Below are 57,671 nucleotides of genomic sequence, written 5' to 3' on the forward strand. Positions count from 1 at the left end.
CTGCCAATTGACATTCCGGCATAATGGCTCTTTGCAACACCTCATGGCATTCTGGTTTTGGCTCATACTTTATCGCAAGATCAATAGGCGTCTCACCCAATCCATCTACCATTGTCATGTCTACCCCTGCCTTCTGAAGTAATGCTAGCATCTCAGGATCACCCTGAATAACAGCTGCATGAGCGATTGTGCTTGCAGGGTGCTCCCAGTAATCATTACGGATACCCGCATTGATGAGCATTTGCATAAATGTTCGTGCATGAACAGTCTGAGGCCATGACTCATCATATACCATCGCTAAAACGGATGTTTCACCTCCATACAAAAGATCCAGACAAGCGCCTTGCTGAAGACAGTGTTTAAATACATCGAGCATCTCTTTCTCTTGACTCTGAGCAACTATCGCATGACAGACCTGATCAAATAATACTTGGAATATCCGAGGATCCTTTGCCAACTCAGGATTGACCAATTCATGCTGCCATTCATCAACAGCGCGGCCTTTAATCATTGCTATCAAAGATACTGGATCTATCATTATTATTTCTCATGCTTTTATCTATAAAGCATTATAACATGTTGAATTGACTTCTCTACAATTTATGCTGTTTTCTTAATATCCTTAGAATCAAATAGCACCGTCTTTAATCTTAAAACCACAAATAAAACAGCAATAGATTCACAAACCTCAAACATATGATCTGTTAACAGTGCAAGCGTCATGTAAGTCACACGATAGACTTCAGGGAAGTTAAAGGTTTTCATCAAGGCAGGTACCGATACATAAGGATCTGTAAACATAAAAAATGGTCCAACAGATAAGATAGAAAGGATGCTCGACAAGCCAAAGCTTTCTAAAGTTGCACTGTATACTGGGAAGATAAGATTACCAAGCTCCCCTACCCAAGGAAAGCAAATCACAACCATGGTAATAATTCTTGAAACCTGAACTTGCTCTTCTTGACCATGGTGACGTGATGCTCGAGCAATCAGCGGAATGGCAGCAATACTATCCCCTGCCAGAAAAGTCATTAAGGCCACCGGCATAATCAAATCTAAATACTCTTTCAATGTGACTGATAAGAAGTGGCGATACAAAAATGGAAAAATCACGGCATTGACCACCGCTACAAACAGCAGTGCCAACATAAAGTAGCCAATCGCCATCGATGAATGATCAAACCCTGCAAAACCTAAAAATTTGATAATAACAAAGAAGACCAATACTGGAATCAACAGAAAAATATATTCAAACACGATCGAGACTTGTTTTTGAATGTTTTGAATACATGGCACAAACCTTTTTAGCCTCTCATTTTTTGCGATGATCACACCTAAAATGACTGCGGATAACATCACAAATGGCACTGCCAATGCAACACTCGCTCCTTCAACCGAAAATGTTGGCAACATAAAAGGCTTACCCACACCACTTGAAATAGCAAACCATAGGGCTAGTAATGTGATAACAGCAATCCCCCAAAGCAATAGCACAGACCTGACAAAGCAACCCGCCATTAACTTTAACTGCTCGGCTCTTAGTAATATTACGGCCGTTAATAAACTCAAAAAAGCATTGGGGATAATGGCAAGCTGTAGCACCATCAACATATACCCTACCACATCATCAGCATAGAGCATGTTATCAGGAAACATATACCACCAGACTACTGCAGAAAATACACTGATAAATGATAATATTTGTGTTACATGATACCGATTCACTGTCACCACCAAAAAATAAAAGGATCTTACCAACTAATTCAATAAAAGTATAGTATGATTATATATAAAATTAAACCACTAAAGCCACATCCCATGCAGTGGCTGGAACAACGAACCAACACCTTAGCTCATTCACCAACCCTTACCAATCATGACAATATGGACTCTAAGCCAATGACCAATAGATATTGGAAACCTACATCAATCCATACCACATACACAAACTTAGAAGACACCCTATTCTATACATAAACCAAATATTATTCATATGAAACATATGATCCGCACAAGCCTCAGCACTACATATTTTTTTTAATTTAGATCTTTTTCTAGGTGCTACATACCCCTGGCTAGACTCTGCTTGGAGCATTGAGGCATGAGCCAAGGACCAATAACAGCGGCATGTAGCGGGCTCCAGCCATCATTCCTAATATTAACGAAATAGAGCAAAAAGTTTGAGAAAATTAACTTTAGCACTAAGATAATATGAACACACATTTAGGAATAAGAAAACATGAACATTAGACAGTACTTCATAAACAAACTACGACAAAAGCAAAGCCCGCTGAGCATCACTGCCTCTGCTGAAGATATCGGTTATATTCACGAATACCTTGCGCCGATGAAAGACTCTTTAGGAGAAGACTTCGATACGCTTTGTCATGCTGTATTTACCCTATTCAAAAACCAGATAAGTGTTTTTACCAATGACCAAACAGCTTGCCAAAACTCATTTACAGAGGCTCTTGCAGCTTTGCAAAAAAAGCATCCAGTACTTATGAACATGGAAGAACTGAGCGCGGGAACGAGTCCTGAAGCAATAGCTGCAGCGCAAGAAATGCAGGAAACGCCTGCTATCACCAATTATTTAAAAGTCATGATGCTACAACAGATACTTGTTCGCTACCCAGAACGTGCACAAGCTATCACACAGGATAAAAAAACACCTTTAGAACTCAGTAAGTGGTTAACAAACATTGTTGCGATAAAAGCAACACAAGGGCATGAAGCGCTTGCTGAAACTTGCTCAACGCTCTCTTTTAAGACTTTTCGTTCTTCTTTCCAAATACATAGTGAACTACCAGCATTAGATGAGTTATTATCAATGGACCTGCAAAAAGACTTTGATGAGATAAGTGCAACACTTCCAATGACTCCTAAAACAACACTAGAAGAATTTAAATCTGACATAGTCAGAGTATATAGGGAGTTTGAACAACAGCACGCCGTATTTTCTACTCCACTTATCCAAGAAGCATATGAGGCTTATCAAGAAGTCGTTGCAACGCTTACCAAACACCTGAGCAAGGGGCCAAGGCCACAAAGTCTTTTATCATCAGAGCACGCTTTCGCTCATCTTCCACAAGATAAAGAAGATGTGACAAGTTTGGCTGATTTCCAAAAGTCAGTTATTGAAGCGTCTATGGAAAAACCTGTATTGGTTGATTTCTGGGCTGCTTGGTGTGGCCCATGTAACACACTAAGCCCTATTATTGATGATATCGCTAAGACACATCAATCATTTCTGTCTGTGGTAAAAATTGATGTAGATAAAGCAGGAGATATTGTATCTAGTCAACGTGTACGAAGCATGCCTACATTGACACTGTTCTTCAAGGAAAAAGAAATAGGGCGCATGTCAGGCTTAAAACCTAAAGATGAAATCTTATCTTTTGTTCAAGAGCATCTTTCTAAGGAAGCTGCTCCTAAATAAAACATTACCTGTATTTCGAGAGTGTCTTTGCCCTCGATATACTTATCGTATTTGTGACTGGCAGTTATTCATAGTAATGCCTACGGCACCCAGTTGGTGCGACACAAATATGATAATAAGCTTTTTTGGCTGATTTGATCATACTTCATAACACGCAATCTCTGACTGTAACAATAAATGGTTACATGCTTCATCAAGGATATAGAGATCAGCACTTTATGACAATGCATCTAGTGGGGTTATGACAGTAACATTAGCCTGATCAACAGAGGTACTTTTAACAAGAAGTGCATTAGCAACCTCTAAGTGACCATCTCGTCCAGCGATATATAGTGGGGTTTGGCCTTGTTCACCTGCTTGATTGATATTAGCACCTTCATCAATCATCTTTAGATCACCATTCCGCATAGCCTTAAAAAATTACTCTTCATTATTAATCTCTATTATAATCTTGATTTAAAGCAACTTACCACAGTCATGACTATTCTACAAATAATGCAATATCCATGCTATCTATACGCTTAATTAGGAAACATACGCTATTTTTAGAAGGACCATGAAGCTATGATACTAACCAATTTACACAAACATAGCGCGAATCACTATGACTTGAACCCAATTAGATCATATCGACACTATAAAGTAGCACATGGACTGGCAAGCCGTTCTTTGATCTCACCAATAATATCATTTGTGTCTCTCACATCGTTAGGCCCTGCCTCATCAATTGATGGCGCATTGAGCTTTGAACACACATAATCAACACCATGGGACGCTATTTCTGCCACGCTCCCAAGCCCGTGCTCCTCAAGTTTAAACCAGACAACATTAGCCTGAGTCAATCCGAAGAGTAAATGCGTTTTTCCTGGAAACAGGCTGTCCGAAAAATCAACACCATATTGATCACACCCTTTATAATGACTTGAATAACCTTTGCGGCTATAGGAAGAGTGCGTTCTAAGCTGTGGCAACCAACCATTGCTATAGCCACTCAAAAAATTTCCTGTCTGACGTAAAGATTCATTGATCGGTGCTGGAGTGGGAATATCCTCCATATGCTCAACACCATAGTCGATTAAACAGATTGCATCAAATAATGCTTTAACACGCTTTCCAGCATGCCCCAATAGCGTCACAGATCCTCTTGCAAGCATCACATCACCAGAATAGATAGTTAAAATCTCTTTAATGACCGTCTGACAAAGCATCTTAGCATTCGCAATAGAGCTTGAGCCATACTGATAAGCTATAAATTCCTTCGCGCTTCCCGTAAACAGCAACCACTCATCTAATATCGGCATCTCTCCCTGCACACGAGACAAATCAATCATCACCTCAGAACCGATACGGCGCTCTGTATGTAGCACACTACCAAGCTCCTCCTGAAATCGTACAGTGACTGCTTGGAAGCGTTGTCTATTTAGAAACAGTGGATCCGATACCCTCTCTCTAGAACTATGCTGACGCATCAAGACCCTTGCTGCTTGCTGATCAAATCTGCTAGCCACATAGGTTAGTACTTCATGAACTTTTAGGAATTCAGAACGCGACCATAATTCTTGAATAGCCTGTTTTAAATCCACCACCAACTTTGGCGATAGGGTCCGACCATACATAGGAACCAACAGGTTAATTGCTGTTTCTTCATCGACATGATCTAAGCCAGTTGCCTCATCTTTATTTGGTATATCTGTGTGAACAGGGCACAAAATATCTTTACTAAGCGCCATATTTGGGTTAACAACAACTTCCTTTAGCGGCGTATGAGAAGCAGGTCTACTTTTTATTTTATTTAATGCCCTCCTTCTCTGAAAATAATTAGACACTACCGTCGCAACATTGAAATACCATCCTACAAATCCGATGAATACGACACATACAATGCTTTCTATAATCATTTCTTTCCCTCTAATCCTTTAGAGAGCATCATATCATCTCAGCTCAGATATTCAAGCCACATTGTAACAAATACCCTATGGCATTTGACGAAGTAGAAGCACCATGCTATACCTAATTAAACAGCAGCAAAAGGAACGCATATGACTATAGAAATAATGATAACCATTCTTTTTATTCTTTGTGCCATCTTACTCATTGGTCTTAGCGTACTACCACGATATTTTAGACAAACTGCGCAACACAATGTGGCACCACACCATAGGCTCTCCCTACCCACGAACAGCCACGAGCACCTACCCATCACCTCACCACAACAATATGTGCACCCTTCCCAACCAGCTCCTAACATAAACCCGCCGCCGCTAGCTCAGCAACAAACACACCCAGCAACCCGTGTAGACCCACAACCAATGAGACCTATGAAACGCACACACCCCCCCTCCTCTTCTAGCCCCAAACCTGAAAAAAAAGCAGGCTCCACAGGCGCTACCCTACCCCCAAAAACCCCACCAACCTTAAATAACTTAATGCCATACTGTTGTTTAGCAACAAAAGAGGCTTTCTTAAGATCCTGGCCAAGAAAAGAGCGCTCTGAACTTGGAATGAAGCTATTAGAGTTTACCCGAAATCGCCAATATGAACCCAAACGCCATAACATGCTATCGTTGTCCTACTTATTTCAGCTAGAACCCGATAATACATCCCGAGCAAGAACGTTAACCAAAGCGCTAACCACCCTATTTCACCAAACTGATGAAGTATTAGGTGAAATCTTAGAGTGTAAAATCGACTCACTCAAAAAAACTGATGGGGCAATCCAAGAACTCTATATTGAAGAGCTATATGGACTATCCCAGATTTGTATCACGGTTGCCACGAACCACTCAAGGTTCAAGATCCCACTCTCTGAGTGCCAAAAAAAGTTTGGCCAAGCACTTCGCCATATCAATATTCAATATTCACGAGATGAAGATCCTATGGCTATGGCAAAACATGCTTATGACATCGTTGATTTATTCCTAGATCGCATTGATATGCTCACCTATAGCTTTAGCAATGATGATACATGGCCATTGCAGAATAGCCAGAGAACCATCCTACAACAGCAAACCCAGAGCATGCTGCGGCACTTTTATCAAGACAATCCCACCATATGGGAGGAGCTTGCCAAGCATGCTGAACATTTAAGAGGAATCGTTTATTGCCACTCTGGCTCTTCAAACCCTGTAAGATTCAGATATCAGCGCATACATTTCATGAGTCATTACATCAAACGATTAAATCTTATTTCAAGAGGCTTGATGTCCGGCTTAGTCAGCACCAAACGTGACCCACAAACATGGTCTCAGCAAGGCCTTCAGTATTGCCTGGAAAACCTCAAGGTCTTAATACTTTACCTTCACCGAACACAACAAGTAAATCTTAATATATATAAGCTTATTACAGAACAATTAGGGTTTAACTGGCGACACACACTTTATTTAATATTCTATACAGATACCCCATCAAGAAGAAGAGTACTGGAACGTCTTTACAGAGAAATCCCAAAACTCAAACGTCCGTTACCTGAAGAAGATACCAACTTTGACCAGACGGTTGAAAGCACCATGCTGGTCCAGCCYACCGTTCGTATCGACTTTTACCAACGCTCATTGCAATTCGCATCAGAGGAAAAACGTAACAATAAAGCCCAAGCACTAATGATTTTAGAAGATCATGGTCTTGAGCTGCAATATGTTTCTGATGAACTTAAAGATGACATTGAGGTGGTGAAAACTGCTGTTGCCAGTGCCAGTGATGCCCTCCAATACGCCCATCCAAGATTACAGAACGATCCTGAAGTCTTAGCCATAGCAGCCAATGCACCCAATGGCATTGTATTCCCGGCACCTGACCAAATTGATGGGAACTGCCAAAGCTTATTTATCTGATCATAGATGATTGTCTAATGAATGTTTTGCTTTACATATGGTAAATATGATTCATAATATATTCAAATTCATATTGATAACACCATGATACTTGCGATCGATACCAGCCAAATGACCTACTCTATTGCATTCAATGATCAACTCATTGAATGGCAAGACATTCAGATCTCACTTTATGATCAGCTTTGTGATGTTAATTTGAATGATCTGAGCGGTATTATGGTTAATATCGGCCCAGGACGATTCAGTGGACTGCGCTCAGGCATTGCCTTTGCTCAAGGTCTGGCACAAGCAAAACAAGTGCCTCTCTATGCCGTATCAAGTTTTGAGGTTGTGGCCTCCAAGATCCAGGATACTTCCTTTACCATTGCCCTTGATGCGAGAAAAGATGAAGCGTATATACAGGCTTTTTCTCAAGGGAAACCTGGTGATATCCAACTGGTCTCTCAGTCCTCTTTAACTGACACGTCACTCCTATATGGCAACATTTCACATAGTCAAATCATCACAACAAACGCAAAGTCTATGCTTCATATGGCTCAGTCCATAGCACTTAAGGCAACAGCTCTCAATGCTATTGAGCCTATTTATATCCGTAGCAGCGTTTAATCCAAACCAGCCTTGCATCCTCTCATCAGATACGACACAATACGACAAAGCTACATAGGTACTGCATGAAAAAAACACACCAACCAATCGATGAACAACAATTTTTGCAAGCCATTGCCTCTTATAACTACAAAAAGGTTCACGCTCTTCTCAATGATCACCAAAGCCTTAAGGCGTTAGACCCAACCAAGGCCATTAACCCAATCAATTCTGATACCATTGCGCACAACTTTAACATACGCATGATCTGGCACCTACTTCAGCCTGACAACCATAACATTAAAATCATATTATTAACGAGCTATCCTACTGATCTGCTAACAGCCATTACAGAACATGAACACCTAGCCTGCAAAATTTTATTAGATGCGTATGGTCACTCACAGCTAGCACAAATTTCACCACAATCAACAACAACCAAACAGGCATTGCAACATGCCGTACAATACGGCAACACCCATGCTTTAACTCTTTTGCTTGAATATGGTGCCGATGTCAATACTGCTAATGACAAAGGCTACTCACTCGCTTTATTAGCCGTATATTTAAACCAACCACAATGCCTTGAAATCATTATCAACCATGTTAATTACTGTATGTCTGGCTGCTATCTAATCGATCATCCCGAACTTGATATCGACCATATCATGCATACCTATGGTGAACCACCTAACCATACACTCTGGACACCAGAGCTACTGGCTCTAGCTACAAATAACCAACCTTGTCTTGAGATTCTATATACCCACAAACAACAGTTACTTGAGCATGGCCCTATAAAGCAGACCAAAGGCCCTTAAGTCCTATCGACAAATATACGAGCAAAAACGCCATCTTTTAAATGTAGGTGCCATAATGCCACACTGATATGTACCAACAAAAGTCCTACAATAATCCAAGAGAATATCGCATGCCCATCATGAGATAAGCCTCCAATAAAATCTTTACTATAACAGCTATCTGATAAACAAAATCCCTCTTCTGAAAAGAATGGAAATGCAACTTTACCAAGGCCTGGAAAACTGGGTAAATAACCTGCAGAAGTCGACATCATCCAACCGGTAATTGGCATGGCAAACATTAAGAAATAAAATGTTCGATGTAAAGACCTTGCCGCCCAAGTCTTCCATTTAGGAGTGCCTTCAGGTAACTTTGGCAATGTATTAACCACTCTCCAACCTAACCGAAACGTGACCAATAATAATATAAACAACCCAAAGGTTTTATGGTTACCATAGATACTGGCTTTTTCACTATTTGGTAGCCCTACCATCCAAGCCCCAACAGACAATTGCCCCAGCAACAATACCGCAACCAACCAGTGAAAAAACCTGGCAACAGCTCCATAACCTGATTCAGTATTCATCCAACGCACAATATCCCTCCTAGATCTCACTCCCTACATCATAAACCACTGAACAAATATGCACAAACTTATTTTCTCCACTTCTTAACATCACGAGGAATCTGCCATATCCACATGAAACAACCTTTGATACAGACTCAACTTAAAAAACCTTCAAGGCTATTTATGGTAAATATATCTGACAAATAATTTTTTTATGCTAAAAACAACATTACATAACAAAGATGAGGTGTCACAATGTGTAAATTAGATATAGTAAACTGCTTAAAGCAATGGCTGGCCTCTACGTTTAAAAACTACTTTAAAATATGGGGCTATATTTTAGCTTTCACAGCCGTCTGCATAATACCAATATGTGCGCTAATATTTTCATCTATGATGATTGTGACAAACGATTTTTTAGTGGCTGGGGTTATAATAACTGGTCTGATATCAATACCCGTGCTTCTCATCGTTTTTGGAAGAATGATGTTGAGAATTGCCCGCTCTGAAGCAGTAAAATTCAAAGACTGTCTCTCCTTTGGCTTCAAAAACGGCATGTGGTGGAAAGCGATTGTATTCTTTATTACATACTTATTTGGTATTATGGCTGGTATGCTTCTTTTTGTCGTTCCTGGAATTTACTTATTTATTTCCTGGTGCGCTGCTCTATACTTATTATGTGATGGCAAGGCAGGCCCTATAGAGTCACTCAAGCAATCTCGTCAATTGGTAACAAAAGCAGGATTTTTTAGAGTAATCGGCTATATACTTCTGGCGTCACTCATCATGGCTGCGCTATATATCCCTTTTATCATATTTCCAGGATATGAGTTACTAGCTGCGACTATCCAATTCCTTCTAATACCCGCTAACACTATGTTGCCAATAACACTGTATTTATCCATTACTGACCAACATCCAGACCAAGGTGAGACTAGATCATAAGAAGGACCAATCCTTTAATGTCTAGTCATGACTGAACTGTGGCTTAAATAGCAAGCTGTTTTTATCTATATAATAACAGCAGTCAGGGGTTTAATGGCACCATACCATCCTTGCTGAATGCTTTTAAACTCATGCGCACGTATGCATGCTTATTTTTCCCCTACCATAAGCTTGACAAAGCATCCGCCGTATCCACATAATGCAATAAACGACCTTAGGAGAGAAAATATGCCACTGAATATCGATCAGTATCTTAAAAAGACTGACAGCAGCCAGGATGCTATTAAACGCTATTTGGCCCCTATTTCAGAACTATTTCCATCTTCAGAAAAATTTGATGCATTAGGAGAATTATTATTTGGCATGTTGACCACACAACAATATATTCAGGATCAAATCCAGCAAGCAGGTCAAAACGCCTCTAAAGAGCCACTTTATTTACAGTTCATAATGAATGTAACGCAAGCACCTAAAGAGGTTAAGTACCAACCTGTCTTAGATATAAAACCTTGGCCTCTCATGACATTGATCACTCAATGGCTAGGAAAACGGTCATTATATGCTTCTAATCCTGAGATACAAATATATTGGCAGGCATTACAAGACCATTCCCAAGAGGATCTGCTCGCCACATTTAACACCGCATCTGATGTAAAGCCTATAGCAGAATTCTATCAAAAACTGAATGCTTATAATGAGGCTAACGGTAAAGAGGCTATCGATGCCCAGCCAATCCTTCAAGCAGTTCAAAATCTAGAAGCGTCTTATATAGCAGCCATTATGCCTTATGTAGAAGCACTGTATCATTCTCAACAACAACTGATTGCAATATTAGAACCTATGGTGATGAATGACAAACAACTGCCTATCCCTACCAATCCTTTTTCACATACCAAAATTGAAGGAGAACTGACAGATAGCACCTTTGATACCGACATTAACCCCAAAACTCTCAGCATGGTGGTCTTTTCAATGCCTCATTGCCCCCCATGTGAGACCCAAAAAAAGAATATTAATACAATAAGCAATGATGGTCATGACCTGGATATTTACACCTTGGATATTACCCAAAATCCTGAGGTTGCAAAAAGATATGGCACCACCGGAACACCCACAACACTACTGTTAAAAAATGGTAACATACTCGAAAAATTTGTTGGCCCCAAATCACCAGATGACATGAGGAGCCTTATTGCCAAGCATAATAGAGCATTACCAATGTCCGAAAGGATCGTCTCGCGTCTCGGACTTGAAAGGTGGATATCTCCACCGCAACTTCAAGCTGCTTTTTTCTATCTCACAGGGTTATTCACAGGCTATGTCATCGCCAAGCATGTATACTCTCCATGCGCTTCTTGCACAATGCAACTACCTCCTCCAGTGTTAGTGCCTGAAGAAGGTTCGGAGTGTGCTGGAGAACAAGGCTCTTCGGCAATGTTATCTTGGTAGAAATCTTAAGATCATCAAAGAATATTGGATATCACTGCAGTAGCACGATACTGTGCTACTGCGGCTAATGGTGAACTATAAATCTTGATACCAAAGAACCGTTTCACCAGGCTTAACCATTTCCCACTGGGTTCTAACACCATACTCCAAATACATTGGATCTGATAACAAGGCTTCTTTTTGAAACGTCAGCGTTGCTACCCTTTCTTTTAAATGCGCCAACTGCTGGGCTTGTTCTTTTTGTGCAGCGCCCAATTGTCGATATAATCGGACACCACTTGATGATATGAATATCATATAGGATAACAATAATACCGAAGCCAAAAGCATCCAGTCAAAAATGAATCTGAAACATTTGTTCAGCCAGGAGAACAATCCACCACCCTCAATTTATTTCAATTGCCGTGCCCTTAAAGCATCGATACTCAATGCCGTAACCAACATTAATAGCATAACAAAAATACTGTTCACGTCAAAATACCATGATACAGTTAATAATCCATTCATCATATAGATAATCAATACGCTCAGTAATATTGACAGCATGGCTGCTAAAACTGTCAAAAACCGTCTTTCATCTTGCACAACGGGATATTGACGTAAATCCAGCCCTAACTTCTTCATGGCTTTCATTTGACGCTTCTTTTGTTGATGCTGACGCTGAAAGATCATCATAAATGCCAATAAGCCAAAGATGGAAACAATGCCAATCATCCCCGTCATTGATGCTGCAATATAATCCACAAATTGGCGTGCTTCTTCTATGAATAGTGCGACGTCAAGATACGTAACACCAGGATATATTTGCTGCATTAAAGCCAAATCATCTCGATGCTCAGGCGGAAGATAGGCACTGGCCATATAACTGGCAGGATACTGCTCTAGCGCAGATACCGGAAAGATAAAGTAAAAATTCGCCCGCATGGATCGCCAGTCAACCTGACGAACACTGGTAATCGGCAGGCTGACTTCTTCACCATAAAGCAGGAAAGTTAACCTATCGCCCAACTTCAAACCCAACCGGTTCATAATACCTGAGTCAGCTGACAGGCCTTCCGAAGGCCAGGTCCCTTCAATAATCTCATTATTAGGAGGTAAGTACGACAACATGGTTAAATTCAATTGACGATTTAATGCCTCATGGTCTTTCAAGCGTCCCTGCTCATAGCTATTTGCGTCCTGATCGTTAATGTCTATCAGCCTACCCTTAATAATAGGATAAAAATCTGCTTCATTTAACCAAGAAAATTGCGCCTTTAATCCACTAACTTCACGTTCTTGCACCCCAATCAAAAAGCCATTTGAGGCATTGTCTGGAAACGTTGCCTGCCACGAGCTAATGAGCTGCGTTTGCGCATGCCAAACAAAGACACCCAATGTCAATATGACACTGAGAAACATCACCACAAAGGTGTACTCATATCCATACAACCGCAAACCATTTAATAACATATACGCCCTGGTGCCACCTAGCTTTAGCCCATAACGGCAAAGATAGATCAAACCATAGATTAGCATATAAACAAACAGACAAATCACAGCAAGCGACAGTATCTGAATGGAGACCCCCGTGATATCCCACGATACAACCTGTGTGTAAATTGCAATGCCACTACAAACCAAAAACATCAATAAATAATTAATACTCCTAGGATGCTGCCGCATTAAGTTGATCACAGGCGTATTAAGAACACTATTACAATGGAGAAAAACAAGTGCCGAAGCCATTAGAACATAAGTCACCAAGGTTCTGATAACCAGAGGCATCATTTCTAGCGTCAATGTCATGGGGAGCAATGCCAATGCCTGATTTAACCCATAAATGGACACTATAGACAATACAACACCTAGCGTTACCACCAATAAGTTGACTTGTAACAGGGGTTGGGTGATATAGCGAAGGCGTTTTGCTTTCCTGACCCCTAAAGCCATTAAAGTTCCTACGTCTTGAGCCAAATAATGAAAATACCCCTCAAGAGCCAGATGAAACAAAAAACCTGCCATCAAATAACCGACCAATCTCACCGCCCATAGTAAGTCAACAACTTGAGAGATAATGCGCTCAATACGGCCTAGAGACTCCTGAGGCTTAATGATTCTTGCATCTTTCGACAACGTTGCCTCTAATTTAGCAGAAAGCGCCATAACCTCTGGCCCGGCAATATAGGTATAAATACTTAATCTGGATGTGGGTGTGATAAGACCCGTTAATTCTTGATCATCATAACGCATAAAAACACTCGGACTAAATGCTTCAAAATCGAAGATTTGCTCATCTTGTTTTGTCACGAAACCTGCCACAGACCACTCTTGATCACCAATGGCAACTTGGTCTCCTTCCCTCAATCCAATTTGCTGTGCAAAACGTTCTGACACCCAAACACCTCCCTGTGGGATGGGCACATCACTACTAGATTTTAACTGTCCATATAAAGGGTAATTGTCTTCAATAAATTGTAGATGCACCAAGTGTGCAGTATCATCTGCCAACATCATGCTACTCATTTTGATACTTTTTGAAACCTGATATTGGCTCATTAGATCTAAATCAAGGTGTCTTGGGGACTTGACCACCAAATCTCCCCCCGCCCATGTTGATGCATAACGAGACTTCATCTCAACCAATTGTGAAGGTACCGCATCTAAGGCCAACAACAGCATAAAACTCAATAAAAAAGCCCAAAATAATCGAGATGCATTCTGCTTAATCATGAAGACAATGACTCCATGCTGACCATTCTATCACAGCGCTCAGCCACCCTGATATCATGGGTAATCATCACCATCGTCATGGCCTGAGTTTGTCTTAAGTGAAACAGCAAATCCATTACAGATTGTGCCGTTTTGGTATCCAGTTGAGCGGTTGGCTCATCTGCCAATAAGATCTTTGGCTTCTTAACCATCGCTCGGGCAATACCAACCCGCTGTTTTTCTCCACCAGATAAATGCCTGACCTCAACATCATAGCGCTGGGACATGCCCACTGCATCTAACATCTTATAGCACTCATCCAAAGTGCTATGATCCGGCTTAAATAACGCCACATTTTCAAGTGCGGTTAATCCAGAAAACAAACAAAAATCCTGAAAAATAAGCCCAACATATTGATCTCTAAACGCAACCCTCTGCTCTTCAGTTAACTGGGAGATATTTTGTCCTAAAACTGTCACATGACCATGGGTTGGCACATCAATTCCACTGATCATATTCAGCAAAGTTGTTTTACCAGAACCTGAAGGACCAGTAATCGCAAGATGTTCATGCTCTGCAACTTGCAACGCCTGGCAATTCATGATATCAATAGCTGAGTCTCCTGAATGGACGGATTTTGATAACTGGTGTACTGTGATGACTGACATGCCGCTTCCAAAACTAATAACGTTTTACATCTTACTACTTTTCGCAACAGCCTGCCAAGCAAAAGAATATGACTTGGCCATCCTTGGTGATAGTATTAGCTCTGGCTATGGTGTCCCTGCAGATGATAATTGGGTATCACTGATCAAGCCAAAATTGAACTGCAGCTCAAAAATTCAAAACCTGAGTATTCAAGGCGCTACCTCTTCAGATGGCATCACACAGCTAGAGAACTTCTACAAAAAACACAGAAGCCGCTATTTGCTTGTTGAGCTGGGTGGTAATGATGCACTTAGAGGGCAATCTTTAACCCAACTTTACCGCAACCTCAATGAAATCATTACAATGGCGCAAGAACACGACAGTAGAGTGCTGCTGATTGGTATTGACCTTCCTCCCAACTATGGTGGTTTCTTCCGGCAGCGCTTACAAACAACATATGCGCATGTTGCGCAAATCCATAATATTGAAATGGTGCAACTCGATTTTCCAAACAATCCTGATCTGATGCAGGATGATGCGTTACACCCAAACCCACTAGGACACCAAAATATTGCTCAAGCTGTCCTCCCCATGATCAATACAGCCATGTGCTCAGCAGAATAAGGACCCATAAATGGACATCACAACAATTATTGTATTACTCATCCTCCAATCAGGTTTTGGCTATGCTCTCTACCATGCTTTAAAGAACAAGGCCTTGGATGAAAGGGCATTACAAGAGTCGATCACTGCTGCTATTAGTAAGCAACAAGAACACTTTTTTGAGCAGGGATTAAAACAACAAACACAAACAAAAGCTGATATCTTAGACACGTTACTCCAAACACTCAAACACCAGCATGATCAGAATAGTACGCATCAGAAACACTTAACTGAAGCGGTTCATTCAAAATTACATAACATTTCACAAGAGGTTAATAAAACCCTTAATCAAAGTTTTGAAAAAAACTCAGAAGTCTTTCACAATGTTATCAAAAGACTGTCTCTTATCGACAAAGCCCAAGAAAAAATTACATCTTTATCTGAAAATGTCGTCGCACTTCAAGACATCCTAACCGATAAATCCTCTCGTGGTGCTTTTGGTGAAGTGCAATTAGAACAACTCATTGCCAATGTCATCCCTCAACAGCACTATCAACTTCAAGCACAATTACCGAATGGTCGCAGAGCTGATTGTTTACTCCTCATGCCAAAAGACTCTGGACATATTGTCATTGATGCCAAATTTCCATTAGAAAACTACCAAAAGCAACAAAGTAACGATCCCCTTGTTCAAAAGTCTGCGTTTAGCCAATTCAAGCAAGATGTTAAAAAGCACATTGATGATATTCATGAAAAGTATATCGTGCCATCCTTTACTGCCCAGGGCGCCATGATGTTCATTCCTGCGGAAGCAGTTTTTGCACACATACATGCCCATCATCCAGATATTACAGCTTATGCACACAAGAAGAAAGTATGGCTGACATCACCAACCACACTGGTTGCCGTTTTAAACACAGCATTAAGTGTCATCAAAGACTACTCTACCCGTGAGCAAGTAGATATCATCAAGCAACACCTTGCTTTTTTAGCAAAAGATTTTGAACGATTTGAAAAAAGAATGGATCAATTGGCCCGGCATATTGGCCAAGCTCACAAAGACGTTGATTTGATTCAGCAGTCTTCTACCAAGATTACCAAACGGTTTTTTAAAATTGAAAATTGTGAAATATCCCCTCCTAGCAAGCAACCTGAGGCACTGGAAATTGATTGACCAAACCTTTAAAACACTGTATAATAATTAAAAAAAAGTGAATACACCTATGCAAAACTATATTATGACAATATTTGGCTTTATTTGGAAGATTGCCAGTTTTCCAGGAAAGATCATCACCAATATATTGTATTATCCTCTACACACGCTGTACCTTATCCTTAAGGTGATGCTCCACAATATTTACTTTGCCTCACCAGCTTACCCCATCTTAATCTTTGAATTGGTATTCGCCATTGCCGCATTTGGCGCAATGTATTACTTTGCAAATCGAGACCCGGGAAATCCCAATAAAAGTGTGCTTTTTTACATAGCAATATTCATTGGTTTGACACTTGGGATAATCAATACACTCAGTATGTTCTCACCAGATGGTATACCATCTTGGTCTGCTATTATCGGATTTTTTTCTATTGCTGCCCCAACTCTCATTTTCATGGCAGCAACATACTTATGCTATGAATACAAACTGGCCAGTTATATATTATGTGTACCCGCATTGCTTTACCTACCTTTTGTCTCCATATCAGCCTATAGTCTTATGTTTTATGCTTTTGCGACGTTCTCATGCATTACAACCCTCTTGCATTCTCGTGCATATATTAGCAGACAGCTTACTCGCTGGGGCTTGAGTGTTAGTCAGAAAGACTTAGAGCAATCCATTCCGCTTCTCCTGTTCTTACCACCAATCATTGCGTTCTTTTACTTGGGAGCCGCATGGCCACTGCTTTCATTGCTAGATTATGTCGCCACATCCATTAATACGACCACTGCAACAATCATCGCAGCCATTGTCTTAGGATTTGGCTTTGAATCAGCACATTACTTCCTAACAGCATTATGCCTCATTGCCATTCCATTTATGGCATCGGCATTCTCGCCTATGGCCATTCATGCCATCCTGATTGCAAATGCATTCTTTTCCTTAAAACATGACCCTCAATACAATGCGCATCATGAAGACAGCCAAGCACAAAATATGTTCGCACTGATATGCCTGTTGGCAGGAACAACTTTTCCTAGCATTTATCCTTCAGCGCTCATCCAGTATATCGCCTCAGCAGTGTTACATACTCTCTCGGCAGCACTGTTCTCCAGCAACACTGTATCCACAGATACCCAACCTTACCTACAAAAAGGATTTGCTGCCAGTTCTGTGCTGATTGCGCTAAAAAGCCTCATGATGGTGTACTCTCCAATAAGGTTTCTTACTGCCAGCCAAAGAGTTCATAGTGCCGCTATTGCCATAAGCTTTGCCAGTGTGGCATATACAAACGCCTGTTCATTGTATGAAAAATACCAAGCGCCCCGAGCGACGCCATAATATAATTAATGAAACAATGTCTTAACATGTATTGTTAATTGAGGAAAAATTCCCTATCATATATGGGGATATAGGAATCATGCATGACGCTACCAGCAAACATCATTCACTACGCTGACAAATGTGTTTCTCAACTGATATATGGTATTATTTTTCAGCTAGCAACCTTATCTATTTGTCGAATCTGGTTGGTCTATTTTCCCTTTCAAGTATTGTTTTCTTTACTGCATACTCAGCTCTTTAGTCTGTATGTTGCCATCACCCTTGCTACCCTAAAAAAAGAAGAGCACAATGGGGGTATTTTAAATATTATTCAAAACATTCCTACTTTACTCTTGCAATCAACCCTTCTAAAGTATCTTCGTTTTGCACCAAGTACTTCGGACCCAAAGGACCAACCTTTATTTAGTTTACAAGCATTAACCTACTTGGTTTGCTTAATCTGTATTTATAATATTCCCGCTTTAATTAATCTATTATTGGTCTATGTGATCCTTTGTTTAGATATTGGCCAAACCAATACCCTTCGAATTCTCCACTTGCCTGCACTTCTTGCAAGTAGCTGCTATGGAATCCTTTGTGGCTACTTTTCTAGTAAAACTGCGGTCTTCTTATCATCCCTCGCTCTATATATCGTTGCTATCGCTTTTCCCAGTGATGCTGAGAAAGGTGATGATCTCCTTCAAACCATAAGCAACCACCTCAATCACAGTCTGCAACTATATTCTGATCAATTCTATGCGGCCGATAACCCTGCTGATATCATTTTATATAGTTTGGTTCTTATTGCCATGGTTAGCCCACTAACCAATCTATTACCACTACTATACCCCATCGCACAAATATTGTACTCATTACCTGCACTATGCATTCAATCATTACTGACCACCTATGTTCTAGGCGCTAAAATTGAACAGTTATTTTTCAAAATTCCCGTACATTTAGATACAGCATCATGCGCTGTGAGTCCTTACCTTCAAGTAGCACAAGCTTTTATACACCCTTCTGGAACACCAACATCCCCTTCAGATTCAGAACATGGCCAAAGCCTTTAAAAACAGGCTCCATGCGGGCCAAGAACTTGCTGAAGCCATCACAGATTGTGATCTTGTTATTGCCATCCCAAGAGGCGGCATTCCCATTGCGCAACCCATCTGTGAGAAGTTCCAATGCCCTTTAAATTTGGTTTTCCCTAGAAAACTCCGCGCACCTAACAACCCAGAGTTTGCAATAGGCGCCATTAATAGCCTTGGTGAGTCAATTCTTAATGAGGCCCTGTGCCAACAACTCCATGTTACAGAAAGTTATCTTGATCAAGAAATCATACAACAGCTGGCAGATATTCGCAGTCGGCAAAAAACTTACCCCTCAGCTAAGACTCCAATAACAAACAAACACATTGTTATTGTAGATGATGGAATCGCAACGGGCATGACCATGGTTGCTGCTGTTTCTGAGATCCGAAGCCATAAGCCCAAGCAGATTACAGTTGCAGTGCCTGTTAGCCCACCAGACGTGCTGGGCTCACTACAAAACATCAACTTTATCTGCTTACACCAACCCAAACATTTTGGTTCAGTCAGTCATTTTTACGATACGTTTCCACAAGTTGAAACAAAAGAAGCTATCGAGATATTAAGAAAGATAAATCATTAAAACGCGCCCGGGAGGATTCGAACCTCCAACCGCCTGGTTCGTAGCCAGGTACTCTATCCAGTTGAGCTACGGGCGCAATGACCCAATATTACTACAAAGATTTTGTAAAAACAAGCTTATTTCATCAACAACATTGTCACTTAAGAAACAAGAGCCTGGTTCACACTCCGGTCTAGAGTAACTTTGTAAACAATCAAACCGCATACGGTTAACACATATAACCAATAAAAGGGCATCACATACAAACTACCATCATGTAGCTCTGCCATTCCTGCAGCCACCAATGCAATCACGCCATAATATAAAAAACCCAGTACGGATGCAGCAACACCAGAATGCTCACTAAAAGGCTCCAATGCCAATGTAATGGCATTACCAATCACCAGTCCAAGTCCCAGCATAATACTAAATATGCATAGCAAACTACCCATAATTAGAACCCATTGGGACTGAAATACTGCAACCAAACAGCAAAATAAGACCGCTGCAGAAAAGGCAAAACGAACCCCCACCCACATGACCTGATCAATTGAATGCTTTGCCAACATATTTTCTGATAGCTTGCCGCCGAAATACCATGCCCAACTCACTATAATAAAACATAAGAAAAAATATTGTTTCGGGAAACCTAAAGATAGCATGAAAAATGATGGCGCCTCAGAGAAAAAGGAAAAACCAATACCACATGAGTGACCGATTAAAAATGCATACAACCATAAATGCTTATTCTGCAGTATCTCAATATAATGCCGCATATTAGGAACACGATCCGGTTTACTTTGACCCGGCAAATAACCTGTAGAAAAGAACAACCAAACTGCGTAAACAATCAATGGAATGTAAACGTGATACCATGAGAAATACGTCAGAATAGATGAGCCCATCACAGGCCCTAGCATTGGCCCAATAGACAGTGCCATCCCTAATTTAGCCATCATTTTTGCCCTTTTGCCTTCTTCAAAGTAATCTCGGCACAACGCAATCACTATAACGGCACAGGCACTACCACCCAACCCTTGAATAAAACGTGCAAATAATAATATATTTAAGGAGGCTGCTTGATAACACATAATGGCACCAAGCAAATAGATCCCTAATCCAAATTTTAATGCTTTAATTCGACCGACATAGTCTGACAAGGACCCCCAAAGCAACATGCCCAGAGCATAACCCACCAGATACGTTGTAAATACATGCTCAACACTTGACATATTTTCAGCATATGCTGCTGCAATATCCGGCAAGCATGGCGAAAAAATACTCTCTGAAATTTGTGGCAAAACAGCTGCACAAAGCAAAAACATAACCAACATTTTTTAATCCATATTATTCAGTATATTACAAAGATAACATATAATTGCCTAAAGGTCAAAAATTGTGTAGCATTGGGTGCTTTTCTTGACATGCTGCAAGCAAAGAGCCCCTGGTGTTTGCTAATCTCCTTGAGCCAGATTTTGGACGACTACGTAACAGCATAACCTCTGCTTCAAGTGGCAAGATAGCCCTCCCTATCCTTTCTTGGCTCAACCAGCTGTTTATATAGACAATATCTCCGATTATAGCTGGAACATTTAAGCTCAGCTCTGCACATATGTCTGTCATGGACTCATGATCAACAAATTTTTTCAATGGTCGAAAGTAACCTTGCAACCACCGCAGTTGGGCCTTTGGTACTGGCTTATGAGCCAAAACTGTGTGTAACGCAGCGTTACACATGGCAAACCGTCTTAGTTGACACATACACTTAAAATCCAAATTAGCCAATCCTAGCATAGCACAGATACCATAAACCATAAAACAAAGATCTCTGTTCTGCTACACACTACATATAAGTTATGTTATCATGACCAAGTTAATACTAGGTTTTAGAGATGCGGAAAATTATTTTATCATTGATGCTCATCACACTGCTAGCGGGATGTGGCCAGCAATACCAATCTGCTCGATTTGAATACACCAGCTTCACGCAACAAACCTCTGTCGTCCTCATCAATCTCAGACCATCGATTACGGAACTTGAAATTGTCAAATTTGCCAACGAAGACGGTAGCTTAATCAATACCGTAACCCAAGATGGGTTTTACACATTCGCATACAACATCAATCGCTTTCAACAGCGATATTTTGAAGAAGAAGGCAACTATGTGCTCTTACTCAATCCTGGCTACTATGCCATTAAACGGATATCAGTCTCAAATGGCCCTCTGCACTTGTCATCACCTATTTTTAATGATGCCGTTAGAATTGACCCCTTAGGATTTAATCCATACTTGGGCGCTTTCTATGCACCTGCTGGTAAAGTGGTCTACGTCGGAGACCTTCATATGAAATACCATCCCATCACAAAGTTATTTCGCATCAAACATGTCTATCATGATCGGGCAGCACAGCGCTATCTACAAGCCACTTACCCCGCGCTATCGCGGCAATTAACCCGAGGTCCTTACTACGAGGGGAATTACCGTTACCAATATGAGTATCGCTACTAAGCTCTAGTCTTGAGCCCTTATCATCGTGAAACCAGCCATCTCCGCCGTCGACCGGAGGTATTATCACACAAGATTCGCGAAACATACTATCTCCTTCTCTGTTGCTTAGAACGCTTTAATCTCACGCACCAATTTAACGCTGATTGTTTTCTACCCTATTGGGCACAAATGATTTTACCTATTCAAGCTGTAGCGTATCAATATATTTAAACCCTTGGCGCAGAATGCCAAAGACCTGTTGATCAATTTGACACCCCTAAAATGCTAGGATGATTTTGAAATATATTACTCTGTAATTACAGTAAAAAAGATGATAATATAGATGACATTAACTTAGGCTATATAATGATTCTTCATACAATCCTACAATTTGTTTTGGCATTTTTTATAGGCAGTATCCCCTTTGGCATTATTGTTTGTGAATTCCTAAAGCTTAAGACCCCAACATCGTACGGTTCAGGAAATATAGGCGCCAGTAACGTAGCAAGACAAAACTTAGCGGCAGGGGCTCTCACACTCTTATTAGATGCCAGTAAAGGTGGGTTGGCTCTATTGCTACTAGCGCCAACTGATGCTGTTTTATTATCTGTTATCCTAGGACACTGCTACAGCCCTGTACTAAACTTCAATGGCGGCAAGGGTGTTGCTACGGCTGTTGGAGCACTACTGGTATCACATACGTCCCCTGCCATCATCCTGATGACACTTTGGGGGATTACGTTCATGCATAAAAGAACGCCTGCCCTTTCAAGCATTATCTGTTCTCTCATGATGCTTGTATATGCTCTATTAATTCCAAGCTATTGTTTAGCTGCCGCAAGCGCTCTCATTATCATAAGACATAAGTCCAATATCTATGCGTACCAACAATCATAACATTATTCTAGGCATTGAAACATCATGCGATGAAACAGCACTTGCACTCTATGGTCAAGATGGCCTGATTGCTGATGTACTCTATTCTCAAATTGATTCTCATCAAGTATACGGCGGCGTGGTTCCTGAATTGGCTGCCCGGGAACATCTGAGTAAAATCAACCCTCTTTTGGATACACTATTGGCACAAGCAGGGATTAGTATTCATGATATCACGCATATTGCCTATACTCGTGGACCTGGCTTAATTGGGGCCCTACTCGTTGGCGCCAACTATGCATCTGCACTTGCCCTAGGGCTTGGGCGTCCACTGATTGGGGTTAACCACTTAGAGGCTCATATTGTCTCTCCTTTTATTAATAAACAACTACCTGAACAGCCTTTTCTTACCTTACTGGTATCGGGAGGGCATACCCAAATTATCCTAACACATGGACTTGGTCGGCATGAAATCATTGGTGAAAGCTTGGATGATGCGGTGGGTGAAGCTTTTGACAAAACTGCAAAGATTATGGGACTTGGCTATCCCGGAGGCCCCATTATTGAACAGACCGCCAAGCACGCGACAAAAACCATTGATCTACCAAGACCCATGACCCGGAAAGCCGATGCAATGATGAGCTTTAGTGGCTTAAAAACAGCAACCCGGCTGGCTTATCAAAAAAATAAGGATGAAGACAATATAAGAGCCAATATTGCCCATAGCTTACAAGAAGCTATTTGTGATACCGTCATACAAAAAGTCAAATATGCCATTAAAAAAACCCAGGTTGAACATTTGGTGGTTTCAGGTGGTGTCAGCGCAAACCAGTATCTCAGACAGGCACTCAAACAACTCCCCCTCCAGGTTGACTTCCCTCCATTAGAGTATTGCACAGACAATGCAGCGATGGTTGCATTTCTCGGTTATTTAAGGTCTGGTGATCCCGCACCAAAGACCCTTGCACAAGCAAGATGGAGAGTTGATGATATTTAATCTGATAAATAACATTTTTGAACTATAATAGCAACAAATCGAGATCCTTATGAACTTAATTGAAACTGAAATAAATGACCGCGGGTACACCATTCGAGAGATTAAATTAGCAGATGCTGAGCGCTATCAGTCGCTTTTACTCCATAAAGACGTCAAACCGTTCATACCTGAGCAACTCCTCCCTAATACCATTTTTGATGCTATTCGGATTGTCACATCACTCAAAGCATTATCTGCCACAAACACAGGTGCATACTGGGCAATATGCAATGAAGACAACAAACTGATTGGCTCAGCTGGCTTTGAATCCTGGAGCCAATTCCATAAGCGTCTGGAAATTGCTTTTGAGTTGCATCCCGACTATCAAGGACAAGGTATTATGACACAAGCATTGACCAAAATCATTGCCTTTGGCTTTGAAAACATGCAAGCCGAACGAATTGAAGCATTCACCTTAACCCATAATAAACCGTCAATGCACCTTCTAAAACGTATGGGATTTGAGCATGAAGCAACACTCAAGAAATACCGAATGTTTAACAAAAAAATTTCTGACATCCACTTATTTGCGTTAACCAAATGATCCCATTAAGCCTCTACATACACTTACCTTGGTGCGTCAAAAAATGTCCTTACTGTGACTTTAACGCCCATCCACTAAAAGATAATACAGATCTTGAAGGCTATATTAAACGTTTGGTTGAGGACTTACACAGTCATCAATCCATACTAGAAAGCCGACCTATTCGAAGCATATTTATTGGTGGGGGAACCCCTAGCTTATTCAGTGCCCAACAGCTGGCACCTTTGTTTCAGGCAATCCAACAATATCAAGATATTTCAAAGATTGAAATCACCATTGAGGCCAACCCTGGAACCCAGGATTGTGCATCATATTCTGGTTATGTGGATTTAGGCATCAACCGCATCTCAATCGGCGGACAAAGTTTCAATCCTGCTATGTTAACAAACCTTGGTAGAATTCATAATGGTGATCTGACTCACCAAGCCATTATTCAAGCCCAAAATGCAGGTTTTAAACGGATTAATTTAGATATTATGTACGGACTTCCCCATCAAACCCTACAAGAAGCTCTTGATGACTTACAGCAGTTTATCGACTACAAACTAGAACATTTGTCATGGTATCAACTCAATATTGAAGCCAATACGCTATTTGCCGTTAAAAAGCCTGAGCTACCCTCCGATGACATGATCAATGACATGGACTTAGCAGGCAGTCACTTACTGATTAAAAATGGTTACCGACAATATGAAATCTCTGCCTGGACGCGTAACCAGCCATCATTTCATAACCTCAACTATTGGCATTTTGGAGATTACCTTGGTATTGGCTGTGGTGCCCACAGCAAAATCACCCAGACAAACCCTTTTAAGATAGAAAGAGTCATTAAACACAAACATCCAAAAGCTTATATGAATCATCTTATCCAAGAGCTTAAAGAAGTCCCTAAAAGTGATGTCATCTTAGAATATTGCATTGGACAGTTTCGAACCCTTGATCCTCTTGACCTGGATACTTTTGAAAAAAGAACGCAGCTACACCGAGACCATCTTATCCAAGCATTAAAATCTGCCTCTGAAGCTGGCTTACTCACCATTACCCCATCAACCATTTCACTCACTGATAAAGGCTTCAGACATCACAATGAACTCTGCTTAAGCTTGGTTAAACAATAATTAAATACGCTTCGTCTATACATATTTAAATATTAAACACCGTGCAACAAAAGCCATTAGCTGATCTTATTTATTATTTCTTCATGCCTCTGACTTTTTCATCACCACTACCTTCTTTTTCAGGTGAAATTTTACGTTCTGGGAAGTCTCCTGCTGTAGGTTCCTCTGCTTTCTTCATCCTTTGACCAGCTGTAAGCTCATCACTACTCACAGGAGGAGCGGCTGCTGTATCCGTGAATCCTTGGGCTAGATCAATCCCCAATGCTTTTAGCCTTGCAAGCAGGCTAGCATCAGATATATCTTCTTCCGGCGCTGCCAGGGGGGGATCACCACCCAGCGTACCCGTAGGAACTGAAGGAAATATCATACCAACAGCATCATCTGCTGCCTCAGGTGCTTCACTACCTATTGATGAAGAAGATAATGATCCCTTAAGACTTTCTAGTGCCAATTTCCCTTCAGATGATAATGATCCTGATGACGAAGCTTCATTAAGAAGTTCTAAAGATAACATATCATTTTCCTGGAAATCTTCCAAAGAAATGGAATTTTGCAACAACCCTTTGTTTGCCAAAAAACCGAGTACAGTAGCATAATTATCAGGTCCATAATGTCCTGAAAAACCTGACAGTCCTTCAATAACCCCATCTTCAATATGAATGGCTCCAGCAAATAATACCGGCCTTCCTCCTGTGATCATAGAATGAAAAGCAAGCGGACCCGATGAAGAATCTCCTTGATGTTTAAATGTATAGATATCACCATCTGTTGTTACTACAACCCCCTTATAATTTTTATATTTAATAACACTACCTTTAAACGCTCCCCCCTCAGTACTGGCTTGTTGAAAATCATTTTTGCTACTGTCCCAAGAATGTAACATTCCAGATCTAGCATAAAGCTTGCCACTTTTTATGATGTCATGCCTTACTTCTAAGTCGTTGACAAGTCCTAGATCCTTATAAGTGCCATTTTTAAACATAGTCACTACGTCCGTATTTTCCTTAACTTTTCTAAAACCATAAATTTCTAAAATACGTTTTAGGTCAGCATGCTTTTTCTTTGTCATAAAGAGAGTGTATATAGGTTGTCGCAATTGCCTTTGAGCCTCTTCTTTGTCAATATTAAGTTTATTTTCCAAATATACTGCCAATTCGGCAACCTTCCCCTCACCTTTTTTTCTCAGCTCCTCTACGTTTAACTCTAGCTTGACAGCACTTCCTACGGCATGCTTTACTGCTTCTTTAAACCGACTGGTGACTGGAAACAATACATCATCTAATGACTTACGGTTTGCTGCGCTATCAATACTTGATTGATATAAGTGTCTATTGGTACAAAACGGTAAATCCTCACTATAGGGATAACCCAATTCACGCTTTCTAAAAGCAGTTGCCTCTATGCGACGAAGAACATAGTCCTGGCTCGTCCATTTTTCAATTAGGTTTAGCTGAGGGCGGCTACAGGCTTCTAATAGATACTTCGGCATTTTCATTAGATTCTGAATGCCTATGATTCCCACGATCATTCTTTGTAGCTCTCCGTACACTGACGGTCCTCTTTTAAATATATCAGATATCTCATGATGCTTTTCATGAAGTTTTAAATCTAACCATCTATTGCATAAAATATGATCAATATCATTTCTAGTTTTTTCTTCTAAACTTTCAGGATTTTCTAAGTTTCGTTTGCCTCCTAAGACAAACTGAACCTTTGGTGATTTGGATAATGTAACAACCTTTGCTTCTACCGCCTCAACAGACAGGCCCTGAATCTCACCATACAAATCATCTAATTGTTGAATAACATCGACTTGCATCTGGTGCTTAACAGACTGTACAACGTCTAATGCCAGCACAGGCCTAATATCTTCTGCATCACCAAGCTCATATGCCATTCTAAGTTTATCTACATCGATACCATCAGGCAGAGCACTGCCTCTGATCTTTTCATGCAGTTGCCTCAAGCTCTCGTAACAATCAGAAAAAGAGTCATTCTCTCTACTCTCAAAGAACTCAACTCCAGAACATTTCTGAATCTGGTCACGAAGGTATTCATCTATTATTGCCATCACAACACCTATTTGTTTTTATTTATAGTTCTTATAGCACCGTTTTTTTGTTTGTCAGATTATTGTCATCGTAAGCATGGCATGCATGAAAAATTACTCCTCAAAAGGACACAAGCAGTACCAACAAATGGGGTAAATAATACCAAAAACGTAACCTAATTATGAAACCTAAGGAAAACATCACTTAAAATAACAATGTATTTGCTGTCAAAAACACCTGACATTTCCTCAGGTGTTCCATGACACACAACAGAGGGTTTTTCTGGAAATTGGTGCCTTTTCACCGCTAAGGGTTCCTGATACTCTGGATGACTTACAATGAAATGCCCTGGAGAATGTTAGCGGCTGAATATCCGTCTATTATCCTCCAGGGTAACCTAGGGCTGTTATCTACACCAGATATAATTGTATGCTGAGGCTACTTCTATCACTTCAAATAGTCTTTCCATGCGACTAAAGAGAATTTGATACCTCTATAGTATCTGCGTCTACTTCAGCGGCAGCACCTCCGCCAGATCGTGAGAATAAACTCATGTCGCTTGATTGAAAGTATAACCCCTCTACCTCATCTCCATCATAGTGTTTTTCTTTCACGTAGCGCCATAATTGACTGTCGCCCACCTTTGGTAGCAGTGCCGGTGCATCAGCCAAACAAACTGTACTTGAAGAAGGAATAGCTGTTACTGCATCCAACTCTTCTGCTGCTTCTGCAAATGCATGAGCAGCTGGGGTAAAGAGGCCTGCTGTTTCGTACTGCCTTAAATGACCTTTCAACCGCTTCCTCAAGGAGTCTTCAACATCAGGATTGACTCTTTTTTTACCGACAGACGCTGATTTGGCTACAACAGGTTTTAACGGCAATACAAGTTTACTGGTATCCACAGCAACAGTGCCAACTTTTAAAGCTCGGCTATTTTCATGCTGCTCTAGCTCTGCTTGGATCGCTACATTCCCTACCTGCTTTGCATAAAATAGCGCCGTTTTTCCACTCGAGTCTAGCTGCTCGCTATCTTTCTCAACACGGAATAACGAATATTTCACTAACTCAACATGGTCTCCACTCTCAGAGGCAATATAATGCAGTACTGTTTTCTTATCAGAAAGTTGAGCGATTTGCTGGCATAGCTTTATCATACCTTGTCTATAATAGCCTACACCTAGGTATAACTGATGAATCAACGTGTATATAAAACTTTTTCCATTAAGTTTTGCTGTTACTTTATAGCCGTTAGCAAGTAGCATCGCAACCATATCTAACTTGTTAGCCGCCAGTGCATCAAACAAGAAAGCTGGATCAAGACCCCACTGTTTTCTATCTATCAGATACTTGACACTTGCTATGTTATTTTCACTGAGATACCCTTCTTCCACCCCAGGTGATGAAACTTTTATAGAAATCTCAATACCTTGCGCCTTATGCCATTCCTCTAAATTTATCTTATACAGTAATCCACATTGGTGTAATAACTCCAGACCATCCTTTGCGCCATTCACAGAAAACTTCTGAGCCACTTTACCAACATAGATTGCACGATCAATAAGTGAGCGCTCCAAATACCGTCCTTCCTCTAAAATACCGGATCTTTTCAGCAGATTTGAAAAAGCCTTTCTATTCAAGGGAACGTTATACAGCAGTCTTAAATACTTATCTAATCGTGCATCAGATCGAGGATAAGAGAGCAAGCGCTCTACTATCGTCACTGAATCAAAGATCTGAGTTGTTAAGCCTGGTTGCAATGATTCAGCCATATCTAAGGATACAAGAATATCATCCTGATTTTCTAACAACCAACCTCCCCTCCAGTACCATGGTACACCAGCAGATTTTTGCTTAGCGGCACACAGTGCTAAGTCTTCACGCCCATGCGAATAAACCCATTTAATGACTGAAGGATAATGCTGTTTAACATTATATGCCTTGGTGTTGAGTAGACATTGACAATAGTCCTTCCAAAAATGCGAAGATATCGGAATAATCCCTACCAACAAAAACATTAAATTAACGGCGCTTTTACGATGAAGCGCTGACTGATTACCCCGTATGGCCTTTACTATTTGATCAATATATGGCAGGTCCTGATCAAGGGTGTCAAGTTTGATGCTTTTTAAAATAGTATCGATAGTTCGCTGAAGTAAGCTTTGAGTAATAAGGTTATCTACCAACCACTGCGTGATCGTTTCGCCATCATGCGCCAAAATAGCCTCTAGAAATAGTTTTTCCTGCCGCTCCCTTTCTACAACCGCTGCTGCCTTTGTTGCTGAAGCTTCTGCAATTTCCTCAATCGTTTTTTGACTTAAGGATTGGTATATCTGTTTGAATTGTTGAACAACGCTTACCCCATCCTCCACATGACCAGCGCTATGTTCTGGCATGAGTGTTTTTAAAGACTGTAGTAATGCTGATAAATTTAATGTCGTTTTCCTATCACGCGCATTTCTAGCACGCTTTGCCTGTGGTGCTGACGTACTACTGCCCACTGCTGCTCCAGATAATAGTGTGCGTGCTTGTTGTAACTTTTTCCCCAGCGCCTGATAAGATTTTGACCCGGCTTTTTCTTTCTTTCGATCCCCGTCTGGTCCATCAAGCCTTCGTTGAGCAGCCATTGGTTGTTTTCCTTTAGCTTTTGATGGTGTTATCTCGGCAGGACCTGCTTCACAAACAACCAACTTTTTCTTTTTTGATTTTTGTCTAAAAGGTGATAATGATTTTGTCAAACGCGCTAATAACTTCTCAGCCACGTCTGCCATGGTTTCATAAACTGAGGCATTACTTAAATCCACGCTTTCTAATGATTCCAGCATATGCAGAATTTTATCTTCTTCTGATATGTTTTTTTGAGACGATAAAGAATATGGCGCCCTTTGAACATGCGCCGGAAATTTAGCTGGTCCGTGATCTTCTTCTGCTTGATAACCCGCCTCAACACCAATGGTTAATGTATCACTGATTTTACCATCAAACTCTGCAATCTTGGCCATTGTTTTCTGCTGCTCTGAAAAGAATATCATTTCTACTAGATTGGCAATCTTCTTGCCAGGAAATAAACGTGTCACCCGGCCTGCTCGCTGAATAACTGCTCGCTCTGAAGCAGAAGGGAATGCGATGACAGTTTCTAAGAAGGGTAAATCTAATCCTGCAACCACTGATCTAACCCCAACCATCACCAACGACTCACCCTTGGAAAAACCCTTTAAGCATCTGTCTTTTTCCGCTGCTGAAACTTTAGAATGATACGCAAAAGCAAACTGCTTCACCCTATCTGGAATCATCGGATGCTTTGACCACTGACTTTCCTCTGAAGCATAGTGTTCATTCAGCACTGCGACCAAACGATTGGCATGCTCAATACCTGAAGCAACCACCAAGGTTGGCCTACCCATAAAATGACTACCATATTGATTTTTACCCGTTGCAATCAAATGCGCTACTAAATGATGAAAATCATCCTGATTCAGTGCTAACTGTAATTGTGACTCTACGAAGTCATCACCCCGCATATGAGGAATTTTCTTTTTTGTTCGTGGCGCCGCTACATAACACTCGGTTATACATAATGGCGAAAGAAGCTTCGCTTCAATTGCATCAGATAACGAGATTCTGGGTAGTGCATGCGCAACAAGATCTAGCTTTGTAGATTCTGATTCAATATTTAAGCTAGTACCACAACGATACTTCGCTGTTGCACTCACAGCAAGAATTGCTGCGATATTGATATGAGAAACCAACTCTCTTACAAAGCTCTCTCTAAAAATTAAATCTGCTTCGTCAAAGATACACATTAATTGATGGTCTTTTGCCCACGTTGAGACATAGCAGTGCTTTTGTTTTTGATTTGAAAATGAGGCTAAAGACTGTTGGCACGACAGTAAGATATCTGGCGAAGTAGCTGGTGAGTAAGCCTTTTTTGCCGCTTGATTAATATCTTGTATAACCACTGGCTCTAAACCAAGCAACTCTGAGTATGCTGACATTCTGCTTTCCCAACCCATCAGGGCCTGAGACTTTAATTCGATCGTTGGCACAACAACCAAACCTCTAAAATGCTTAGCAACAGCAGACTTTCCAGCTGCTGCGCCGCCACTACTTGATAAGAAGCTTAATGCAGTCGCGGCATCAACTTCCTCATCAATATTGTCCTTAGCTACCAATAAAAATAGCATTAGCATAAACGTATGGGTTTTCCCACTACCTGTTGCCATGTCTAAAATTGCTACTGACAATTCCTCTGGTTTCTTAGATATTGCTTCTAAAAATGCCACAAGCTGTGCTAACTGTTGGGAGCGATTATACAAAAAGCCATCACCTGCTTTTAAAAGCTTAGTTAAGCGTGATTTAAACCCCAGAAATTTATTTGGTGTTTCAAAACTATGCAGCCGCGTTAATAACTCGATATAGCACTGCCTTCTAGCTATTTCTTGTTCTACTACCGACCACTCTGGTTTTTTTACTTCTTGCATCGCCATCCCCTATATGACAAAAAATTTAATATTATAAGACATCATCTAAGATCCTAGAGGGTTAGTCAAGACTTGAGCTTACCCCATTTCAAAGGAAAGTCTTTACTAACCTTTACGATAGCGCCAACATCCAATATACTTGCCTTTCATCAGCAAGGTGCTAAAATATATGGAACAATCACTGGAAAATATAATGATGAAAAAACTTTGTCTCATATGCATATCATGTGCAGCCATTGCTCAAACAGCTACTGATGAGAATGATGATATCAGAGTAAGGAATCAGATAATCATAAAAAACGAAAGCTTATCAAATGACTTAGTCCTCACTGAAACTGGCATATTTGGATGGGTTTACCTTTTAGATATCATACCCAGAGCGTCCAACGCAAAAATCACCACCAGTACTTTAATCAGTGGCCGAGACTCCAGCAAGACCACACACTATGAACTAAAATGGACCCATAAAAAACACCGGTATATACCCATCTCCATTACTCATTATGTTAAAAATGGTGAACTGTTTAAATCTCGCTGTCATATAAACTCTTACTATGGATCGTGTAAGGCAACATCTCATCATTCAAATGCCTCTTTTGAATTTAACCTTAATAAATAATTCCTTTACAATTTAGCAGAATATTGCTACGAATAAATTTAGGAAAATTTAGGATGTTAAAAATGAATAAAACTTTCAATACTGTCGCGCTCCTGGCCCTCTGTACTGCAGCCAGAGCCGATTTCAGAACATTTAATTAAATAAATATCAAAAACTTAATAGACAGAAAAGATGTTGTCCTGGTGACAGAGGGTATCTTGGGATGGGAATATTTTAATACCATTATCCCTTATAACTCAAGTATTCAAATAGATAAAGAACTCGTAACATCTCTAGCTCATAAAAAGTTTACGATCAACTACAGACTAAAGTGGGCTGGTCCAAATACCATAGAATCAACACCGCTTGAAATCGTTATCTGGGTTAAAAAAGATCTCGTGAGTCGAATGTCCTGTAAAATTGATGCAGCCTATGGCTATTGCAGTACCCGATCAGATGCTTCTGGAGCACAATTTGATGTGGTTCTTCAAAAGCATCAGTCATGACTCCAGAGCTGAGTTGATGCTTTTTTTGCACAGCGCTTTGAACAGTATTTAATGTTCTCCCAATCCCTTTGCCACTTTTTCCTCCAGGTAAAGGGGCGCTGGCATACGGGACAAATTTTTTGAGGCAACTCACTTTTCTTTCTCACGCTAACTCCTCCAGAAAGCGTTGACTGTCCTCTTGAATCATTGCCTTCTTTTCATCCGCCATTCGATCATAAGTGCGGTACATCATACCAACTCGATGATTACTAGATAGCTTGTCACGATTCCTTGCTAAAAAGTCCCAATACAAATAATTAAATGGACACGCTTCCTCACCATTTTTCTTAGCCGGACTGTATTGGCAGCCTTTGCAGTAATTAGACATTTTGTTAATATAACTCCCACCTGCAGCATACGGCTTACTGGCTAAGTAACCACCATCTGCAAACAATATCATCCCTGATACATTGGGTAACTCGACCCATTCATACGCATCAGCATAGACAATATGATACCATTCATTCACCTCGTCTGGTGATAAACCCGCAATGAGTGCGAAATTACCCAGTACCATTAAACGCTGAATATGGTGTGCATAAGCGTGCTGTTTTGTTTCAGTCACACATTGCTTTAAACAATTCATTTTTGTATCTGCTGTCCAATAAAAGCTGGGTAACGGTCGCTTCGCTTGTAAAAAGTTTTCTTGCTTATACCCTGGCATTTTCAACCAATAAATACCGCGAACATACTCACGCCAACCCAATATTTGCCTAACAAAGCCTTCAACAGCATTCAATGGTGCATGATGATGCTGATAGGCCTCTTCAGCAGCCTCAATACACTCTAATGGATTCAGTAAGCCACAATTAAGATAAAAACTGATATGGGCATGATACATCCAAGGCTCACCTTCAACCATGGCATCTTGAAAATCACCAAAAGACATCAAGCGCTCTTGGATGAATTTTGTTAATACCGCTAATGCTTGCTTCCTAGTCACTGCAAAATAAAACGGCTGTATATCACCAAAATGATCTGAAAACCGATGCTCGACCAATTGAATAACCTCTTTTGTAATCGCATCTATATTACCATGATATGGCTTGGGTATATTCAGACCTTCTTTGGGCGGTTTTCGATTCTCCGCATCATAATTCCATTTACCCCCAACAGGATCTTCACCGTTCATTAATATACCGTACTGCTTACGCATTTCTCGATAAAAATATTCCATTCTTAATTGCTTTCTACCTTTAGCCCATTGTGTAAATTCATCACGAGAGCATAAGAAACGATTATCGTCTATTTGTTCAATTGGTACACCTAAAACCTTTTCCCACACTTCAACCATTTGCTGCTGCACGTAGTCACTTGGCTGCATGATCCGAACTGCTTGAATGTCGTGCACCTGGAGAAGCTTCTGAATATGTTTTAGATAAGACCCTAAATGATCTTGATCATCGAGCTTGATATAATGCAAAGAATACCCTGAGTCAATCAGACTTTCACCAAAATGCCGCATAGCAGATAGTAAGAATACCAGCTTTTTTTGATGATGTTTGACATACGACAACTCTTCTAATGACTCGCACATCAGAACCAAATCCGTATCCTTATTGACAGTTTGCAATGCTGAATTATTTAGAGACAGCTGATCCCATAAAACAACACACAACGTTTTTTTTACCATAGTTCTCCCCAGAATACCTTTAGAGCATAATAAACTATCTTTGCACCAATATACAATTTTATAAAATAAGCATTCTCTATCTTCAAAAACTATGGCGCTAAAGAGGACACATTCTAGAGATTCATGCAACAATTAAAAGACACCATAAAGAGAGACAATAGCTTATGTATGACCACTTTATCATGACGCCTAACACCCCTTAGCCTCACCTCAACACTACCCCCCCTAAGAGAACATCTGAATACAATATTCCGAACAATACATTGAGTCAGGGCCCTACTCTTTAAATAAATCACCACTCAAGACAATGCTTATAGACTGGTCACAAGCGTAAATATGCTTGAATGAGTATCAGCTGATAATAGTTCATCATACTGCTATGGTTAATGGCTGAGCAAACCCTGTAGTTCTATCAGCACTACAATTTGTATTATTAGAGTAAAATTAGTGTAGTTACTGCCCTACCATACCGCTAAGAAAAAAACATCCGTAAGCCCCATATTCCAACCAAACTTATCAAATATCAACATTTATCATGATCTGCATGATCAGCTTCTTTGTACTACTGAGAGGATTGCGTCACACGCTAATCGAGCTATAAACCTTCATGCTTCCACTGATAATAATGAAACACTTTAGGGGCTTGACTTTACATCAGAGTAAAGTATTGGCATAATATCAAAAAATAATTTCTTTATAAGCTTTATGTATATCACTGAAAAATTGATAAAAAACATGATCACACGAAAGTATTTTTATCCTTGTGTCTTAGAATGGTAGTAGCCATCCCCTACCGCTTAAAAAATAGTATTTACTGGAGAATAGAAAATGAAACGAACTGCAGAGCATAGACAAGAAACAATCAAAAAACTTAAGTTAGATACCACCTGGGTAGGACTAAACAAGAGTATATTAGATCTTGGCTTCACACAGGCACAAGCTGATAAGATAATCCTCCGAAGATCTTCGGGGAATACTATCACTGCAGTATTAAAGCATACGACAAGGCTGGTCTCACTGGGTTATAGTACAGCTGATATAACTAGAATAGCTGCGCACAATGGGGGCTCTAAGAATCTTGAGGCAGTAAATCTGAAACATACAGAACTGATATCTCTTGGCTTTAATGCAATACAGATTGTGAGCATGGTATCACACGGTGGTGGCTCTAAAAACCTTCAGGCTGTCACTGATAATAACGAAGCACTGAAGGATCTTAGCTTTACAGCAAAGCAGATTGTGAGCATAGTATCACACGATGGTGGCTCTAAAAACCTTCAGGCTGTCACTGAGAATAACGAAGCACTCAAGGATCTTGGCTTTAATGCAGTGCAGGTTGTGAGGATGGTATCACACAAAGGTGGCTCTAAAAATCTTCAGGCTGTCACTGAGAATCACGAAGCCCTCCTAAATCTTAGCTTTACAGCAGAGCAGATTGTGAGGATGGCATCACACAAAGGTGGATCTAAAAATCTTCAGGCTGTCACTGAGAATCACGAAGCCCTCCTAAATCTTAGCTTTACAGCAGAGCAGATTGTGAGCATGGTATCACACGGTGGTGGCTCTAAAAATCTTCAGGTTGTCACTGATAATAATGAAGCCCTGAAGGATCTTGGCTTTAATGCAGTGCAGGTTGTGAGGATGGTATCACACAAAGGTGGCTCTAAAAATCTTCAGGCTGTCACTGAGAATAACGAAGCACTGAAGGGTCTTGGCTTTACAGCAGTGCAGGTTGTGAGGATGGTATCACACAGTGGTGGCTCGAAAAATCTTCAGGCTGTCACTGATAATAACGAAGCACTGAAGGGTCTTGGCTTTACAGCAAAGCAGATTGTGAGGATGGTATCACACGATGGTGGCTCTAAAAATCTTCAGGCTATCACTGATAATAACGAAGCCCTCCTAAATCTTGGCTTTACAGCAGCGCAGATTGTGAGCATGGTATCACACATTGGTGGCTCTAAAAATCTTCAGGCTGTCACTGATAATAATGAAGCCCTGAAGGGTCTTGGCTTTAATACAATACAGATTGTGAGCATGGTATCACACGATGGTGGCTCTAAAAATCTTCAGGCTGTCACTGCAGGATACGAGAAACTATCAAAAGTTTGGTCACATGTGCTTATTTCTAGCCTTGTATCTCAAAATGGCGGTAGTAAACGTATATACCAGCAGTTAAAGTCACTTGATGCTGCACATACTTTGGTTGCTTTATGGCCAGAAATAGACGCAGATATTATAGGTGATTTAGAGTTTCAGTCTAGTAGCAGTTCTCTAGGCCTGAATTAAAATAGTATTTACTGAGAGAGTCAAAATTCAAGGCTTTTCTGATGATGCTTAATATAGGTCAGTGCTTCTAGTGATTCGTACTTCAAGTACAATATCTCTAATCTCATTTTATTGCTTACAGTACTGAATTAGCTAATGTTAGCTGATCCCATAAAACAACACACAACGTTTTTTACCATAGTTCTCCCCACACTACCCCTGAGCATAATAAACGATCTTAGTAGCAATATACAATTTGAAGCATCCTCTATCCTTGAAAAATATGGCACAAAATTAGTCATTTATATTGACACATGAGAGAACGTTCTATATATTTAAACGATTATTTAAATACCCTATAGATAAGGATAACTACACATGTACAATTCCCTCGTAATTACTCCTAATACCGATTACCAATCCTATAGAGGAAATCCTGAGATAAGATCTATTGAAATCATGCCTGGATCCAATGTTCCTCCCTATGCATTTAGTCAGTGTACATCTCTTGATAAAATAACCATTCATGACAATGTAATCGTCAAGAATTGCGCTTTTTTTAATTGCACCAACATCAAAACTATCAATATCAAAAATAATGTCACACTTGGTGTTTCAAGTTTTCAAAATAGCACTGCAATAACAACCTTACGATTAGGAGATAACTGTATCACCAAAAGTAGCGCTTTTTCTCACTCAGGCCTTCAGGAATTACGAGCAGGAAAATCTTGTGATTTTGGGCATATGTCTTTTTTCTCCTGTCTTAACCTTTTGTCCGTAAAATTAAGCTCTCACACCATCATTGGCTAGAAGGCTTTTGCAACAAAGCAACCCAAAGATACGTGCAGAGAATTATATATACCGCCTTTCTGTCAAGTTGCTCAGCTAGCCTTTCATCGTTTTAATGCATACTCTATTGCTATTGATAACAATACCACCATTACACATTCATCATTAACTCAAACCCACGTATACAAGATGCATATAGGCGACAATGTTCTGACGCCTATTACAAACGGCGAAAGTACCTTTGAATCACTGGATCACCTGAAAATAATTTGTCTTCCAGCTATTTTTAATAGCTTGGAGAAGACTATGATAACTTCAGTACGACGGCGTTGTACTGTTACTGTAAAATCACTGTTTTTTATGCCCCGCTATACCCCTAAGAAACAACTTATCAGTATATTACACATACCAACTCTACTTAAAAATAAAATATTAAAATTTATCATTCTTTGCATTAACCATGGATTTACACAACGAGTCTCCTTTCCTCCTGAGCTATCAGGCATTATACTTAGCTTTATTGCTGATAAATATACTGATCAACAGCAAGTCACACTTGCTTATGGCCTACCAGATAAAGTAGATTTTGTGAATAAACACCATGCTGCTGTTCAACCAAGCATTGATACAATAAGCCGCTTTGTCGATCAATTTAATCAGCTAAAGATCTAACAGACTCTGATATTCTTGGCTGAATTGCTAACCGTTTGTGACCCCTAAAAAAGGGTAAAATAGCTTCGTGTGGTTTGTTGTTTTCTATAGCCATAGCGCCATCGCCTAAATCTTTACTAGCCTCTATAGATGGAGCACCATATTGCTCTTTAAATACTGAAATTTCCACCAATGGTTGACGCTTATGGGCATTTTTAAGCAATACTAACATGCCATCACGTATTTTAGATCTTGCCTGCTTTATCTCATCAAATACAGTATTTCCTCGACGGTTTAATTCACCCAACATACCTTGATGGTATTTAGGGTGCCTTAAAACATGCCTCAATAACACTTCTTGCTCATAATATACCGCATGAAATATCAAGCAAACCAAATCCTTTTGATGAATATTTACAGCTTTCGTTTCAAATAGGTCTTTTAACAGACTCTGCCTATCTTGGCAAGACGAATAAGATACACAAACCAATGCCAATGCTTTAGAATCATTGCCATAATCTAATTTCAATTGATCTGTCATGGTTTTGCCATGATCTGAAGCCACGCATAAAATCCTTACTAAATAAGAATAAGCTTGATATTCATATAACCGTTTAGCCAACAGTTTTAATGTATTTATACTCCCTTCACGAACCATCCTTGTCAAATCATTATTATCCATACTGCGCAGCAATATGTGTAAACAGCCACCTCGATTGCCTTCGACTGCAAAGGTTATAGCTGTTTCACCATTAACAGTCTTCAAGAAGATATCAGCGCCATTTTTCAGCAGCAAATCTAGCATCCTAGTTTTTGACAAGTGTACAGCATACATCAATGCTGTTCGTCCTAAACAATCTCGCTGATGAATATCAGCTTCTATCTTTATTAAGTCCTCAACCAGTGCAAATTGATTGCTTGCGACAGCTTTCATCAATACCGTCTCACCTTGACGACTCACTATTCTACTTAATATTGGTAATATTAGATTTTGAGATGCTTTATCTTCATAGCGATAAACTACGTTACTAAGGGCTATCATCAACGGAAATAACATGCCCCTCTGAGTAATCATACACTCGACCAACCTGAATAATTGGTCAACAACAAATATCTCAAAAATATCTAGATACTTGATGAATTTATTACTCATAACGGCATCCTCAAACAATAGGCCCAGTACTTTATCTTGAGTATCCTCTTTTGAGTTGATGATAATCTGAGCCAAGTCTTCTGGCGAAAAAATAGCCATCCGATCTCTTATACTTTGAAAGTCTATAGCACGTACCAATAGATCAAGCAATGTCATTCCTTTCTGCACAAAAGGAGTGGCACCTTCACTAATTAATCGTCCGTAACAACGCCAATTCCTATGATCATACGCTAAATCCAAAGCAGTTTCACCACAGGCATTCTCAGCATGCACATCAGCCCCATAAACTAGCAAAGATTCCATACAATGGAAATGGCTATCCTCTACAGCCAACATCAAAAAACTAGACTTATCAACTGTTAGGGTATTGACACTCAAGCCCATCTGCAATAGAAAATCTAATGCCACACTATTGCCTGATTTTAGAGCAATAAACCCAAGCGCTGTCATATCTACCCTACCTTGAAACTTTGATCTTGCATCATCCATGAGACATTTAATCACATCAAGGCACCTATTATGTCTAACTGCTAACCCTAGAGGCTTTAAACCCTCTTGAGAGGTCGTTTGTGTACTTTCTCCTAACTCAAGAAGTAAACTTACAACATCAGGCCTGTCATTCAATGCTGCCCTTTGCATCAAACCAATACCATCCACTGAATCAATAGTTTTATGCGCCTCTATTAATGCATCATAATCTCCTGCTTGGATCAGTGTTGTAACCACAAACGGGATTGCCAACATTCTACGGATGAATCTAGCATCATTCCGTAACACTGGTGCGATCTTTAAGGCAATGGATGGATCGTTAGCAATGCATGCCAACATAAATTCAGCATCAGAAGTCAAGACTGATGAAACAAAATCCCATTTAACCAAGCTTTGATGCTTCGGCTTTATACTTACTTTTGTTTTATCCACCAATAGGCCATGCTCTATCGTAGAAAAGGATGATAAAATCTTTTGATCGATGCAAAACTGCTCTCTTCTGCTAGCCCCTGGCCAATGGAACAACTCATAAACAACCTGTGGGTTCATGATATGACAACATGACTCACGACTATTGGTAGGATATGCTACTGACAATGGCACAGCACATGGGAATGCACCTAATGGCAGAAAGTGCTGTTGCCCCAACTTTCTCACTGAAGATGGCGCACTTATTAAATGGTGTTGCATCACATGAAACATCTCAATCATGTAGATCAACCCGGATGCAGGAGAATGGTGTACCTTAGCGAATTGATGCCTAGACAATACTTGTGGACTATTGCCTTCCTGAATAGACAAACTGCCCTCTAAGACAAACTGGTTTTGCAAATGAGCCAAAACCTTTAATTGACTATAAAAAATCTTACTAGCCTCAGCTACTGAACCATACTGAGAGATAAGCTCTCTTAATATCAATGTTAAGCCATAACACACCCCATCAGCATTTATATATAATTCTTCACGCCTGCCTGTATTTAGATACGCTGCAACCAGATGGAATAGGTCTTGTTGAGGAACCACTTCAACAACTTGTTCTACCTCACTGGCTTGATTCGGACTGATCTTCATAGAGTTTGATAACACCCCAAACCATAATGGCAATGCTCCTGAAACAGAGCATCCAAATTGCTCTTCAACAGTCTCTTCTGAACTATAATATAATATGATGCGGACTACCTCTTCTAACGTTATTCCACTAGAACTTAATAAAAAACGTGACTCATTTGGATCATAGAAAGCGTAATTGTCCCTTTGTCTTATGATCAGCATTCCATGAGTTAGGCTTAACACCTGACAGATATCTCCCTCACTTAATGACCTGAGTACTGCACGTAACGATTCCTCATTAAATATTCCACGAATTGGCTTAAAGTGCTCATTTAGTGCAGCACAATAAGTATCAAGCCTCTTCTTTAAGTATTTTTCTTCTGTCATCATATATTATTCTATTTTTCTTAAATTATACCTTATTTTTCAATAATCTGCAAGGATTCTCTTAGAGTTTAACAGTGAACAGGTTAAAACGATAAAAACTTTATAAAAGATTTGCTTATATGACTGTATAACAAAATCTGGAGTCACTTCATGGTTGCTGAAACAATGGTAGCAACATCCCAATTCAATGCCGATTGGCATTAAGATATCTGTTGGCCTAAAGCCAACACAAACCTTAAAATCAAAATATGATGTTTTTCTTGCCTACACTTTTTAGACTTATTATAATGAATATAAGATCATTAGTTAATAAATACAATGCTTATACAATTGTTACTATCCCCTAACAATTTCTGCTTTTTAGTGGCAATCTACTTTGCCGTTGCATTGTGTGCATTAGAATGCCTCAGTGCCTTATTCGGTTTTTTACTGTCGTCTGCTATTGATCTATGCACACCAACTATTGATAAAGATTTTGGCAGCTTCACCCATATGGACTTCCTGGCTAATTTATTATTTTTTGGCAAAGTCCCGTTTTTAATTGTACTTCTCATCACAACCACACTGTATGGACTCTCTGGGCTTTTAATTCAGTATTTCTATCTCCTAGAGTTCACAACGTTACTAGCAGGATGGCAAGCGAGCATTCCTGCTATCATGATTGCTATGATGCTCTCGCATATACTTTTAAAATACATTCATCAATTTGTTGCTATATCAGAAAATCATAGCATCTCACATGAAGAACTGGTGGGTATGTCTGGCACACTGGTTATTGGACATGCTACCCATGCCCTATCTGCTCAAGCAAAAGTGAAAGACAGACACGGAAAAACCCATTATGTCATGGTCCGAACTGAAGATGACATGCTACAACTTGACGCTGGGGATCACTTAATCATTACAGCACATCAACAAAAATTTTATACTGCCAACATTCAACATCGAGACTAAAAATGCCTTATCAAGACTTTAATACCCCCGTTAACACATCTCAAACAATTCAGTCAACAAACCCTATTGCTTTGACACAAATGTCCGATGCAACATTAGTCACGGGTGTTTTACTACTCACCATACTCTCTATTGGTTTTATCTTATCTCGTCTATATCATAAAGCACAAAAAGAGCTCTCTTTTGTTCGAACGGGCATGGGAGGCGAGAAGGTTGTGATCAACGGTGGTATTTTGGTTCTACCTATCTTTCATGATGTGATACATGTTAATATGAACACCATCCGACTGCCTGTACACCGATCCAACAATCAAGCCCTGATCACTCAAGATAGAATGCGGGTAGATGTCGTTGCAGAATTTTATGTTAGAGTCCAGCCTACCAAAGAGTCTATTGCCAATGCTGCGCAAACATTAGGGATTCTTACAACAGAACCTGAACAACTGAAAGATCTGGTAGAAGGAAAATTCGTTGATGCACTTCGCTCAGTCGCTTCAGCCATGAGCATGGAAGAGCTTCATGAAAAGCGTGTTGACTTTGTTCAAAAAGTACAAAATGCACTCACTGAAGATCTGCTTAAAAATGGACTGGAACTCGAAACCGTATCCCTAACTGGTTTAGACCAAACCAGCATGCAGTATTTTAACCCCAATAATGCCTTTGATGCCGAGGGCCTTACGCGCTTAACTGAAGAAATCCAATCCCGAAAGAAAAAAAGAAATGACATTGAGCAGGACACTGAGGTTCAAATCAAAACCAAGAACTTAGCTGCTAACAAGCAAAAACTTGCTATTGATCGTGACCAAGAGTATGCCCAGTTTGAATTAGAGCGAGAAATTGAAGTCCGTCGAGCAGAACAACAAGCGCTTATCATTAAAGAGCAAGCTGAAAATGAACGGCTCTCCAAACAAGCCAGCATTGAAAAAGATCAAAAAATAAAACAAGCTGAAATCGAGGCTCAACGGGAAGTAGAACAGTGCAGTATTGAAAGCAGTAAACAACTTGAAATCACCTCTCAAGAAAAAAATATTGCCGTCTCTAAAAAGTCTCAAGAACAATCCATAGCGAAGGCAGAAGCCGACAAAGCATACGCATTGGCTGTTGCTGAAGAAGAAAAGATCCAAACCACTCGTGAACAAGAAATTGCCCAACGTGAAAAATCAGTGCAACTCATTGAAGCTGAGAAAAACGCAGAACAAGAGGCTATCGCAATCAAAATTGCTGCTGAAGCAGAAAAAGCATCAGCCATTAATAAAGGCCATGCCATTAAGGAAATTGCAGAAGCTGAAGCTCATGCGGAGAAAACCCGAGCAGAAGCCAGTCAAATTCGTTATGCTGTCGAAGCTACTGGCCAAACAGCATTAAATGAAGCGGCGAACTTACTCAATGACCAGCAAGTATCCATGAAAGTCAAACTGTCACTCATTGAAAACTTAGAAAGCATGATTCGTGAGAGCGTGAAACCAATGGAAAACATTGATGGCATTAAAATTGTACAAGTATCTGGATTGAATGGTGCAACTGGAACCAGTGACTCAAAAAGCACTGATTCAGGGCTTGCTGACCAAATGGTCAATAGCGCTTTAAAATATCGGGCTCAAGCACCATTACTTGATGCACTGATGAGTGAAGTTGGCTTAAAAGGCGGTGATATCAACGGCTTGATTTCAAGCGTTCAGGAAAACACTGAGGATGGTGCTTAAGCCCCCTCAGCACCCTCCTTAGAAGCAATCCCTTCCTGGTACACTGAAAAACCCTCGAACTGATACCCTTGCGCCTTTAGCTGAGCACAAATACCGTGTTTACCAGATAAATGAGATGCTCCAACTAAAGCAACCCAATGGTTATCCTGGTTTAATAACGTGTTGACATAATGTGCATCACGCTCGGCCATGCAAAGAATATAGCGGTCCTCCTCAGATAACATGAATACATCATTTTCCATATAACGCTTAAAGATAACGCTATTATCAGCTGCTTTTTTACGCCTGTTGATAAGGAATTGAGTATAGGCATTATCAGTAAACCTATCATACAGCATATTAAAGCTTTTCACATGTGCCATAATTGCTTTAAATACCATGACAAATTCTAGCGGAAACATCGTTAAAAATTTATAACTGACAGGTAAATGAATGATTATTTCACCCACAATAATAGAACGATTTAAAAAAGCTCTTTGCACAATCAACGGTTCAAAATGAGATTTAAGACCATTAACATTTTTCGCACAAGCATCTGGGCCCAGGCCAATAAACTCTGGCTCAATTTCTGTTAGCACAACGCCACCATTCTCATCCACACTATTTTGGATAAATTGTGTCATCTGCGCTGACTCACAAGGATTGAGACTTAAATGTGCCGTTCCCAACAGCAGACCAACTGCTTCGCCATCAGCGTTTTTAACCCTGTATCCTGTATCTGTAAAATCTTGGCAACGTTCTTCTACCTTAGAAGATAGTGTTGGCCCCAGAAAATAACCCACTAAAATAAATACTGAAGATATCATAAGAAAGACAGCATAGAGCACCAGCAATATATTCATCATAATTCCCATTATTTTTCATAATGGTAACGCATATCTACTGGTAGATCAATCGAAAACTCAATGTCCCTTAATGCCAAATAAATGCTTATACCTTAACTTTCGCCAATGCGTCTTCTAATGCTTCCGTTGTTTTCATCTCTTCTGGCACGACTATTGCCTTTTCTCTCAATATTGAACTGGCTGAGACTTTCCACTTAAGACCCTTTGTTTCAATGGCATTAACGACCGAGCTTAATGCTTGTATCGAGTCTTGACTATCTACTGTTGAAGCCAATGATTCCAGTGCGCTTAAAATGTGGCTCCCACACCACCCTTCTGCGCGCTTTAAACGTGATATAAAATACTCTGCATGCTTCGCTTGAAAGGCATCCCCTAGGCATGATAAGGCGGCAATACCACCATCCACGTCCCAAAAATCAGATATTTTGGATGCTGTGACTCTTAGTAAATGCCTGGATAATTCAAGTTTAGAACATATCTTATGTTTTATTAAGACCGTTACTACGCGAAGAACCTGCGCTTTATCTTGTAATGAACGCTGAATCAAAGCATCTTGCTGTGCTGCTGATAGTTTCACATAATGCTGCTCAAGTCCCCATACAAAAGAATTTGTTCTATCATCCAATATCGTCTCAAAGATCTTTCGGCTATGGGGCTTATCAATTTTTATAGCACGTATAGACATCTCACCAATAGACAATGCTATTGCCATCAGCAAACATTGCTTTAGCTTTTCTGTGTGCTTCCCCCCTGCACTTACAATATCCGCAATGGTTGTTGCTTCTATCGCAACCTCATGATGCAAGAGATTTGATAAAAATTTGATAAATACACGTTCTTTATGATCCTCATCCAAGTGGTTATTGAAAGCCACGATAACATCATCCTTATACGATGAGTCCGTCTCATACAAAGCCAACAAGATACCATACATAGCAAGCAATGAGCCTTGGTAACGAGTGGTGATCGATTTAGACAGCAAAACCAATAGATCTTTTGCTCCCTTTCCTCGCCATGATGCATCTTTATAAACACGACTGATGACAAATTTGGCATGCTTATCACAAAATTGATCTCCGAGCAGTGATAAAGCTTCCATACCGCCATCAATATCCCAATACCATGACACTTGGTCTAATATATCAGACAAAAGCTCTGAAGCTTCCGAGCGCTGCCCCTCATCAATTAGACTTTTCACCTTAGTGAGAACTGTACGCTTGTCTAATAATCCTTTTTTAACCCATTTAACATCTAAAGGCATCGCTTCATCACAAGATGATTCATCCATGATAGGAAGGTTTTCTAGAACTGAATAATGAACGACCTCCCCTAGTCGTGCGTCGCTAATAGTCATCTCTAAGGGATTGGCCTTGGCATACTCAGAGATACTCATGGGACCTTCTACCTTCTTTGAAAAAACATATTCAACCCCTACAAAAACAGCAGGAGCACTTTCCCCTGTTTTGTTATGCTGATACTCTGGATAACGTGTTTTATTAAAACGACGCTTCTCTTTCAAAGAATAACCAGCCATTAAAGACCCTTGCCCCAAACCATAAACACGACCTTCAAAAAATTGAGTGGTTCTTGTAGAGGCTCTTTGAGGAATGACCACATGAATCTGGTCTCCTGGGTATTGAAGTGCTGCTGCTGATTGAAAAAATGCCCTCATTAATTCTGAATTAGCAGAACTTTTACTCCAATCTTGCCGGATGTAAGGAAAGTTGAATTGAATGCGAGGATAACGTTTTCCTGCAATACCTGGGGTGATATGCAAAAATTTTGCATCCACTCCCCCTGCTACTTTGACGCCAATCTTTTTTAGAGTCTGAAGATTATTTTGTAGATTAGGTCTAATAATAGATTCTACTCCTTCTATATCTGTTGCAACAATATTGGCATAATCCTCAGGCATGCGAGGGTGCTTCTTAGCCCATGCTACTGTATAATGGAAATCCCCCTCTCCAACATGAAGTCTTTTTCTTTTTGGGTTCTCAACACTGTTTTCCTCTAACGGCCCTACCGCCCTCCTTTTGCGACCAGATAACTGTAATCTCATAAACAATGACTCCGAAACACTATCTAAACTATCATACTCAGAGAGATTGATAAAATCTAGTCTAACACGCTTTAAAAAAGGTCCTAGCCCCTTTCTTGCTAAGGATGCCTGCCCTTTGATGGATCCTCTGACTCAGGAGTCTCTTTCGCAGCTCCACCACCTTCTGTAGCAGCACCCGCGCCTGATCTTACTGGTAGCCAGGATGCGACATAACTTAGTGCTCCGGCAATATATCCCTCTCCCAAGGATGGTGACTTAACCTCAGGTTGATTTAATGCCTCTATTTCTGCTCTATGTTGCGCGCGTAATTCACCATTTTTTTCAAAATCAGCAAATGAGTGATATGATACATCAGTTCCAATCAGCATCACCGATGGTTCTGAAACCAACTCTATCTCAGATAAGCTTACCGACGCATCTGTAATCACAACTGTAGATTTACATGCCAATGGCAAAGCCTGACTTTGTATTTCACCATCCACTTCACAATCTCGGTAATATGTCTCATCCCCTTTGGCAATATGTTGAAAGATAACTGCTGGATCTTCTGTAGCAATCTGATCCTGCATCAATCCAACACCATTCCCTGATGGAATACATAAACACTTTGGAGACATTGGATCCTCCGCTATAGGCTTAAAGTCATAACACTCAACAATCACGCCTTTTTCCGCTATATCACGAAGATCTACTTTAAAGCAGCTCATCACATTTAATGTGGCACAATATGGCTGGATGCCGCCTTCAACAGGAAGCCCTAATGTGACCACATTAGCAAGCGTTAGATTCACATTTGGACAACACGTTAAATCCAATGACATCCCTTCTCGCTCTTTGGTATTATAGGCAGCATTAAATTGGTCAATAATGGATTTCTTATGCTCAAGGTCCATATCTTGAGCCTGAATAACCGCTGGGATAAAGGACACCAAACCGCTTTCAATATCTTTCTTTAATGCAGCATCAGCCCATAAAGCCTGTGTACTATCCAAAGTCACCAAACAATCTTTTCCATCATCATCTTTATAAGCGACCACCATAGATCGCCACCTACGATCGTGATTTTCCTTTGTGGACGAAAAATCTTCCAAATCGTAACCACCTAAAGTATCAGGATTAGTCACTGAAATGCGATTTGATCTCACTTCCTCCCAATCGTTTTCTACTTTACCTGCATCGTGTGCCATGTTTTTCTCCTAATGATATCGTTATATGTTTTAGCGCATTATTAGCAGATGTCAGAATTAATGTACATTAAAAACAGCCACTATAACCAGATAGTATGGCAATGCCAGATCAACAGCCATGACTACAAATAGACACTTTAGATTGTAATGCACCACAATAAAAAGCATTATAAGCTATATTAGATGCATAAAGGATCCTGAGACGAAATTACAGCATCAACTAAGCCACCATTAGAAAACATTAAGTTTTTATTGATTCATAAACGGAACATGTCATATGAACGTAAACATAACCATTATCGGCTTAGGTAAAATGGGGAGCGCACTAAGCATACAATGGATGCTTTTAAAACAAAGGGTATTACCTGCGCTCAGTCAATTGAAGAAGCCGTCAAAAATGCTGACCTAGTTATTTCATGCTTATTTGATGATACTTCACTGCTAGATATGATTATTGGTGAATATGGCGTCTTACACTGTCTTCCAGAGCATACTTGTTATATTAGCACTGAAACCATTCTGCCAAAAACGGTTCTACATATTTGGAAAAGCTTCAAAGAGAATCAAAAACAATATTTACCAGCAGCAATTTTAGGTGGACCCAATGAAGTTTCTTCGGGGAAAGCAACCCTTTTTACTTCAGGTAATTCTAACGCTAACCAAAAGTTTGAGCACATCTTCAAATTATTCACTGAACAAATATTCTATATGGGTGATCAGCCTGATTGGGCTATGGTCATGAAAATTGCAATGAACTATACCTATACTGCAAACCTAGAGTTATTTTCCAAGCTTTATGTCTTTGCTGAAAAGCATGGCATACCTGCAGAGTATATCCAAAAAACACTATATACTGTTTTCCCATTACCTGGATATAGAGAATGTATTAATAAAATACATCACCGTAACTATTCACCCGTAAATTTTGCTGTAACAGGAGGTAATAAAGACCTTCAAGTTTTCCAGCAAGCATTTCATGATGTTGGTGCAGTTCCCAGAATTGGCCAGCTATTGGGTGAACGATTTGCCTCTGCAGCAAAATCCAATCTAGCAGATCAAGACTGGACTGCAATCAATGAAGTCATTCGGAAAGAGTCAGGGTTAGATAATCACCATGAATAATTAGATGGGGTATTTGAAGACATACGATTACTTACCTTTGTCTTTAAAAATAATCACTAGTTTCGACATGACCAGACACACCACCATATGAAATAGTACTGGGATAACAGCTACTTTATCTTGAACTTCAGATATAACATCTACGCCTAATTCACGAGGTTTAAACTTAAACTCACAGACAAATAGGTTCTTAGTTGTTGTTTGAATTAAGAAATCAATCTGGCATCCAGCCTTAGTCGTTGATTTAGATTGTCTATATGGACCACTTGCAGTAATATCCGTCGGATTGATACCTATGCTTGCTAATAACGTATTTCTATTTTATAAATAGCAGTTGTTCTAGCTGCAGGCCATAGTGCGCTTCAAATCCAGGTAAGCTTGATATAGCAGCATTCTCGATTTCATTTAAATCTATTTTGCTGCGCTGAGGTTCTATAAGCTTTAAGTAAAAACACATATAGGGATCCGAGATCCTATATAGACTCTGTTTAAGTAGCTTATGGCTTATAAATGACCAAAGACTCTGTTTTGATAGATAACCTGTAGTAATTAGATGAGTGGCGCTTAAAAATTATCCTTGATTATTTTTGCTATAGCAGAATCTATCAATTTACTACTTGCCGCACTAACGCCAGCATCTTTTGCAAAATGAGACCATTTAGATACAGATGTTTTGACTTCATCAACAATTTGAAGCGCATCAGATTTTTTTATATTACTGATTTTAGCCAGCTCTAATAGCTGCTTGATACCAGGGTTTCTACCTTCACCCATGACCATTGAGCAATGCTCGCCATTTGGCCCTGAAGAGAACGTTAAATCATAACTAGGAGAAACCCGCCAAACTCCCTTTGGATCCATGAGAAAGGAGAAGTTTTTAGAGTGATCATCCCTGTTATGACTCAAGATATTAAACACGCAACTCCTATATTGTTTCTCGCATTCCTTCATGTCTTTCGTTAAATGCATCGTTGCCTTCATGATCATTTCGTAATCAAGACTTGGCGTTCGGTGATCAGCATGCAGAATCCCACTTATCGTATGCATATGGACTCTTGAATTATCTGTTTTATCAAACCGCCTACTTCCAAAAAAACCAAGACCTCGACGTGCTGGAAACAATTTGGCTTTGGGTAGATCAAGACCTGCATCCCCTGCCATAAGATAATAAGCATATTCAATGGCTCCAATATCTTTTGGATCTAAGTGAGACGGGAATTTAATCAGCCAATGCTCGTCATCAAGATGCATTAAAACTTTTGGCCGCGCGCCGGCTGAAGAGCCGCCGAGATTCAGCAAGTCTTCAACATATTTATCATCGTCACTTTCCTGAAATTCAGCTATTTCTTCAGCGATTTCATCTAAAGATTCATGCGGAACATTTAGTGCACGCTCTGCCTCTGGTTCGTAAATTAAAGCCCCCATACCATGAGCGCCTACAACGCAAAGCCTATCAAGCACAGAGAGGCTACCAGGATTAATGTTGTGCTTGATGAGCGTACGATCTAGTAGTAATCGACCCCAACCATCCGGAAGAGAGTCATTAAAAACACCAAACAAACCATCAAAAGTCAGATCATCTCCTGCTATAACACCTGATTTAAGGGGTAATTTGAATGGAGATAAATCAAGACCAGTTTCTATAAAACTCGCATCATATTCAAAAAAAATCCTGCGGTTATTCAGCGCCAATCGACCAACAAAAATTTTATCATCCTTAGGTTTGTAGTAAACACGGACAACTTTTACAGGATTAAATTTCATTTTCGGCCTCTTTTTCTAGGATGATCATCTAGAAACTCATCAAGAGATGCTGGCAATTTGTCATCCGTTTGTGCAAAAAGATGTTCAAATGCATCCATCTCACCAAGCGCCAGGGCAATCATGAGCAATGACTCCAATGATATTTGCCCTTTTTGCTCAAACTTCTTTAATGTGCCATAACTCACCCCTGATTTTTCAGACAGAGTTTGTTGACTCAAATTAAGCTTCAAACGCTTCTCTTGAGCTCTTTTAGCAATTTCACTAGCCATCTCAAACGGCGATTTAATCGATACCATAATAACCCTTAAGTCCAATATATACCCATAATGGATATTATAATACCCACTCAAAAATAAGTCAACTCAAGTCTCAATATCGCCCAAAGAGTTTAAATCATGTTAATTAGCATCCTAAACATTATTCATACGTCCTAGTTAGACAACCCTATGAAACCTAATTTATAACCTTGCCGCAAACGCTTTAAGCTCATGCTTTCTCTCCTGTGGTAAGTCCTTCCAAGCACAATCAATAATTGCTCCTTCCAACGCATATAAATAGGCTGGATGATGTATCCCACAAAAGCCACCTGATTCATCTATCTTAATATAAGCTTCCTCTGCCCCTAACTCGATCAGATCCTCTAATCGATAAATTTCTGCATCATACAGTTTTTTTGCCATCGCTGGTCCTATATTTTTTATCTTTTTCAACTGACTAATCGTTTCCTGTCTGTCCATCTACGCACCTAACTAATAACACTATCTATGATAACTGATCATATAACCGAGATAATCGAGCCAATATATCTGACAATCTATTCGGCTGATCAACCGGGTGTGTTCTGTTTAAACAATCTAGCAACGCCAAAGCATTACACACATTAACCGTAATTTCCCAATGGTCGGGAATATTCAAAGATTGTCGCACACCCTCTAAAAAACCCTCAGCATACTCAGCTGGCAGCCTCTCCCGATCGCGTAGCATTGATGCAATGTCCTGCATGGGTGAGCCTGCGTGTGCAAACTCCCAATCTAGTATCCCACTGATCGCCCATTTAGTGTCTTTTTGGATCACTAGAATATTCGCAGGATCAAAATCTCCATGCACCAACCTATCCTCATGTGGCATTGGAAAATAAGCAGATAGTTGTTGAAAAACCGTCTCCCAACTGGAGATCATCGATTGAGATAGCCGTTTTTTAGCCTTTAATGAACTTAACGTCTCATCTGCAAAATTTTGGTAATCCAGTGACTGCACAATATGGTGTTGCGCATCAATGATTCCTGCCTTCCCATATCCCCATTGAGATATAGCACCCAAAGATTTTCCTAAATCATGCATTAATCTTTTAAGATCCAAGACCGGTAAATCTAGTAGTACATCAGACAAACGCTCACCTTGTATATAGTCACATTCCGCCACCTGATAACCATCAACAGACATGATTTGAGATATTTTAGGTACAGGCAATACTCCTGCTACTCGATCCAATACCGCTTTTTCAACTTCTGGGGTGGCTGCATCTCGAGCATAAACTCTTAAGACTTTGATCACCCCAGTCTTTAACTTCACACATATCAATATATTGGCACACCCCTGAGTGGGAAGATAATACGAAAGATACTGGTTAGGATACACCGCTGATACAATACGCTCCACGTCATGATTTTCTAAAGACGAGGCTTTCTTCTCCCAACCCTTCTTAAACCCAGTATGGTTGTCTTTATTATCTGAATGCTGATTCATATCACTGCCCTAAAGATCCTATAACAACCTTACCATGATACAGAGGCTCTTTATAGTCTATAATACCACTACCGGTAATCCGGTAATTCTATCGCATTGGCAGCATGATGAACCTTATCAATAATCTGACTATTACGCGCATCAATCACTTCTTTTTCAATATCGCCTTCTAATAAATATGTTTCTGAGACATATTGACCAATCTCTTGGTTCTTCTGAACAAACGGATGCATTATTTCATCATAACGTTTTAAAGCTGATCGATAATCATCAGATTGTGCCAATTCACCAGCCAATATATAAGCCCCGACAATCGCAAGACTGGTTCCCTGACCAGATAAAGGAGAGGCACAATAGCCTGAGTCCCCCACCAGTACAACCCGATCTTGACTGTAACGATCCATTTTAATTTGAGAAATTGAATCAAAGTAAAAGTCCTTACTTTGTGCCATATAATCCAGTAATTGGTTTGTCTCCCACCCATAGTCTGCAAATGTTGCTTGCAAAAACTATTTTTGTGCTTCAGCATGCCCAATTGAATGCTTATCAGACCGAAACATAAAGCCTACTTGAGCCATATTAGGATCTCTATCACTCACATAATGTATCGATTTATTATGCGCCTCAAATAAAACTTCCTCATGATCTATGTTTAAGACATTGGGTATATTGGCCACACCAATACAGGCCCCTAAATCTACTTTGGTATAATCACTGTCTAAAAATGCCAATCTTCGAGTTTTAGAATGCAAGCCATCTGCCCCAATCACCAAGTCATAACATTCAATAGAACCATCTGCAAATGTAACCACAACACCATCTTGCTGTTGGTCTAATTCTACAATGGATTGTGCAAAGTGACACGGCACATCAGGGATAAGATCCATAAAGATTTGTACCAAATCTCCTCGACTCATTTCAACATCCTCACCCAAACGAAAACCTGCAGTCTCTGGCTCATCCTCTCTTAGCGTATAACCCAAAGCATCCACATGCCGACTCCGCTGTATACTGGTACGTTGCGCAGCAATGGCCTCTAAAACCCCCATCTTCTTGACAACTTCAATTGCAATACCAAGAATATCAACAGCATAGCCCCCTTTTCTAATCTGATCATTCTTTTCAATTAATGTGGGTTTAAATCCTATTTTTTTCAACCAATAACAGACAACAGGGCCAGCGATACTCGCACCAACCACCAATATTTTATTCATCTACATGTACCATTAAAGAATCTATATGACACTGTTCAAAGGCAAAAATCTGCCCCTAAATTAATTTGAGCAACTAAGTTTTTGAGTTCAGCATGTCCTTAAAGTTAGGATATTTGTAACTTTAGGGACATGGAGACCACAATCCACTATATGCCTATCTTGCCCTCTAGGTTACGAATATTGAAACCTAAAGGACATACCATGTCCTATTAGTGACGATATTTGCCACTTTTAGGGCACAGGATACAGCGCCACTATTATCGATTATGGTAATTTTCGATAACAATAAGAATCAAACCTCTAAAGGTGGTGATAAGGATCGGTGTTATTATCGATTTTAAGCCTTTTCGATAATAAGCTTTGCATATCCTTAGAATCACGGTTTCCGTGATATTAGCGTCATGGTGAGCGAAATCATGCAATCTCATTTTAATACAAAATGCGTTTTGAGCAATTTAACTTGACTTAAGGTAGGTCTCATTATATCATAACTAGTGAATAAAGCATAAGAGGTTATGATGGCAACACAGGTATTTATTGGTCGAAAAAATGAGTTAGATCGCTTAAAGGCTCTTCATAAGAAAAAAACACCTAACTTAGTTGTCGTTAAAGGCAGACGAAGAGTCGGCAAAAGTCGGTTAATTAATTTCTTTGCAACTTCATGTCCAGAAAATAGACTCTGGGATTTTGCTGGACTTGCACCACAAGCAGGTATGAATGATCAAAGCCAGCGCGATCATTTTGCGCGCCAGCTTGCAACCCATCTAAAGCTGCCACCTTTTACATTCCAGGATTGGACTGATGCTTTTGAACATCTTCGTCGCCATATTAAACCGGGCGATATTATCTTATTTGATGAAATCTCATGGATGGGCTCTAAAGACCCTAGTTTTATTCCTAAGCTAAAAGCTTGGTGGGATAAACAGCAACTCCCTATTATGGTTGTTTTTTGCGGTTCGGTGTCAACATGGATAGAAGAAAATATCCTAAAAAGCACCGCATTTTTTGGTCGGATTAACCTTACTATTACTTTAGAGCCACTCCCAATATGTGATGCAAATAAACTACTTCGCACCTCAGGTTTTAAAGGATCTGATTACGACACATACAAATTACTCAGTATTTTAGGCGGTATTCCCTGGTACTTGGAACAAATTACGCCTGGCCAGACAGCTGATGATTTAATCAAGCAATTGTGCTTTGAAAAAGATAGCTTACTTGTTCTAGAATTCGATCGTATTTTCCACGATTTATTTAATGGTAAAGGCGCTTCTTATAAAAAAATTCTTGATAGCCTAAAAGATGGTATGAAAACATTAGCTGATGTACGCAAAATCACAGGATTCCCTCATAGCGGTACTTTAAGCAGTTTTATGGAACATTTAATTATTGCAGGCTTCGTATCAAAACAAAATCTTTGGTCATTTAAAACCAATAAGCCACTCAAACAGAGTCTATATCGCATATCTGATCCCTACATGCGCTTCTATTTAAAGCTTATAGAGCCTCAGCGAAACAAAATCGATTTAAATGGTTTTCAAAATACGGCTATATCAAGTTTACCTGGGTTTGAGGCGCATATTGGCTTGCAGCTAGAACAACTGCTTTTACAAAATAGAAATGTGCTACTGGCAAGCATAGGCATTAATCCAGCTGATATTATTGCGAGTGGTCCCTTTAGGCAGTCTAAATCAACAACCAAAGCCGGTTGCCAAATTGATTTCTTAATTCAAACGACAACTAAGAATTTATTTGTCTGTGAGTTCAAATTTAAACGCCGGGAATTAGGAGCAAATGTTATATCTGAAGTCCAAGATAAAGTAACAGCATTAAAAGCACCAAGAGGATTTGCTGTGATTCCAGTGTTATTTCACATTGGCGGCGTATCTAGCAATGTCGCTACCAGTGATTATTTTTATAGAATTATAGATACCTCTGATTTTTTGAAAACGGAGGATTAATGACAAATTTATCGGCACGTTATAAGCATAATATTTGTCTGGATTATTTTCACTTTGTATAGAATATACCTAATACATTAAACAGCCCGTCTTCGTTTTACTACGACGTGGCATCACGCCATAGCGCGTTCCGCGCGACGGCGGATGGCGGAGAGAGAGGGATTCGAACCCTCGGTACGCATAAACGCACACACGCTTTCCAGGCGTGCCCCTTCGACCGCTCGGGCACCTCTCCAAAGTGTGTTAGTTTATGATAATAAACAGGGAAATGTCAATTATTATTTAGGCCCCATATTCCTTTGATTCGCACGAAGTCTACCGGGCTTCCTCTGAACCATACTACGCTTGGCCATCTCCGCATCAGTTTTAGCTTGAGCTATGGCTGCATAACCACCACTAATGCCTTTATTCTCACTTATAGCCTTTTTCATAAATATCCCAGCTTCCGTCAATTGATTGCTCATATTTACCTTGCCGTCGCCTACTTTTTGCTGTCCTGGCGCTTGGGAGGCATTGTTATTCTCAATAACCGCATATAGAGCATCCGCACCTGAATTGTTATTCATAGTTTCAAGAGCCACATAGTCAGACTCAGTATCTCCAGATGAAGCAGCTGGATTTGCATAATGAGATTCATTCTCGATTGTATTAGCGCTAGATTCATTGTCACTATAGGCTGGCTCATACCTTGGATTTTCGTATGCATCTGCACGTGTATCAGTATCTTGACCTTGTGGAAGCGGAGGCGGTTCTTTATAACCCTTGTATCCTAAATAGCCAGCTAACATTGCAAATACCCCAACTCCTGTTGCTCCTGCGGCCACTGCTCCAGAACTCGCTGCTGCTGCGGCGGCACCTCCCGCAACAGGTGCTGCTGCCGCCACTGCTCCAGAACTCGCTGCTGCTGCGGCGGCACCTCCCGCAACAGGTGCTGCTGCCGCCCCTGCTGTAACACCAATGAATACAACTACAGCAATTAATGATATCACGCAAAGTAAATAATATTGGTTTTTCTTAGTCATATGCTATCTCCAAATAGTTGTTCATAGTGTTATAGCCGTTTTTATATTTTTGGCAGTTTTTTTTCACTTTTGTCTAAATAGGTCTACCTTTGTAAAAAACAGTATCTTATTTATGGCTCTATGCAGTGATTAGACGATGATTGATATTTCTTACGCTTTTGAGAAAGTGATATATTAGCTATATATGGTCACACGGTGTCCTTTTAAAATTAGGCTCAGCTTCCACCATAATCATCCTATCAGT

General features: G+C 40.1%; 49 protein-coding genes, 2 tRNA genes and 1 pseudogene (1 of these 52 only partly in view). 25 read left to right on the forward strand and 27 right to left on the reverse strand.

What is annotated here, in order from left to right; translation table 11 throughout:
* Nucleotides 1–511 carry the 5' portion of an ankyrin repeat domain-containing protein gene (locus MKS91_RS00555; protein ID WP_258568901.1) on the reverse strand. It extends 443 nt beyond the left edge of the window, so 511 of the gene's 954 nt are visible here — the first part of the coding sequence; the start codon lies at nucleotides 509–511; its stop codon lies beyond the left edge, outside the window.
* Between the two features lie 89 nt (nucleotides 512–600).
* Nucleotides 601–1,725: a cation:dicarboxylate symporter family transporter gene (locus MKS91_RS00560; protein WP_258568902.1), complete on the reverse strand. Its 1,125-nt coding sequence runs from the start codon at nucleotides 1,723–1,725 to the stop codon at nucleotides 601–603.
* A 54-nt stretch (nucleotides 1,726–1,779) separates the two neighbouring features.
* Here MKS91_RS00560 and MKS91_RS00565 point away from each other — a divergent pair, with 54 nt between their 5' ends.
* Both MKS91_RS00565 and MKS91_RS00570 read left to right on the forward strand, forming a co-directional pair.
* On the forward strand, nucleotides 1,780–1,977 hold the full coding sequence (locus MKS91_RS00565) for a hypothetical protein (protein ID WP_258568903.1): 198 nt from the start codon (nucleotides 1,780–1,782) through the stop codon (nucleotides 1,975–1,977).
* Between the two features lie 262 nt (nucleotides 1,978–2,239).
* The gene (locus MKS91_RS00570; protein WP_258568904.1) at nucleotides 2,240–3,439 is read left to right on the forward strand and encodes a thioredoxin family protein; all 1,200 of its coding nucleotides are present in this window, start codon (nucleotides 2,240–2,242) and stop codon (nucleotides 3,437–3,439) included.
* 216 nt (nucleotides 3,440–3,655) lie between these two features.
* Here MKS91_RS00570 and MKS91_RS00575 read toward each other — a convergent pair whose 3' ends face one another.
* Together MKS91_RS00575 and MKS91_RS00580 are read right to left on the reverse strand one after the other, a co-directional pair.
* Entirely contained in the window at nucleotides 3,656–3,847 is a 192-nt protein-coding gene (locus MKS91_RS00575; RefSeq protein ID WP_258568905.1) for an ankyrin repeat domain-containing protein, read from the reverse strand.
* 227 nt (nucleotides 3,848–4,074) lie between these two features.
* On the reverse strand, nucleotides 4,075–5,337 hold the full coding sequence (locus tag MKS91_RS00580) for a hypothetical protein (RefSeq protein WP_258568906.1): 1,263 nt from the start codon (nucleotides 5,335–5,337) through the stop codon (nucleotides 4,075–4,077).
* A gap of 141 nt (nucleotides 5,338–5,478) precedes the next feature.
* On the opposite strand from MKS91_RS00580, the gene MKS91_RS00585 reads away from it, so the two are divergent.
* The 3 genes from MKS91_RS00585 (at nucleotide 5,479) to MKS91_RS00595 (ending at nucleotide 8,678) form a co-directional block, all read left to right on the forward strand.
* On the forward strand, nucleotides 5,479–7,269 hold the full coding sequence (locus tag MKS91_RS00585; RefSeq protein ID WP_258568907.1) for a DUF4116 domain-containing protein: 1,791 nt from the start codon (nucleotides 5,479–5,481) through the stop codon (nucleotides 7,267–7,269).
* Between the two features lie 84 nt (nucleotides 7,270–7,353).
* Nucleotides 7,354–7,878, forward strand: a complete 525-nt coding sequence (gene tsaB, locus MKS91_RS00590) for a tRNA (adenosine(37)-N6)-threonylcarbamoyltransferase complex dimerization subunit type 1 TsaB (RefSeq protein WP_258568908.1) — start codon at nucleotides 7,354–7,356, stop codon at nucleotides 7,876–7,878.
* Between the two features lie 65 nt (nucleotides 7,879–7,943).
* A complete protein-coding gene (locus MKS91_RS00595; RefSeq protein WP_258568909.1) occupies nucleotides 7,944–8,678 on the forward strand; it encodes an ankyrin repeat domain-containing protein in 735 nt (244 codons plus the stop codon).
* On the opposite strand, the gene MKS91_RS00600 is transcribed toward MKS91_RS00595, so the two are convergent.
* On the reverse strand, nucleotides 8,675–9,244 hold the full coding sequence (locus MKS91_RS00600; protein WP_258569129.1) for a cytochrome b: 570 nt from the start codon (nucleotides 9,242–9,244) through the stop codon (nucleotides 8,675–8,677). The genes MKS91_RS00595 and MKS91_RS00600 overlap by 4 nt on opposite strands.
* Before the next feature lie 375 nt (nucleotides 9,245–9,619).
* Between MKS91_RS00600 and MKS91_RS00605 the strand changes: the two genes are divergently transcribed.
* Nucleotides 9,620–10,171, forward strand: coding sequence for a hypothetical protein (locus MKS91_RS00605; RefSeq protein ID WP_258568910.1), 552 nt, complete (start codon nucleotides 9,620–9,622; stop codon nucleotides 10,169–10,171).
* A gap of 228 nt (nucleotides 10,172–10,399) precedes the next feature.
* Nucleotides 10,400–11,620, forward strand: a complete 1,221-nt coding sequence (locus tag MKS91_RS00610; protein WP_258568911.1) for a thioredoxin family protein — start codon at nucleotides 10,400–10,402, stop codon at nucleotides 11,618–11,620.
* 75 nt (nucleotides 11,621–11,695) lie between these two features.
* Here MKS91_RS00610 and MKS91_RS00615 read toward each other — a convergent pair whose 3' ends face one another.
* The 3 genes from MKS91_RS00615 to MKS91_RS00625 are packed head-to-tail and all read right to left on the reverse strand — an operon-like array spanning nucleotide 11,696 to nucleotide 14,979.
* Entirely contained in the window at nucleotides 11,696–11,950 is a 255-nt protein-coding gene (locus MKS91_RS00615) for an FtsB family cell division protein (RefSeq protein ID WP_258568912.1), read from the reverse strand.
* A 60-nt stretch (nucleotides 11,951–12,010) separates the two neighbouring features.
* Nucleotides 12,011–14,332 carry an ABC transporter permease gene (locus tag MKS91_RS00620; protein ID WP_258568913.1) on the reverse strand — a complete coding sequence of 774 codons (2,322 nt, stop codon included), beginning with the start codon at nucleotides 14,330–14,332 and terminating at the stop codon, nucleotides 12,011–12,013.
* Nucleotides 14,329–14,979 carry an ABC transporter ATP-binding protein gene (locus tag MKS91_RS00625; protein ID WP_258568914.1) on the reverse strand — a complete coding sequence of 217 codons (651 nt, stop codon included), beginning with the start codon at nucleotides 14,977–14,979 and terminating at the stop codon, nucleotides 14,329–14,331. Before MKS91_RS00625 ends, MKS91_RS00620 begins: the two co-directional genes overlap by 4 nt.
* Here MKS91_RS00625 and MKS91_RS00630 point away from each other — a divergent pair.
* The 5 genes from MKS91_RS00630 to MKS91_RS00650 all read left to right on the forward strand — a co-directional run bounded on the left by MKS91_RS00630 (nucleotide 14,969) and on the right by MKS91_RS00650 (nucleotide 19,716).
* Nucleotides 14,969–15,583: a GDSL-type esterase/lipase family protein gene (locus tag MKS91_RS00630; protein WP_258568915.1), complete on the forward strand. Its 615-nt coding sequence runs from the start codon at nucleotides 14,969–14,971 to the stop codon at nucleotides 15,581–15,583. The genes MKS91_RS00625 and MKS91_RS00630 overlap by 11 nt on opposite strands.
* A gap of 10 nt (nucleotides 15,584–15,593) precedes the next feature.
* A complete protein-coding gene (locus MKS91_RS00635; protein ID WP_258568916.1) occupies nucleotides 15,594–16,736 on the forward strand; it encodes a DNA recombination protein RmuC in 1,143 nt (380 codons plus the stop codon).
* A 49-nt stretch (nucleotides 16,737–16,785) separates the two neighbouring features.
* Nucleotides 16,786–18,060: a hypothetical protein gene (locus tag MKS91_RS00640; protein WP_258568917.1), complete on the forward strand. Its 1,275-nt coding sequence runs from the start codon at nucleotides 16,786–16,788 to the stop codon at nucleotides 18,058–18,060.
* 83 nt (nucleotides 18,061–18,143) lie between these two features.
* Nucleotides 18,144–19,115 (forward strand): hypothetical protein, encoded by a 972-nt coding sequence (locus MKS91_RS00645; protein ID WP_258568918.1) that lies wholly within the window; start codon nucleotides 18,144–18,146, stop codon nucleotides 19,113–19,115.
* Entirely contained in the window at nucleotides 19,099–19,716 is a 618-nt protein-coding gene (locus tag MKS91_RS00650) for a phosphoribosyltransferase (RefSeq protein WP_258568919.1), read from the forward strand. The genes MKS91_RS00645 and MKS91_RS00650 overlap by 17 nt, the downstream gene beginning before the upstream one ends.
* 2 nt (nucleotides 19,717–19,718) lie before the next feature.
* On the opposite strand, the gene MKS91_RS00655 is transcribed toward MKS91_RS00650, so the two are convergent.
* The 3 genes from MKS91_RS00655 to MKS91_RS00665 form a co-directional block, all read right to left on the reverse strand.
* Nucleotides 19,719–19,792 (reverse strand) — tRNA-Arg (locus MKS91_RS00655).
* A 64-nt stretch (nucleotides 19,793–19,856) separates the two neighbouring features.
* Nucleotides 19,857–21,029: a multidrug effflux MFS transporter gene (locus tag MKS91_RS00660; RefSeq protein ID WP_258568920.1), complete on the reverse strand. Its 1,173-nt coding sequence runs from the start codon at nucleotides 21,027–21,029 to the stop codon at nucleotides 19,857–19,859.
* A 55-nt stretch (nucleotides 21,030–21,084) separates the two neighbouring features.
* Nucleotides 21,085–21,456, reverse strand: coding sequence for a hypothetical protein (locus tag MKS91_RS00665; protein WP_258568921.1), 372 nt, complete (start codon nucleotides 21,454–21,456; stop codon nucleotides 21,085–21,087).
* A gap of 131 nt (nucleotides 21,457–21,587) precedes the next feature.
* Between MKS91_RS00665 and MKS91_RS00670 the strand changes: the two genes are divergently transcribed.
* The 5 genes from MKS91_RS00670 to hemW all read left to right on the forward strand — a co-directional run bounded on the left by MKS91_RS00670 (nucleotide 21,588) and on the right by hemW (nucleotide 25,758).
* Complete coding sequence (locus MKS91_RS00670) at nucleotides 21,588–22,205, forward strand: hypothetical protein (protein ID WP_258568922.1); 618 nt, start codon at nucleotides 21,588–21,590, stop codon at nucleotides 22,203–22,205.
* Between the two features lie 345 nt (nucleotides 22,206–22,550).
* Nucleotides 22,551–23,081, forward strand: a complete 531-nt coding sequence (locus MKS91_RS00675; RefSeq protein WP_258568923.1) for a glycerol-3-phosphate acyltransferase — start codon at nucleotides 22,551–22,553, stop codon at nucleotides 23,079–23,081.
* Complete coding sequence (tsaD, locus tag MKS91_RS00680; RefSeq protein ID WP_258568924.1) at nucleotides 23,062–24,057, forward strand: tRNA (adenosine(37)-N6)-threonylcarbamoyltransferase complex transferase subunit TsaD; 996 nt, start codon at nucleotides 23,062–23,064, stop codon at nucleotides 24,055–24,057. Before MKS91_RS00675 ends, tsaD begins: the two co-directional genes overlap by 20 nt.
* Nucleotides 24,058–24,106: 49 nt before the next feature.
* Nucleotides 24,107–24,640: a GNAT family N-acetyltransferase gene (locus MKS91_RS00685; RefSeq protein ID WP_258568925.1), complete on the forward strand. Its 534-nt coding sequence runs from the start codon at nucleotides 24,107–24,109 to the stop codon at nucleotides 24,638–24,640.
* Nucleotides 24,637–25,758, forward strand: a complete 1,122-nt coding sequence (gene hemW / locus MKS91_RS00690) for a radical SAM family heme chaperone HemW (protein WP_258568926.1) — start codon at nucleotides 24,637–24,639, stop codon at nucleotides 25,756–25,758. The genes MKS91_RS00685 and hemW overlap by 4 nt, the downstream gene beginning before the upstream one ends.
* 73 nt (nucleotides 25,759–25,831) lie before the next feature.
* On the opposite strand, the gene MKS91_RS00695 is transcribed toward hemW, so the two are convergent.
* Both MKS91_RS00695 and MKS91_RS00700 read right to left on the reverse strand, forming a co-directional pair.
* The gene (locus MKS91_RS00695) at nucleotides 25,832–27,829 is read right to left on the reverse strand and encodes a hypothetical protein (protein ID WP_258568927.1); all 1,998 of its coding nucleotides are present in this window, start codon (nucleotides 27,827–27,829) and stop codon (nucleotides 25,832–25,834) included.
* A gap of 453 nt (nucleotides 27,830–28,282) precedes the next feature.
* Nucleotides 28,283–32,287 carry a DEAD/DEAH box helicase gene (locus tag MKS91_RS00700; RefSeq protein WP_258568928.1) on the reverse strand — a complete coding sequence of 1,335 codons (4,005 nt, stop codon included), beginning with the start codon at nucleotides 32,285–32,287 and terminating at the stop codon, nucleotides 28,283–28,285.
* An 801-nt stretch (nucleotides 32,288–33,088) separates the two neighbouring features.
* Between MKS91_RS00700 and MKS91_RS00705 the strand changes: the two genes are divergently transcribed.
* Nucleotides 33,089–33,391 carry a hypothetical protein gene (locus tag MKS91_RS00705; RefSeq protein ID WP_258568929.1) on the forward strand — a complete coding sequence of 101 codons (303 nt, stop codon included), beginning with the start codon at nucleotides 33,089–33,091 and terminating at the stop codon, nucleotides 33,389–33,391.
* Here the strand turns inward: MKS91_RS00705 and MKS91_RS05280 are convergent.
* Together MKS91_RS05280 and MKS91_RS00715 are read right to left on the reverse strand one after the other, a co-directional pair.
* Nucleotides 33,382–33,537 carry a DUF2256 domain-containing protein gene (locus MKS91_RS05280; protein ID WP_258568930.1) on the reverse strand — a complete coding sequence of 52 codons (156 nt, stop codon included), beginning with the start codon at nucleotides 33,535–33,537 and terminating at the stop codon, nucleotides 33,382–33,384. The genes MKS91_RS00705 and MKS91_RS05280 overlap by 10 nt on opposite strands.
* Nucleotides 33,534–35,063, reverse strand: coding sequence for a cryptochrome/photolyase family protein (locus tag MKS91_RS00715; protein ID WP_258568931.1), 1,530 nt, complete (start codon nucleotides 35,061–35,063; stop codon nucleotides 33,534–33,536). Before MKS91_RS00715 ends, MKS91_RS05280 begins: the two co-directional genes overlap by 4 nt.
* Nucleotides 35,064–35,891: 828 nt before the next feature.
* On the opposite strand from MKS91_RS00715, the gene MKS91_RS00720 reads away from it, so the two are divergent.
* The 3 genes from MKS91_RS00720 (at nucleotide 35,892) to MKS91_RS00730 (ending at nucleotide 38,792) form a co-directional block, all read left to right on the forward strand.
* Nucleotides 35,892–37,352, forward strand: a complete 1,461-nt coding sequence (locus tag MKS91_RS00720) for a hypothetical protein (RefSeq protein ID WP_258568932.1) — start codon at nucleotides 35,892–35,894, stop codon at nucleotides 37,350–37,352.
* A gap of 357 nt (nucleotides 37,353–37,709) precedes the next feature.
* Complete coding sequence (locus tag MKS91_RS00725; protein ID WP_258568933.1) at nucleotides 37,710–38,141, forward strand: leucine-rich repeat domain-containing protein; 432 nt, start codon at nucleotides 37,710–37,712, stop codon at nucleotides 38,139–38,141.
* 285 nt (nucleotides 38,142–38,426) lie between these two features.
* Nucleotides 38,427–38,792 carry a hypothetical protein gene (locus MKS91_RS00730; protein ID WP_258568934.1) on the forward strand — a complete coding sequence of 122 codons (366 nt, stop codon included), beginning with the start codon at nucleotides 38,427–38,429 and terminating at the stop codon, nucleotides 38,790–38,792.
* Here the strand turns inward: MKS91_RS00730 and MKS91_RS00735 are convergent.
* A complete protein-coding gene (locus MKS91_RS00735) occupies nucleotides 38,773–41,853 on the reverse strand; it encodes an ankyrin repeat domain-containing protein (RefSeq protein WP_258568935.1) in 3,081 nt (1,026 codons plus the stop codon). The two genes, MKS91_RS00730 and MKS91_RS00735, sit on opposite strands and share 20 nt — an antisense overlap.
* Before the next feature lie 315 nt (nucleotides 41,854–42,168).
* On the opposite strand from MKS91_RS00735, the gene MKS91_RS00740 reads away from it, so the two are divergent.
* Together MKS91_RS00740 and MKS91_RS00745 are read left to right on the forward strand one after the other, a co-directional pair.
* On the forward strand, nucleotides 42,169–42,804 hold the full coding sequence (locus MKS91_RS00740) for a YqiJ family protein (protein ID WP_258568936.1): 636 nt from the start codon (nucleotides 42,169–42,171) through the stop codon (nucleotides 42,802–42,804).
* Between the two features lie 80 nt (nucleotides 42,805–42,884).
* A complete protein-coding gene (locus tag MKS91_RS00745; protein ID WP_258569130.1) occupies nucleotides 42,885–44,507 on the forward strand; it encodes a flotillin family protein in 1,623 nt (540 codons plus the stop codon).
* Here MKS91_RS00745 and MKS91_RS00750 read toward each other — a convergent pair.
* The 3 genes from MKS91_RS00750 to MKS91_RS00760 form a co-directional block, all read right to left on the reverse strand.
* Complete coding sequence (locus tag MKS91_RS00750) at nucleotides 44,504–45,352, reverse strand: TraB/GumN family protein (protein ID WP_258568937.1); 849 nt, start codon at nucleotides 45,350–45,352, stop codon at nucleotides 44,504–44,506. The genes MKS91_RS00745 and MKS91_RS00750 overlap by 4 nt on opposite strands.
* Before the next feature lie 85 nt (nucleotides 45,353–45,437).
* A complete protein-coding gene (locus MKS91_RS00755) occupies nucleotides 45,438–47,411 on the reverse strand; it encodes a Rossmann-like fold-containing protein (protein ID WP_258568938.1) in 1,974 nt (657 codons plus the stop codon).
* Nucleotides 47,412–47,509: 98 nt separating this feature from the next.
* Nucleotides 47,510–48,598 (reverse strand): hypothetical protein, encoded by a 1,089-nt coding sequence (locus tag MKS91_RS00760; protein WP_258568939.1) that lies wholly within the window; start codon nucleotides 48,596–48,598, stop codon nucleotides 47,510–47,512.
* A 330-nt stretch (nucleotides 48,599–48,928) separates the two neighbouring features.
* Here MKS91_RS00760 and MKS91_RS00765 point away from each other — a divergent pair.
* A pseudogene (locus MKS91_RS00765) lies at nucleotides 48,929–49,720 on the forward strand (NAD(P)-dependent oxidoreductase); the annotation flags it as partial.
* Between the two features lie 564 nt (nucleotides 49,721–50,284).
* Here MKS91_RS00765 and MKS91_RS00770 read toward each other — a convergent pair.
* The 6 genes from MKS91_RS00770 to MKS91_RS05290 form a co-directional block, all read right to left on the reverse strand.
* The gene (locus tag MKS91_RS00770) at nucleotides 50,285–51,484 is read right to left on the reverse strand and encodes a type II toxin-antitoxin system HipA family toxin (protein WP_258568940.1); all 1,200 of its coding nucleotides are present in this window, start codon (nucleotides 51,482–51,484) and stop codon (nucleotides 50,285–50,287) included.
* Nucleotides 51,481–51,753, reverse strand: a complete 273-nt coding sequence (locus MKS91_RS00775) for a helix-turn-helix domain-containing protein (protein WP_258568941.1) — start codon at nucleotides 51,751–51,753, stop codon at nucleotides 51,481–51,483. Before MKS91_RS00775 ends, MKS91_RS00770 begins: the two co-directional genes overlap by 4 nt.
* 189 nt (nucleotides 51,754–51,942) lie before the next feature.
* Nucleotides 51,943–52,221 (reverse strand): TfoX/Sxy family DNA transformation protein, encoded by a 279-nt coding sequence (locus MKS91_RS00780; protein WP_258568942.1) that lies wholly within the window; start codon nucleotides 52,219–52,221, stop codon nucleotides 51,943–51,945.
* 25 nt (nucleotides 52,222–52,246) lie between these two features.
* Entirely contained in the window at nucleotides 52,247–53,230 is a 984-nt protein-coding gene (locus tag MKS91_RS00785) for a phosphotransferase family protein (protein ID WP_258568943.1), read from the reverse strand.
* 68 nt (nucleotides 53,231–53,298) lie between these two features.
* Nucleotides 53,299–53,736, reverse strand: coding sequence for an FAD-dependent monooxygenase (locus MKS91_RS05285; RefSeq protein ID WP_336604799.1), 438 nt, complete (start codon nucleotides 53,734–53,736; stop codon nucleotides 53,299–53,301).
* Between the two features lie 3 nt (nucleotides 53,737–53,739).
* Nucleotides 53,740–54,444, reverse strand: a complete 705-nt coding sequence (locus MKS91_RS05290; RefSeq protein WP_336604800.1) for an FAD-dependent monooxygenase — start codon at nucleotides 54,442–54,444, stop codon at nucleotides 53,740–53,742.
* 515 nt (nucleotides 54,445–54,959) lie between these two features.
* Here MKS91_RS05290 and MKS91_RS00795 point away from each other — a divergent pair.
* Nucleotides 54,960–56,405 carry an AAA family ATPase gene (locus MKS91_RS00795; protein ID WP_258568944.1) on the forward strand — a complete coding sequence of 482 codons (1,446 nt, stop codon included), beginning with the start codon at nucleotides 54,960–54,962 and terminating at the stop codon, nucleotides 56,403–56,405.
* 145 nt (nucleotides 56,406–56,550) lie between these two features.
* On the opposite strand, the gene MKS91_RS00800 is transcribed toward MKS91_RS00795, so the two are convergent.
* Nucleotides 56,551–56,640, reverse strand: a tRNA-Ser gene (locus MKS91_RS00800).
* Nucleotides 56,641–56,683: 43 nt separating this feature from the next.
* Entirely contained in the window at nucleotides 56,684–57,427 is a 744-nt protein-coding gene (locus MKS91_RS00805) for a hypothetical protein (RefSeq protein ID WP_258568945.1), read from the reverse strand.
* Between the last annotated feature and the right edge of the window lie 244 nt (nucleotides 57,428–57,671).

Source organism: Candidatus Synchoanobacter obligatus (genome assembly GCF_024259865.1).
GTDB lineage: Bacteria > Pseudomonadota > Gammaproteobacteria > Comchoanobacterales > Comchoanobacteraceae > Synchoanobacter > Synchoanobacter obligatus.

What these genes read in the sequence shown, in the direction of transcription:
- MKS91_RS00565 (WP_258568903.1), top strand. Translation starts at nt 1,780, where the DNA reads ATGATTATATATAAAATTAAACCACTAAAGCCACATCCCATGCAGTGG.
- MKS91_RS00570 (WP_258568904.1), top strand. Translation starts at nt 2,240, where the DNA reads ATGAACATTAGACAGTACTTCATAAACAAACTACGACAAAAGCAAAGC.
- MKS91_RS00575 (WP_258568905.1), bottom strand. Translation starts at nt 3,847, where the DNA reads ATGCGGAATGGTGATCTAAAGATGATTGATGAAGGTGCTAATATCAAT.
- MKS91_RS00580 (WP_258568906.1), bottom strand. Translation starts at nt 5,337, where the DNA reads ATGATTATAGAAAGCATTGTATGTGTCGTATTCATCGGATTTGTAGGA.
- tsaB (WP_258568908.1), top strand. Translation starts at nt 7,354, where the DNA reads ATGATACTTGCGATCGATACCAGCCAAATGACCTACTCTATTGCATTC.
- MKS91_RS00595 (WP_258568909.1), top strand. Translation starts at nt 7,944, where the DNA reads ATGAAAAAAACACACCAACCAATCGATGAACAACAATTTTTGCAAGCC.
- MKS91_RS00600 (WP_258569129.1), bottom strand. Translation starts at nt 9,244, where the DNA reads ATGAATACTGAATCAGGTTATGGAGCTGTTGCCAGGTTTTTTCACTGG.
- MKS91_RS00605 (WP_258568910.1), top strand. Translation starts at nt 9,620, where the DNA reads ATGATGATTGTGACAAACGATTTTTTAGTGGCTGGGGTTATAATAACT.
- MKS91_RS00610 (WP_258568911.1), top strand. Translation starts at nt 10,400, where the DNA reads ATGCCACTGAATATCGATCAGTATCTTAAAAAGACTGACAGCAGCCAG.
- MKS91_RS00615 (WP_258568912.1), bottom strand. Translation starts at nt 11,950, where the DNA reads ATGCTTTTGGCTTCGGTATTATTGTTATCCTATATGATATTCATATCA.
- MKS91_RS00620 (WP_258568913.1), bottom strand. Translation starts at nt 14,332, where the DNA reads ATGATTAAGCAGAATGCATCTCGATTATTTTGGGCTTTTTTATTGAGT.
- MKS91_RS00630 (WP_258568915.1), top strand. Translation starts at nt 14,969, where the DNA reads ATGACTGACATGCCGCTTCCAAAACTAATAACGTTTTACATCTTACTA.
- MKS91_RS00625 (WP_258568914.1), bottom strand. Translation starts at nt 14,979, where the DNA reads ATGTCAGTCATCACAGTACACCAGTTATCAAAATCCGTCCATTCAGGA.
- MKS91_RS00635 (WP_258568916.1), top strand. Translation starts at nt 15,594, where the DNA reads ATGGACATCACAACAATTATTGTATTACTCATCCTCCAATCAGGTTTT.
- MKS91_RS00640 (WP_258568917.1), top strand. Translation starts at nt 16,786, where the DNA reads ATGCAAAACTATATTATGACAATATTTGGCTTTATTTGGAAGATTGCC.
- MKS91_RS00645 (WP_258568918.1), top strand. Translation starts at nt 18,144, where the DNA reads ATGACGCTACCAGCAAACATCATTCACTACGCTGACAAATGTGTTTCT.
- MKS91_RS00650 (WP_258568919.1), top strand. Translation starts at nt 19,099, where the DNA reads ATGGCCAAAGCCTTTAAAAACAGGCTCCATGCGGGCCAAGAACTTGCT.
- MKS91_RS00660 (WP_258568920.1), bottom strand. Translation starts at nt 21,029, where the DNA reads ATGTTGGTTATGTTTTTGCTTTGTGCAGCTGTTTTGCCACAAATTTCA.
- MKS91_RS00665 (WP_258568921.1), bottom strand. Translation starts at nt 21,456, where the DNA reads ATGTGTCAACTAAGACGGTTTGCCATGTGTAACGCTGCGTTACACACA.
- MKS91_RS00670 (WP_258568922.1), top strand. Translation starts at nt 21,588, where the DNA reads ATGCGGAAAATTATTTTATCATTGATGCTCATCACACTGCTAGCGGGA.
- MKS91_RS00675 (WP_258568923.1), top strand. Translation starts at nt 22,551, where the DNA reads ATGATTCTTCATACAATCCTACAATTTGTTTTGGCATTTTTTATAGGC.
- tsaD (WP_258568924.1), top strand. Translation starts at nt 23,062, where the DNA reads ATGCGTACCAACAATCATAACATTATTCTAGGCATTGAAACATCATGC.
- MKS91_RS00685 (WP_258568925.1), top strand. Translation starts at nt 24,107, where the DNA reads ATGAACTTAATTGAAACTGAAATAAATGACCGCGGGTACACCATTCGA.
- hemW (WP_258568926.1), top strand. Translation starts at nt 24,637, where the DNA reads ATGATCCCATTAAGCCTCTACATACACTTACCTTGGTGCGTCAAAAAA.
- MKS91_RS00695 (WP_258568927.1), bottom strand. Translation starts at nt 27,829, where the DNA reads ATGGCAATAATAGATGAATACCTTCGTGACCAGATTCAGAAATGTTCT.
- MKS91_RS00700 (WP_258568928.1), bottom strand. Translation starts at nt 32,287, where the DNA reads ATGCAAGAAGTAAAAAAACCAGAGTGGTCGGTAGTAGAACAAGAAATA.
- MKS91_RS00715 (WP_258568931.1), bottom strand. Translation starts at nt 35,063, where the DNA reads ATGGTAAAAAAAACGTTGTGTGTTGTTTTATGGGATCAGCTGTCTCTA.
- MKS91_RS00720 (WP_258568932.1), top strand. Translation starts at nt 35,892, where the DNA reads ATGAAACGAACTGCAGAGCATAGACAAGAAACAATCAAAAAACTTAAG.
- MKS91_RS00725 (WP_258568933.1), top strand. Translation starts at nt 37,710, where the DNA reads ATGTACAATTCCCTCGTAATTACTCCTAATACCGATTACCAATCCTAT.
- MKS91_RS00730 (WP_258568934.1), top strand. Translation starts at nt 38,427, where the DNA reads ATGATAACTTCAGTACGACGGCGTTGTACTGTTACTGTAAAATCACTG.
- MKS91_RS00735 (WP_258568935.1), bottom strand. Translation starts at nt 41,853, where the DNA reads ATGATGACAGAAGAAAAATACTTAAAGAAGAGGCTTGATACTTATTGT.
- MKS91_RS00740 (WP_258568936.1), top strand. Translation starts at nt 42,169, where the DNA reads ATGCTTATACAATTGTTACTATCCCCTAACAATTTCTGCTTTTTAGTG.
- MKS91_RS00745 (WP_258569130.1), top strand. Translation starts at nt 42,885, where the DNA reads ATGTCCGATGCAACATTAGTCACGGGTGTTTTACTACTCACCATACTC.
- MKS91_RS00750 (WP_258568937.1), bottom strand. Translation starts at nt 45,352, where the DNA reads ATGATGAATATATTGCTGGTGCTCTATGCTGTCTTTCTTATGATATCT.
- MKS91_RS00755 (WP_258568938.1), bottom strand. Translation starts at nt 47,411, where the DNA reads ATGAGATTACAGTTATCTGGTCGCAAAAGGAGGGCGGTAGGGCCGTTA.
- MKS91_RS00760 (WP_258568939.1), bottom strand. Translation starts at nt 48,598, where the DNA reads ATGGCACACGATGCAGGTAAAGTAGAAAACGATTGGGAGGAAGTGAGA.
- MKS91_RS00770 (WP_258568940.1), bottom strand. Translation starts at nt 51,484, where the DNA reads ATGAAATTTAATCCTGTAAAAGTTGTCCGTGTTTACTACAAACCTAAG.
- MKS91_RS00775 (WP_258568941.1), bottom strand. Translation starts at nt 51,753, where the DNA reads ATGGCTAGTGAAATTGCTAAAAGAGCTCAAGAGAAGCGTTTGAAGCTT.
- MKS91_RS00780 (WP_258568942.1), bottom strand. Translation starts at nt 52,221, where the DNA reads ATGGACAGACAGGAAACGATTAGTCAGTTGAAAAAGATAAAAAATATA.
- MKS91_RS00785 (WP_258568943.1), bottom strand. Translation starts at nt 53,230, where the DNA reads ATGAATCAGCATTCAGATAATAAAGACAACCATACTGGGTTTAAGAAG.
- MKS91_RS05290 (WP_336604800.1), bottom strand. Translation starts at nt 54,444, where the DNA reads ATGAATAAAATATTGGTGGTTGGTGCGAGTATCGCTGGCCCTGTTGTC.
- MKS91_RS00795 (WP_258568944.1), top strand. Translation starts at nt 54,960, where the DNA reads ATGATGGCAACACAGGTATTTATTGGTCGAAAAAATGAGTTAGATCGC.
- MKS91_RS00805 (WP_258568945.1), bottom strand. Translation starts at nt 57,427, where the DNA reads ATGACTAAGAAAAACCAATATTATTTACTTTGCGTGATATCATTAATT.